This window comes from Phycisphaeraceae bacterium (assembly GCA_019636735.1).
Lineage (GTDB): Bacteria > Planctomycetota > Phycisphaerae > Phycisphaerales > SM1A02 > VGXK01.
The window spans coordinates 57,672-114,345 of sequence record JAHBWY010000007.1 but is presented as its reverse complement, the minus strand read 5'-3'; the positions used below and the strand labels follow the sequence as shown (position 1 = coordinate 114,345).

54 protein-coding genes (2 of these 54 only partly in view) are annotated in these 56,674 nt (G+C 66.2%); 31 read left to right on the top strand and 23 right to left on the bottom strand.

The window, feature by feature from the left end; genetic code table 11:
* The 3 genes in view from KF724_10930 to KF724_10920 are tightly spaced (at most 59 nt apart) and all read left to right on the top strand, a layout consistent with a single transcriptional unit that may run on beyond the window.
* Window positions 1–95: the end of a fumarate reductase/succinate dehydrogenase flavoprotein subunit gene (locus tag KF724_10930; GenBank protein ID MBX3356195.1), read on the top strand. It extends 1,720 nt beyond the left edge of the window; the window shows 95 of its 1,815 coding nt (coding positions 1,721–1,815); its start codon lies off the left edge, out of view; it ends in the stop codon at window positions 93–95.
* A gap of 59 nt (window positions 96–154) precedes the next feature.
* The gene (locus KF724_10925) at window positions 155–910 is read left to right on the top strand and encodes a succinate dehydrogenase/fumarate reductase iron-sulfur subunit (GenBank protein ID MBX3356194.1); all 756 of its coding nucleotides are present in this window, start codon (window positions 155–157) and stop codon (window positions 908–910) included.
* Between the two features lie 34 nt (window positions 911–944).
* Window positions 945–1,553 carry a hypothetical protein gene (locus KF724_10920; GenBank protein MBX3356193.1) on the top strand — a complete coding sequence of 203 codons (609 nt, stop codon included), beginning with the start codon at window positions 945–947 and terminating at the stop codon, window positions 1,551–1,553.
* 105 nt (window positions 1,554–1,658) lie between these two features.
* Here the strand turns inward: KF724_10920 and KF724_10915 are convergent, their stop codons facing one another.
* Window positions 1,659–2,369: a hypothetical protein gene (locus KF724_10915; protein ID MBX3356192.1), complete on the bottom strand. Its 711-nt coding sequence runs from the start codon at window positions 2,367–2,369 to the stop codon at window positions 1,659–1,661.
* A 97-nt stretch (window positions 2,370–2,466) separates the two neighbouring features.
* Window positions 2,467–3,150 carry a class I SAM-dependent methyltransferase gene (locus tag KF724_10910; GenBank protein ID MBX3356191.1) on the bottom strand — a complete coding sequence of 228 codons (684 nt, stop codon included), beginning with the start codon at window positions 3,148–3,150 and terminating at the stop codon, window positions 2,467–2,469.
* Between the two features lie 207 nt (window positions 3,151–3,357).
* Here KF724_10910 and KF724_10905 point away from each other — a divergent pair, with 207 nt between their 5' ends.
* A complete protein-coding gene (locus KF724_10905) occupies window positions 3,358–4,776 on the top strand; it encodes an aldehyde dehydrogenase (GenBank protein MBX3356190.1) in 1,419 nt (472 codons plus the stop codon).
* 17 nt (window positions 4,777–4,793) lie between these two features.
* On the opposite strand, the gene KF724_10900 is transcribed toward KF724_10905, so the two are convergent.
* Both KF724_10900 and KF724_10895 read right to left on the bottom strand, forming a co-directional pair.
* Window positions 4,794–5,099: a hypothetical protein gene (locus KF724_10900; GenBank protein ID MBX3356189.1), complete on the bottom strand. Its 306-nt coding sequence runs from the start codon at window positions 5,097–5,099 to the stop codon at window positions 4,794–4,796.
* A complete protein-coding gene (locus tag KF724_10895; protein MBX3356188.1) occupies window positions 5,096–6,142 on the bottom strand; it encodes a sodium-dependent bicarbonate transport family permease in 1,047 nt (348 codons plus the stop codon). Before KF724_10895 ends, KF724_10900 begins: the two co-directional genes overlap by 4 nt.
* Before the next feature lie 57 nt (window positions 6,143–6,199).
* On the opposite strand from KF724_10895, the gene aat reads away from it, so the two are divergent.
* A complete protein-coding gene (gene aat / locus KF724_10890) occupies window positions 6,200–6,943 on the top strand; it encodes a leucyl/phenylalanyl-tRNA--protein transferase (protein MBX3356187.1) in 744 nt (247 codons plus the stop codon).
* A gap of 15 nt (window positions 6,944–6,958) precedes the next feature.
* Here the strand turns inward: aat and KF724_10885 are convergent, their stop codons facing one another.
* The gene (locus KF724_10885; GenBank protein ID MBX3356186.1) at window positions 6,959–8,209 is read right to left on the bottom strand and encodes an RluA family pseudouridine synthase; all 1,251 of its coding nucleotides are present in this window, start codon (window positions 8,207–8,209) and stop codon (window positions 6,959–6,961) included.
* A complete protein-coding gene (locus tag KF724_10880; GenBank protein MBX3356185.1) occupies window positions 8,206–9,075 on the bottom strand; it encodes a hypothetical protein in 870 nt (289 codons plus the stop codon). The genes KF724_10885 and KF724_10880 overlap by 4 nt, the downstream gene beginning before the upstream one ends.
* Before the next feature lie 71 nt (window positions 9,076–9,146).
* Between KF724_10880 and KF724_10875 the strand changes: the two genes are divergently transcribed.
* Both KF724_10875 and KF724_10870 read left to right on the top strand, forming a co-directional pair.
* Window positions 9,147–10,028, top strand: a complete 882-nt coding sequence (locus KF724_10875) for an HAD hydrolase family protein (protein MBX3356184.1) — start codon at window positions 9,147–9,149, stop codon at window positions 10,026–10,028.
* Complete coding sequence (locus tag KF724_10870) at window positions 10,025–13,423, top strand: hypothetical protein (GenBank protein ID MBX3356183.1); 3,399 nt, start codon at window positions 10,025–10,027, stop codon at window positions 13,421–13,423. Before KF724_10875 ends, KF724_10870 begins: the two co-directional genes overlap by 4 nt.
* Window positions 13,424–13,457: 34 nt before the next feature.
* On the opposite strand, the gene rlmN is transcribed toward KF724_10870, so the two are convergent.
* Window positions 13,458–14,564: a 23S rRNA (adenine(2503)-C(2))-methyltransferase RlmN gene (rlmN, locus tag KF724_10865; GenBank protein MBX3356182.1), complete on the bottom strand. Its 1,107-nt coding sequence runs from the start codon at window positions 14,562–14,564 to the stop codon at window positions 13,458–13,460.
* A 66-nt stretch (window positions 14,565–14,630) separates the two neighbouring features.
* Window positions 14,631–15,512, bottom strand: coding sequence for a branched-chain-amino-acid transaminase (gene ilvE, locus KF724_10860; protein ID MBX3356181.1), 882 nt, complete (start codon window positions 15,510–15,512; stop codon window positions 14,631–14,633).
* A 115-nt stretch (window positions 15,513–15,627) separates the two neighbouring features.
* On the opposite strand from ilvE, the gene ispH reads away from it, so the two are divergent.
* On the top strand, window positions 15,628–16,689 hold the full coding sequence (ispH, locus tag KF724_10855) for a 4-hydroxy-3-methylbut-2-enyl diphosphate reductase (GenBank protein MBX3356180.1): 1,062 nt from the start codon (window positions 15,628–15,630) through the stop codon (window positions 16,687–16,689).
* A 34-nt stretch (window positions 16,690–16,723) separates the two neighbouring features.
* Complete coding sequence (locus KF724_10850; protein ID MBX3356179.1) at window positions 16,724–18,157, top strand: radical SAM protein; 1,434 nt, start codon at window positions 16,724–16,726, stop codon at window positions 18,155–18,157.
* A 58-nt stretch (window positions 18,158–18,215) separates the two neighbouring features.
* Here the strand turns inward: KF724_10850 and KF724_10845 are convergent, their stop codons facing one another.
* Together KF724_10845 and KF724_10840 are read right to left on the bottom strand one after the other, a co-directional pair.
* A complete protein-coding gene (locus KF724_10845; GenBank protein ID MBX3356178.1) occupies window positions 18,216–19,697 on the bottom strand; it encodes an MATE family efflux transporter in 1,482 nt (493 codons plus the stop codon).
* Window positions 19,694–20,554, bottom strand: a complete 861-nt coding sequence (locus KF724_10840; GenBank protein ID MBX3356177.1) for a HEAT repeat domain-containing protein — start codon at window positions 20,552–20,554, stop codon at window positions 19,694–19,696. Before KF724_10840 ends, KF724_10845 begins: the two co-directional genes overlap by 4 nt.
* 25 nt (window positions 20,555–20,579) lie before the next feature.
* Here KF724_10840 and KF724_10835 point away from each other — a divergent pair, with 25 nt between their 5' ends.
* A complete protein-coding gene (locus KF724_10835; protein MBX3356176.1) occupies window positions 20,580–21,287 on the top strand; it encodes an MBL fold metallo-hydrolase in 708 nt (235 codons plus the stop codon).
* Window positions 21,288–21,353: 66 nt separating this feature from the next.
* Here the strand turns inward: KF724_10835 and KF724_10830 are convergent, their stop codons facing one another.
* Complete coding sequence (locus tag KF724_10830) at window positions 21,354–23,276, bottom strand: DUF885 domain-containing protein (GenBank protein ID MBX3356175.1); 1,923 nt, start codon at window positions 23,274–23,276, stop codon at window positions 21,354–21,356.
* Between the two features lie 61 nt (window positions 23,277–23,337).
* On the opposite strand from KF724_10830, the gene KF724_10825 reads away from it, so the two are divergent.
* The 3 genes from KF724_10825 to KF724_10815 are packed head-to-tail and all read left to right on the top strand — an operon-like array spanning window position 23,338 to window position 24,955.
* The gene (locus KF724_10825) at window positions 23,338–24,228 is read left to right on the top strand and encodes an ABC transporter substrate-binding protein (protein MBX3356174.1); all 891 of its coding nucleotides are present in this window, start codon (window positions 23,338–23,340) and stop codon (window positions 24,226–24,228) included.
* A complete protein-coding gene (locus KF724_10820; protein MBX3356173.1) occupies window positions 24,225–24,695 on the top strand; it encodes a hypothetical protein in 471 nt (156 codons plus the stop codon). The genes KF724_10825 and KF724_10820 overlap by 4 nt, the downstream gene beginning before the upstream one ends.
* Before the next feature lie 44 nt (window positions 24,696–24,739).
* Window positions 24,740–24,955, top strand: a complete 216-nt coding sequence (locus KF724_10815; protein ID MBX3356172.1) for a CDGSH iron-sulfur domain-containing protein — start codon at window positions 24,740–24,742, stop codon at window positions 24,953–24,955.
* A gap of 24 nt (window positions 24,956–24,979) precedes the next feature.
* Here the strand turns inward: KF724_10815 and KF724_10810 are convergent, their stop codons facing one another.
* Window positions 24,980–25,780, bottom strand: coding sequence for a 6-carboxytetrahydropterin synthase (locus KF724_10810; GenBank protein MBX3356171.1), 801 nt, complete (start codon window positions 25,778–25,780; stop codon window positions 24,980–24,982).
* A 297-nt stretch (window positions 25,781–26,077) separates the two neighbouring features.
* Between KF724_10810 and KF724_10805 the strand changes: the two genes are divergently transcribed.
* The 3 genes from KF724_10805 to trpE are packed head-to-tail and all read left to right on the top strand — an operon-like array spanning window position 26,078 to window position 28,999.
* Complete coding sequence (locus KF724_10805) at window positions 26,078–26,911, top strand: hypothetical protein (protein ID MBX3356170.1); 834 nt, start codon at window positions 26,078–26,080, stop codon at window positions 26,909–26,911.
* A gap of 10 nt (window positions 26,912–26,921) precedes the next feature.
* Window positions 26,922–27,404, top strand: a complete 483-nt coding sequence (locus KF724_10800) for a crossover junction endodeoxyribonuclease RuvC (GenBank protein ID MBX3356169.1) — start codon at window positions 26,922–26,924, stop codon at window positions 27,402–27,404.
* Window positions 27,405–27,430: 26 nt separating this feature from the next.
* Window positions 27,431–28,999, top strand: coding sequence for an anthranilate synthase component I (gene trpE, locus KF724_10795; GenBank protein ID MBX3356168.1), 1,569 nt, complete (start codon window positions 27,431–27,433; stop codon window positions 28,997–28,999).
* Window positions 29,000–29,016: 17 nt separating this feature from the next.
* Here trpE and KF724_10790 read toward each other — a convergent pair whose 3' ends face one another.
* Window positions 29,017–29,823, bottom strand: coding sequence for a hypothetical protein (locus KF724_10790; protein MBX3356167.1), 807 nt, complete (start codon window positions 29,821–29,823; stop codon window positions 29,017–29,019).
* A gap of 87 nt (window positions 29,824–29,910) precedes the next feature.
* On the opposite strand from KF724_10790, the gene KF724_10785 reads away from it, so the two are divergent.
* From KF724_10785 to KF724_10760, 6 genes are all read left to right on the top strand, one after another.
* Window positions 29,911–32,403, top strand: coding sequence for a PDZ domain-containing protein (locus KF724_10785; protein ID MBX3356166.1), 2,493 nt, complete (start codon window positions 29,911–29,913; stop codon window positions 32,401–32,403).
* Between the two features lie 148 nt (window positions 32,404–32,551).
* Window positions 32,552–33,724: a pyruvate dehydrogenase (acetyl-transferring) E1 component subunit alpha gene (gene pdhA, locus KF724_10780; GenBank protein ID MBX3356165.1), complete on the top strand. Its 1,173-nt coding sequence runs from the start codon at window positions 32,552–32,554 to the stop codon at window positions 33,722–33,724.
* A gap of 11 nt (window positions 33,725–33,735) precedes the next feature.
* Complete coding sequence (locus KF724_10775) at window positions 33,736–34,758, top strand: alpha-ketoacid dehydrogenase subunit beta (GenBank protein MBX3356164.1); 1,023 nt, start codon at window positions 33,736–33,738, stop codon at window positions 34,756–34,758.
* 21 nt (window positions 34,759–34,779) lie between these two features.
* The gene (locus KF724_10770) at window positions 34,780–36,237 is read left to right on the top strand and encodes a 2-oxo acid dehydrogenase subunit E2 (protein MBX3356163.1); all 1,458 of its coding nucleotides are present in this window, start codon (window positions 34,780–34,782) and stop codon (window positions 36,235–36,237) included.
* 54 nt (window positions 36,238–36,291) lie between these two features.
* Complete coding sequence (locus tag KF724_10765) at window positions 36,292–37,593, top strand: transporter substrate-binding protein (GenBank protein ID MBX3356162.1); 1,302 nt, start codon at window positions 36,292–36,294, stop codon at window positions 37,591–37,593.
* Window positions 37,590–39,611, top strand: a complete 2,022-nt coding sequence (locus KF724_10760) for a methyl-accepting chemotaxis protein (GenBank protein ID MBX3356161.1) — start codon at window positions 37,590–37,592, stop codon at window positions 39,609–39,611. The genes KF724_10765 and KF724_10760 overlap by 4 nt, the downstream gene beginning before the upstream one ends.
* An 87-nt stretch (window positions 39,612–39,698) precedes the next feature.
* Here KF724_10760 and KF724_10755 read toward each other — a convergent pair whose 3' ends face one another.
* The 5 genes from KF724_10755 to KF724_10735 all read right to left on the bottom strand — a co-directional run bounded on the left by KF724_10755 (window position 39,699) and on the right by KF724_10735 (window position 44,332).
* A complete protein-coding gene (locus KF724_10755; GenBank protein ID MBX3356160.1) occupies window positions 39,699–40,652 on the bottom strand; it encodes a fasciclin domain-containing protein in 954 nt (317 codons plus the stop codon).
* Between the two features lie 234 nt (window positions 40,653–40,886).
* Window positions 40,887–41,246, bottom strand: a complete 360-nt coding sequence (locus KF724_10750) for a cupin domain-containing protein (protein MBX3356159.1) — start codon at window positions 41,244–41,246, stop codon at window positions 40,887–40,889.
* A gap of 112 nt (window positions 41,247–41,358) precedes the next feature.
* The gene (locus KF724_10745) at window positions 41,359–42,768 is read right to left on the bottom strand and encodes an NAD(P)(+) transhydrogenase (Re/Si-specific) subunit beta (GenBank protein ID MBX3356158.1); all 1,410 of its coding nucleotides are present in this window, start codon (window positions 42,766–42,768) and stop codon (window positions 41,359–41,361) included.
* Window positions 42,765–43,172 (bottom strand): NAD(P) transhydrogenase subunit alpha, encoded by a 408-nt coding sequence (locus KF724_10740; GenBank protein MBX3356157.1) that lies wholly within the window; start codon window positions 43,170–43,172, stop codon window positions 42,765–42,767. Before KF724_10740 ends, KF724_10745 begins: the two co-directional genes overlap by 4 nt.
* On the bottom strand, window positions 43,169–44,332 hold the full coding sequence (locus KF724_10735; protein MBX3356156.1) for a Re/Si-specific NAD(P)(+) transhydrogenase subunit alpha: 1,164 nt from the start codon (window positions 44,330–44,332) through the stop codon (window positions 43,169–43,171). Before KF724_10735 ends, KF724_10740 begins: the two co-directional genes overlap by 4 nt.
* Window positions 44,333–44,577: 245 nt before the next feature.
* Here KF724_10735 and KF724_10730 point away from each other — a divergent pair, with 245 nt between their 5' ends.
* Window positions 44,578–45,837 carry an acyl-CoA dehydrogenase family protein gene (locus tag KF724_10730; protein MBX3356155.1) on the top strand — a complete coding sequence of 420 codons (1,260 nt, stop codon included), beginning with the start codon at window positions 44,578–44,580 and terminating at the stop codon, window positions 45,835–45,837.
* Between the two features lie 27 nt (window positions 45,838–45,864).
* On the opposite strand, the gene KF724_10725 is transcribed toward KF724_10730, so the two are convergent.
* Window positions 45,865–46,332 (bottom strand): SRPBCC family protein, encoded by a 468-nt coding sequence (locus KF724_10725; protein ID MBX3356154.1) that lies wholly within the window; start codon window positions 46,330–46,332, stop codon window positions 45,865–45,867.
* Window positions 46,333–46,556: 224 nt separating this feature from the next.
* Entirely contained in the window at window positions 46,557–47,105 is a 549-nt protein-coding gene (locus tag KF724_10720; GenBank protein ID MBX3356153.1) for a GNAT family N-acetyltransferase, read from the bottom strand.
* A 275-nt stretch (window positions 47,106–47,380) separates the two neighbouring features.
* Here KF724_10720 and KF724_10715 point away from each other — a divergent pair, with 275 nt between their 5' ends.
* Window positions 47,381–47,662: a hypothetical protein gene (locus KF724_10715; protein ID MBX3356152.1), complete on the top strand. Its 282-nt coding sequence runs from the start codon at window positions 47,381–47,383 to the stop codon at window positions 47,660–47,662.
* A 214-nt stretch (window positions 47,663–47,876) separates the two neighbouring features.
* Here the strand turns inward: KF724_10715 and ftsH are convergent, their stop codons facing one another.
* The 3 genes from ftsH to bamD are packed head-to-tail and all read right to left on the bottom strand — an operon-like array spanning window position 47,877 to window position 51,670.
* Window positions 47,877–49,916 (bottom strand): ATP-dependent zinc metalloprotease FtsH, encoded by a 2,040-nt coding sequence (gene ftsH / locus KF724_10710; protein MBX3356151.1) that lies wholly within the window; start codon window positions 49,914–49,916, stop codon window positions 47,877–47,879.
* 6 nt (window positions 49,917–49,922) lie between these two features.
* Complete coding sequence (locus tag KF724_10705) at window positions 49,923–50,522, bottom strand: hypothetical protein (protein ID MBX3356150.1); 600 nt, start codon at window positions 50,520–50,522, stop codon at window positions 49,923–49,925.
* Entirely contained in the window at window positions 50,519–51,670 is a 1,152-nt protein-coding gene (gene bamD, locus KF724_10700; protein MBX3356149.1) for an outer membrane protein assembly factor BamD, read from the bottom strand. Before bamD ends, KF724_10705 begins: the two co-directional genes overlap by 4 nt.
* A 59-nt stretch (window positions 51,671–51,729) precedes the next feature.
* On the opposite strand from bamD, the gene KF724_10695 reads away from it, so the two are divergent.
* From KF724_10695 to KF724_10665, 7 genes are all read left to right on the top strand, one after another.
* Entirely contained in the window at window positions 51,730–52,695 is a 966-nt protein-coding gene (locus KF724_10695) for a hypothetical protein (GenBank protein MBX3356148.1), read from the top strand.
* Between the two features lie 40 nt (window positions 52,696–52,735).
* Entirely contained in the window at window positions 52,736–53,266 is a 531-nt protein-coding gene (locus KF724_10690) for a hypothetical protein (GenBank protein ID MBX3356147.1), read from the top strand.
* Window positions 53,267–53,522: 256 nt separating this feature from the next.
* Window positions 53,523–53,900: a flagellar motor switch protein FliN gene (fliN, locus tag KF724_10685; GenBank protein ID MBX3356146.1), complete on the top strand. Its 378-nt coding sequence runs from the start codon at window positions 53,523–53,525 to the stop codon at window positions 53,898–53,900.
* A gap of 162 nt (window positions 53,901–54,062) precedes the next feature.
* Window positions 54,063–54,881, top strand: a complete 819-nt coding sequence (locus tag KF724_10680) for a flagellar biosynthetic protein FliO (GenBank protein MBX3356145.1) — start codon at window positions 54,063–54,065, stop codon at window positions 54,879–54,881.
* A complete protein-coding gene (fliP, locus tag KF724_10675) occupies window positions 54,878–55,726 on the top strand; it encodes a flagellar type III secretion system pore protein FliP (protein ID MBX3356144.1) in 849 nt (282 codons plus the stop codon). Before KF724_10680 ends, fliP begins: the two co-directional genes overlap by 4 nt.
* Window positions 55,727–55,738: 12 nt before the next feature.
* Window positions 55,739–55,993, top strand: a complete 255-nt coding sequence (gene fliQ / locus KF724_10670; GenBank protein MBX3356143.1) for a flagellar type III secretion system protein FliQ — start codon at window positions 55,739–55,741, stop codon at window positions 55,991–55,993.
* On the top strand, window positions 55,990–56,674 hold the 5' portion of the coding sequence (locus KF724_10665) for a flagellar biosynthetic protein FliR (protein MBX3356142.1). The gene runs 89 nt beyond the window's last position; the window shows 685 of its 774 coding nt (coding positions 1–685); it begins with the start codon at window positions 55,990–55,992; its stop codon lies beyond the right edge, outside the window. Before fliQ ends, KF724_10665 begins: the two co-directional genes overlap by 4 nt.

The following is a 56,674-nucleotide window of genomic DNA, read 5'->3' as shown; positions in this document are numbered from 1 at the left end:
TTCGGCGCGCCGGCGATGGTTCCATGCAACTTGAGAGAGTCGAAAGACCGCCGCTGCGCGAGGATCTTGCGGCGATCATCAAGGAGATGGGTTGACCGGCGGCTCCGTTCATCCGAAGCTCCTTCGCGTTCGAAGACGATCCACGAGGTGACGAATGTCCCAGGCAACCTTCCGAATCTGGCGCGGTGATCAGAAGAGCGCCGCCTTCAAGGACTACCAGACCGAGGTGGGCGAGGGCATGGTCGTGCTCGACGCCGTGCATCAGATCCAGGCGGAGAGCGCACCGACGCTCGCCTGCCGCTGGAACTGCAAAGCGGGCAAGTGCGGGAGCTGCTCCGCTGAAGTCAACGGCAAGCCGCGCCTCATGTGCATGACGCGCCTCAGCGATCTCGACCTCTCGAAGCCGGTCATCATCGAACCCCTGCAGTCGTTCCCGCTCATCCGCGATCTCGTCACGGATGTCTCGTGGAACTATCGCGTCAAGAAGCGGATCAGGCCCTTCAAGCCTCGGAAGCCCGATGCTCCGGATGGCACCTGGCGCATGCAGCAGGAGGATGTGGAGCGCGTCCAGGAGTTCAGGAAGTGCATCGAGTGCTTCCTCTGCCAGGATGTCTGCCATGTCCTCCGTGATCACCACAAGCACCCGGAATTCGCCGGACCTCGGCACTTCGTCTACACGGCGGCGCTCGAAATGCACCCCCTCGACACCGAGGATCGCCTGAAGGACCTGAAGGACAGCGACGGCCTCGGCTACTGCAACATCACGAAGTGCTGCACGAAGGTCTGCCCCGAGCACATCACCATCACTGACAATGCGATCATCCCGCTCAAGGAGCGCGTGGTCGATGAGTTCTATGACCCGGTGACCCGACTCCTTCGGATCTTCAGGCCGAAGAAGCAGTCGGCGTGACGAGCGGGCGCGGCGGAGCGTATCTTGCCGCTCGATGAGAGCTTTTGATCTCTGGCGTCGCGCTCCGCTGGCGGTGGCCCTGTGTCTTCTTTCGTTCGCGGCGGTCGCGTGTTCCCAGCCGCGCGATGAAGCCGCGCTCTATGACGGCGGCGCCGTGGGCGGGCCGCTTCTGCGTTCACCGAATCACTTCATTGCGGTCGGCATCGGCAACATGGAAGGGGGCATGGCGAAGCGGACCGTCATTCGACTCGCCGATGGGGTTCCGGTGTCGATGGCACAGGCGACGCCCGATTTTCTCCTCGCACGCGGGCGCGTCTTCGTGCCGAGAGATCCGCAACCACCGTCGGGGTCGGGCGAGTCGCGCTTTGAGCAGGTCGATGGGCTCAAGTCCTTCGATCCCGATCGCGTCTATCTGGTGATCGTCGGTCCCGAGCCCGATGGGCCCTTCTATCGCTTCGATGTGGTGGGCGGAAAGGCCATCGGGTTCGGCACGGGTTGGCCTGGTGGCTTCCTCGACGATGGCGAGACCCTTCGCCCCGCGCCGATCTTCGTCGACCCGAGCGGCATCGCGCACACCATGCCCTTCAACCTGGCCACTGTGAAGAGGATCTGGGGCGAGCCGATCAGGATTGATCAGCGGTAGGAGACCCTTTCGTGACCTGCTCGTCGCCGATCGAAGGGTCTGTCGTCGCCGGAGGAGTTGTCCGCGCCGAAGTGCGGCTGGGCCGTCGCAGAAGCAGCGCACTCGTCAGTTGAGGAGCGTCACTCGTCCGGTCGAAAGGTCATGCATGGCGCCGACGACGGTGATGCGTCCTTCCCTCTCCAGATCGCGAATGATCTCGCTCTGCGCCCGGATGCGGGCCACGGTCAGTCGCACATTCTGCTCGGCGACCGCTTGGACAAATGCCGGATTGGCCGAGGTCCGCTCGCCCGTGAAGCCGGGAACCGAGTTGACCGCGGGGCGGATGCTCTCGATCACCGTGGTCAGATTGCCGAGCTGCACGCCGTCGCAGGCGCCCATCACGGCGCCGCAGCTTGTGTGACCCACCACCATGATTGCCTTGGCGCCCGCCACGAGGGCGGCGAACTCCATGCTGCCGATGAGGTCGGTCGGTGCGTAGTTGCCGGCGACTCGCGGAACGAAGATATCGCCGATCCCCTGGTCGAAGACGACCTCGGGCGCCGAGCGCGAGTCAATGCACGCGAGGATGATCGCAAAGGGGTACTGGCCGCCGGCGCTCGCTCGGGCTTCACCGATGGTGTCGCGATGCAGCGGACGGCCGGCGACGAATCGCTCATTGCCCCGCAGGAGGCGCTGGACCGCCTCATCGGGGGAGATCGTCTCACGCAGAGCGGCGGTCATCGGAGATGCGTCAGGACCGGACGCAGGAGTCGAGGAGCAACCGGCGACAAGCGCGAGCGTGACGAGGGCCAGAAGTCGGTTCGTGAAGAGGGTCATGGTGGACGGGAAGATAGCGAGGGGTCCTTCGTGATGCCGCGGGCCGCGCCCGCGCGCCAGGGGAGTTGTTTCGAGGATGATGCGCTGTCGGACTCCTTCAGAGCAAGGGCGTTCGGACGGCGACCAGCAGGCCATTGCCCACGGGCAGCAGCGTCGATGCGGCGAAGTCACCATCCGACGCGACCGCTCGGTTCACGAGATCCATGGTGTCGGGACTTTCGCCTGCGGCATAGGGATCGGCGATCCATCGCCCGGCGCTCAGGGCGTTGTCGATGACGAGCACGCCTCGGGGCCGGAGCAGTCGTTTGATGACGGGCATCATGGGCAGATACTCGCGCCGCTCCGCATCGAGAAAGAGCAGGTCGACTGAACCTGCGCCCACTTCATCGATCAATGCTGGCAGCACCTCGCTGCCTCGCCCGAGCCGGAACTCAATGCGATCGGCGACCCCTGCGGCGGCCGCCTCGCGTGCCGCGACGCGCTGATGCTTCGCCTCGATGTCGACTGACAGGAGGCGCCCGCCCGGAGCGAGGCCGCGTGCAATCCAGATCGCCGAGACACCCGCGAGGGTGCCGACCTCGATGGCGAGCGCTGCCGCCGTCATCATCGCGAGCATCTGGAGCATGCGCCCGCTCTCGGGGCCCGCGTCGATCGCGGGCAGTCCTTCCGCGGTGGCCCGCGTCATGAGACCTTCGAGGACCTCGTCCTCCCGGGCAAAGAGCGCCCGAATGTAGGCGCTCGTGTGGCGCCAGCGCTCGTCACTCATGCGAATCTCGTCCATGGCCCGAGCATAGAAGGCGAGACGACGCGACGACGAAGGCAAGCCCGGGCATGGGCCTCGAGCAGTTCGCTCTCGGTCCGCTCCGCCTGTGACCGAACGAGCGCACCGATCAGGCCCATGTCGGGTGAAGACTTCCTTCGCCGACTCGCTCCTCGGTGAGCGATCCGCCGCGCCTGCTCGGATGGGGCGGGGCACTAGGCTGTCACCATGACCAGTGCAACGACAACGACCTCCGCGCCCTCCGAACCGCCCGGAGTGCTCGAGAGCTTCAACCCTGCGACGGGCGAAGTCGTCGGTGCGGTGCCCATGACCGCCGTCGAGGCGATCCCCGGCATGGTGGCGCGGGCGTGCGCCGTGCAGCGGCGCTGGGCCGATGTACCCGCGGCGCAGCGAGCGGAGATGCTCCGACCTGCGGCCAAGGTTCTCAAGTCGCGCGCCGAGGAGATCGGCACGCTGCTCTGCCGCGAAATGGGCAAGCCCATCAAGGAAGCGATTGGCGAAGTGAGTTACGCCGCCGACTCCTTCGCCGCCGAGCTCGATGAGATCGTTGCGGCCATCGAGCCCGAGCATCTCGTCGATGAGAAGACCGAGACGACGCTCCACTTCGATCCGCTGGGGGTCTGCGCGGCGATCACGCCGTGGAACTTTCCCGTGCTGATGCCACAGGAGAATGTCGTGCCCGCGCTTGTCGCCGGGAATGCGGTGCTCCTCAAGCCGAGCGAACTCACGCCGCTTGTCGCTCGAGCCTGGACGGAGTGCGTCACACCCTCGCTGCCGCCCGATGTGCTGCAACTCATCTTCGGCGATGAGCGACAGGGGCGAGCGCTGGTCTCCGCCGATGTCGATCTCATCGCCTTCACCGGGAGCCGATCGGCGGGGCAGAACATCATGAAGGCGGCCGCGGGAGGCTTGAAGCGTCTCGTGCTCGAACTCGGAGGCAAGGATCCGCTGGTCGTGCTGCGCGACGCCGACCTCGAAGCCGCCGCGACCTTCGCCGTGCGCAACAGCTTCCGCAACGCGGGGCAGGTGTGCGTGAGCACCGAGCGGATCTATGTCGATCGCTCGATTGCGGAGCGCTTCAAGGCGCTGGTCATCGAGAAGGCCAAGGCGCTCGTCCAGGGACCGGGGAGCGACGAGGGAGTCACCATCGGGCCGATGGTCAGCCGCGAGCAGAAGGAGAAGGTCGATGCCGCCGTGCGCCGCGCGGTCGAGCAGGGCGCTCGCGTTCTTCTGGGTGGAGATCCCAAGCCCGGCGACAATTTCTATCCACCGACCGTGCTCGACGGGCTCGATCACACGAAGGAGATCATGCGCGAGGAGACCTTCGGTCCGGTCGCGTGCATCATGGAGTTCGACTCGGAGAATGATGCAGCGTCACTCGCGAACGACACGCCCTATGGACTCGGTGCCGCCGTCTTCAGCCGCGATGTGGAGCGGGCGCGGGCCTTCGCGCGGCGGCTGCACTCGGGCATGATCGGCATCAATCAGGGATGCGGTGGTGCGAAGGGCTCACCGTGGGTCGGCGCGAAGCAATCGGGGTTCGGCTTCCACTCCGGACCGCTCGGTCACCGACAATTCACGCAGGTGCGCACCGTGAGCATGCCGAAGGTGGCGGCACCACACTGATTCACGCGTCGCGCCGCTCACGGTCCGGGGAGGAGTCGCACCGCGTCAGAGACGAGACAGATGCCACCCGCTTCGCGCAGGATCGGCGCCACGGCCTGAAGCACGCGATCGACGACGGTCCTCTCGGCGGCAACGATGATCATGACATTGCTGCCGGAACCGGAGAGGTCATCGGCCCACTGTTCGCCGCGGCCGCCGCTTCCGCTGACTTCGCGCAGCACGGTCCAACCATCGGCACTGGCGTCGCGAATCGCATCGATCACCACGGAGAGGTGGGGCTGGTCCACCACGATCTCCACGCGCTGGCAGGGTTCCCTGGTCATGGGTTGCACCAAGAGGAGGCCATCATCAGATAGAGCGGCATGCCGATGGTGATGTTGAGCGGGAAAGTGACCGCAAGGGCCATCGGCACAAAGAGGCTTGGATTGGCGCGGGGCAGCGCGATGCGCACCGCGGCCGGGACGGCGATGTAACTCGCGCTTCCGAAGAGGACGGCGAGCAGCATGCCGTCGCCGCGTGAGAGCCCAAGCAGCGCGGCGCAGAGGGCCCCCAGCGTGGCCTGAGCCACCGGAGTCACCAGTGCAAAGATGAGCAGCGGCAGACCGGATCGGCGCAGATCCCTGAGGCGCTTCGCCGCCATCAGCCCCATGTCCAGCAGGAAGAGACAGAGGAGACCCTGGAAGGGATCCTTGACGAAGGGCTTGATGGAGAGCCAGCCTCGTTCACCCGTGGCAAGCCCGATGAGCAGGCTTCCGACGAGCAGGACCACGGCGCCGTTGGTGAGCGCTTCATGCAGCACCGAGCGACCGCCGGAAGAGTGCTTGGCCGCGGCCGAGGAGCCGGCGCGGGGCGCGTCTGGGGCACCTCCGCCTGCGGCGCCCCGAGCCTCACTCGCTTCGAGCTTCATCATGCCCCGACGACCGAGCAGCACGCCGGTGACGATGGCGGGTGACTCCATGAGCGCCACCGCCGCCACCATGAATCCGCTGTAGGCGATCTCCGCGCGATCGAGAAAGCCCGCGGCGGTGACGAAGGTCACCACGCTCACCGAGCCGTAGCAGGCGGCGATCGCGGCGGCATTCGCGGGATCGAGCCAGCGTCGAAGAATGGCATATGAGACGAAGGGAAAGAGCGCACTGGCCGTCACCGCCACGACGAGCGTGAGCGCTACCTGTCCTGAGATGCCGGTCCCGGCGAGCTCAACACCGCCGTGGATGCCGATCGCCATCAGGAGATAGATCGAGAGTGCTCGCGTGACGGCTGCGGGCAGGTCGAGATCGGAGCGGAGCAGCGTGGCCGCCATGCCGAGGGCAAAGAAGAGAATCGGCGGCGAGAGCAGATTCTGGATGAGCAGGCCGAAGTCCATGGCAGCGCGGCGGAAGAGTACTCGCCCCCGATCCACCACAGGTGCAACAATGACCCGATGAGCGGTGCCTCCCACGAGCCGAATCCGGGTTCAGAGGGTCCTTCCTTCGCGGAGCCGGAGGGAGGACCTCCGGGCGAGCCATGCACCGGGGACGAGTCGGGCGAGTGGACCACCGTGGATCCTGCGGAGCCCGAAGGAAGCCCCGGCGAACTCACCATCGGCATCCTGATCGGGGCCTATGTGCGCGGAGCGTTCCCCATGGGCGAGCCCGATTCCGACCGCTGGTCGCTCTTCACCGTGAGCACGCGGGCCATCCTTCCCCTTGATCGCTTCCGAGCGCCACGCGGCGCGCGGCGCAAGCTGGCGCGGGGGACCTTCACCGCGACTTTCGACCGGGACTTCTCCGCGGTGATTCGAGGCTGTGCCGAGAGCCGTCCGGGTCGCGAGTCGAGCTGGATCAATGAGCCGATCATCGCGGCGTACTCGCAACTGCATGAGCTGGGCCTCGCCCACTCGGTGGAGACCTGGCGCGACGGGCGGATCGTGGGCGGCATCTACGGAGTGGCGATGGGAGCCGCCTTCTTCGGCGAGAGCATGTTCAGCCGCATCGACGAGGGCGGCAGCGATGCCAGCAGCGCGGCGCTGAGCGTGCTGGTCGATCACCTTCGATGTCGGGGCTTCCGCCTCTTCGACTGCCAGTTTGCGAACGAGCACACGCTGCGTCTCGGGGCCATCGAGATCAGCGAGGAGGAGTACTTCGAGCAGCTCGATCGGGCTCTCGCACTGCCCGATGCGTGGTGAGGGCGATCGCCCGCCTCACGCCGCGCGCGGCACCCCGACCTCGGCAAGATCGATCTCATGGCCCGGCGCATCGACGACCACGCAGCGGCGTCGGCGCAGGAGATCGATGGCCGCGCGCAGATCCGCCGGCAACGGCGCCACGAAACGCAGCGGTTCGCCCGAGATGGGATGGGAGAACTCGAGCGAGGTCGCATGCAGCGCCTGGCGCGCGAGGATCGCGGGCTCTCCTTCACGGCCGTCAAGAGACCCATCGCGATCGCGGCCCGGATCACGGGGGTCGCTCCACTCCCCGATGAGCGCGTCGCCTGACGCCGAGCGTCGCAGCGGGCGCCCTTCGTAGAGGTCATCGCCGACAATCGGCCAGCCGAGGTGAGAAAGATGCACCCGAATCTGATGGGTTCGCCCCGTGAGCAGATCGAGTTCAACCAGCGAGCAGGTCTGCGACGGCTCGGCCGCCGGATAGCGCTCGAGCACGCGGACGACGGTCTGGCTCGCCTTTCCGGTGTCGTCCCAGCGCACGGCATATCGCTCACGAATCGTCGGATGCTTGCCGAGCGGCAAGTCGACGAGCGAGCCGTCGGGTTCGACCGAGCCGTGCACGAGTGCGAGGTAGCGCTTGCTGGTGCGTCGATCCTGGAATTGCTTCGCCAATCGCCAATGGGCCACATCACTCTTGGCCGCGACGATCGCGCCGGTGGTGTGCCGGTCGAGGCGATGGACGATGCCCGGCCTCGCGAGATCCTCGCCGACGCTCGAGAGGTGTCCCGAGCCCGAGTGGAGAAAGTGCCACGCGAGCGCGTTGACGAGCGTGCCGCGCTTGATTGAGCGCGCGGGGTGCACGATGAGATTCGCCTGCTTGTTCACCACGATGAGATGCTCATCTTCAAAGAGCACCTCGAGCGGAATCTCATCGGCGCCGATCTCGCGCGAAGGGGGCGGGGGCAGCACCGCCACCACGAGATCTCCACGCCGGAGCTTGGTGCTCGGCTTCGGCACGCGACCATTGACCGTCACCGACGACTCGCGAATGAGACGCTGCAGCGAAGTCCGGCTCAGGAACGGCACTCGATCGACGAGGTAGCGATCGATGCGCTTGTCAATGGCGCGCGAGATCTCAAAGGAGACCGTGACGGGCGTCTCATCGTCGGCGTCCTGCCGGGTGTAGAGTTCGAGCAGTTCCTCGGTGCCCGGGCCGTCGGCCGCGAGATCAGGGGAGGAGGACTCCGGATCCCCGGGCGGCGAAGGCGGCTGCTCCGAGTCGCTCACGGTCCTGCCGGGCCGCCCGGGGGCGCGGGCCGGGGCGCCGGAGCGTTCGGATCATTGACGGGCGGCGGGAACGGCAGCGGCGGTGGTCCCTGCACCGGGGTCATCGTCACATTGGGGCTTGCGGTTCCACCCGGAGTGATCTGGAGACCAGGAATGTTGGGGAGGTTCATCGACCCCGGCAGGAACGGACCGGATGAGCCGGCAGGAAGGCTGTCGCGCGGCGGCAGTTCGATGCCCGCGGCCACAAGCACCAGCCCCTCGCCGCGACCCTTGGCAATCGCGGCGAGCGCGGGGAAGCTCTTCTCAACCAGCGAGGATGCCTGATCCAGGAAGCGCTGGGCTGCGGCGGCATCGCCCCGCGACTCGGCGACGGCGGCGCGCCCGAGGAGCGCATGGAAGGCCGTCGGCTGGAGCGCAATGGCGGTTCCCGATCGTGAGAGATCTTCGGCGACCTCGGCGTAGAGGCGGTCGGCCGTGTCGAGCCACTCCACGCGAAGTTCATTGGTGACCTTCGCGTCAGCGGCGGTGGGGTCACGATCGAAGCGAATCCCGCTCACGATCGAGTCCAGGTATCCGTCGGCGGCGCGGAGCTTCGCGATGAAGGCAATCGATCCGATCCCGGCGCGCTCGGAGGCGACAATGGCGAGTTCCTGTGGTGTCGCCGCTCGCTCGAGTTGCTGCCACGCCTGGGCGCGAGTCTGGCTCTGCGTCCGATGCCACCAGTGCCATCCCATGTAACCGCAGCCGATGAGCAGGATGATCAGCAGAATGTTGAGGCCCGTGGTCTTCATCCAGTAGACGAAGTCCTCGTTCATGCGGCTGTCGGTCAGCGAACCGGTCTGGATTTGGTTGAGTCTCTTGTCCATGGGGTCGAACCGGGCAGTGTAGCCCAAGCGTCGCCTTTCTCGCGCTGCCTGAGGCGGGTACCTTCTCCGCAGTGGCGCTCCTGGTGATTGATCTCGACGGCACGCTGCTGGGCCGGGATGGCGGGGTATCGGCCGTCAATGCCGCAGCTCTTCACAGGGCCCGCGACGCCGGCATCGAAATCGTCCTCGCCACGGGTCGGAATTGGAAGGAGTCCCGACGGGCGATCGATGCGATCAACCACGATGGCCTGCTGGTGGGTGCCGGCGGGAGCGTGGTCAATCGCGCCGGGGACGGCGCCACGGTGCGCCGCGCGACGCTTGATGCCGAAGTGGTGGCTGACTGCACGCGCCTGCTGCTCGAGCATGGACATCGGGCACTGCTTCTCAAGGACCACCACGAAAGCGATCATGACTATTGCCTGGTCGGCGAACACCAGCTCGACGCGGCGTCGCGCTGGTGGTTCGATACCCACGATCTGACGCGCCTCGAGGTGCTCTGCCCCGATGAGGCGCATCGCCGTGAGCTCACCCATGGCACGCTCCGAGTGGGAAGTGTCGCGCCCTCCGAGCGCCTGGCCGCCTGCACGCGAATCATGCTCGACCGCCACGGGGGGCTCATTCACGCCCAGCAGTGGGGGGCGCTGACGCAGACGGAGACCGTCGGGAGTTCCACGCACCTGCTTGAAGTCTTCGCTCGCGGGGTCGACAAGTGGACGGCCGTCGAGTGGATTTGTTCGGAGCGCAACATCGATCCTTCGCGCGTCGTCGCGATCGGGGATGGCCTCAACGATGTCGGCATGGTGAAGTCGGCGGGCCTCGGGATCGCGATGGGAAACGCGATTGAGCCGGTGCGTCAGGTCGCCGATGTCGTGGTCGCGCCCTTCGATCGGGATGGCGTCGCGGAGGCGGTTGATCGTGCTCTCTCGCACTTTGGGCTGGGGCGGGGCCGATGACGGCGCTCCCCTCGTCGGTGCAGCCCGTGCCGTGGACTCCCGCGATGGCGCGCGTCGAGGGCGATGTCCTGGCGAGCGCATTCGAGGCAATCGTCAAGGGAGTGCTCGAAGCGGAGAGTCCGGTGCGCACGATCGCCTCGCCGCGTCGCGCGCCCTTCGAGCCGATCTTCCGCCTGCTTGGCGATGAGACGAGTCGCCGAACGCTCGAACAGCATCGGGTGGAAGTGGTCGACGGCGGTGATGGCGCTCGCTCGGTGGCGATGGTCGATGCCGATGCGGCGCGCGGGGAGTCGGGCGTTGCGCTCGTCCCCAACGATCACCTCGAGCGGGCGATGCCGGCGCTTGAGCGACTCGCGGCGCGGGTGCGTCAGCGGCGCTCCACCGAGACAGCGTCATCGCGTGGCGTGGCCGTCGTGGTGATCGAGGACAACCCCGACCTCTCACCCTCGTCATGCCCCCGACATGCGGCGCAGTGCCTCGACCTGCCATGTCTGGAGCCCAGCGATGTGGAGAGTCTCCGGGACACGATCGACGACGCACTGCGCATCGCCGCAGGCGCCGGAGGTGCGGCGATCATCGCCGTGCATGTGTCGATTCTTCGATCGCTCGAGACGATCAGGGCGAGGCCCAATCGCGTGCTCGATCGCGTCGACGCGCTGTTGGCGCTCCGGCGAGAGCGTCGCGCCCCCCGGGGAGGCGAGGGGCTCGATGTCATGCGTCTCGCGCGCCGCATGGAACTCAACCTGCACCTCTCGCTCCCGAGCCCCGGCGAGCGCGAACCATGGGGCCTGATTGCGGTCGGACCATGTCTGGTCGCGGCCCAGCATGTGCTTCGCGAGCTTGGATTGACGGGGCGCATTCCGCTCATGCGCCTGGGGCTTGTTCATCCGGTCGACCCGGCCGCGCTCCTTCGTCTGCTGCAGCGCTGTGAGAATGTGCTCGTCCTCGAGCCGCGCCCGGGGAGCGTGGCGCTGAGCATTGCGACCGCGGCGGAAGAGGCTCGCGCTTCCGGCGAGCAGCCGTCGCTCCTCTGGTGGCATCGACTCCCTCCGGACGAGGAGCAGCACCCGGCCTCCCTTGACGCGAACGACGCCCTTCGACCGTCGATCCTCGCGCGGCGGATTGTTCACCTGCTGCATGCCGTGCGGCCGAACCTTGGTGTCGCGTCGCGCCTCGAGGCGGCGCAGCCCGAGGCGGAGCGCGTGGTGGTGCCGCGACGCGGCGCCGGGATCGGTGTTGCCAGCGCCATCGACCTGTCGCGCCAGCTCATCGCCGAAGTCGCGAAGGAGCTCTCCGAGGAGCGGGCCGAGGAGGTGGAGTCGCCCCGTATCGCGCTGGTCGTGGCCGACCAGCCGACTCATCCCGGCGAGCGCCAGGTCCTGGTCGAGATCTGGGAGCGCCGCCGCTTCGCGCTCGAAGGCGCCGGGGCGATCCGTCAGGCCGTGGCATCGGAGAGAGCGCGCATCTTCGTCCTGTGCGACCTCGCCGCCGATGATGAGCCCGATCCCGAGCGACTGGCGCGCGCGGTCGTGCCCATCGAGGGTGCCGCGCGGCTGCTGGTCGAGCGGGCGGATCTGAACGACCGCGGCGAGGCACGGGCGATGCTGCGCCGCGCGGCGGAGCATGAAGGCGTGACCCTCGCGCTCCTGCGCGACGGTCCGCCGCCTCGGCGTGATGTGGCGCTGCTTGAACGCAGCGCGGTCGAGATCGATCGCCTCGGCTTCGCGCCGACCCAGCGCCTCATCTGGTCGGCGGAGACGGCGTGCGAGCTTCGCCCGCTCTCAACGGCGGCGCTCGTCGAGCGAGGGCTTGAGCGTGGCAGCGATCCGGTGCGGACCGAGTTCACGGTGCGCGTGGAGAGCGAGGAGGGGGCGTGGGTTCCCAGCATCCGCGCGAGGCCGCTGCTTGAGCAAGTCGAGGTGGTCCGCACCCGTCCACCGCGCTGGCGCGTGGAGGCGGGAGAGCGACGCATGGCGCCGCCGCAACCGGTGCATGGCCGAGCGGGCCTCTGGCGAGCGCACTTCGCGGGATATCGCGGTGAGCCGCCGGGCATTGCCGCAGCCGTGGTGAGCGAGGCGGGCCGGGCCATGGGCTATCGCGTGCAGGCCACCTGGCACACGGCGCCGATCGGTCCCGGCCGTCGCTCATGGTCGCAGGTTCTCTTCACGCGACTTGCGCCGGGTGAAGATGCCGTGGTCGCCGCGGGCATTCCCTATGGCGAGGCCGATCTCATCGTCGGCATGGATGGCGTGGAGGCCCTTCGCGCCATGGGCCCCGATCCGCTGCTTCGCGTCGCCCGAGCGGATCGGACTTGGGCCGTTGTGAACTCCGGTGGCCTGGTCGACCAGGTTGACGACGCATCTCTTGCGGCGCTTGAGCAGTTGGAGCCGACGGCGCTGGGCGTCTGCCGCCCCGATGGAGTCTTTGCCGCCGATGTCGCGCGCACGCTGCGTCGCGGATTTCTCTCGGATCGGGTCATTGACCTGACCCTGCTGGGTGTCTCGTTTCAACGGGGGTTGATTCCCGTCCGACTTGAGGCGATCGAGGCGGCGCTTCGGCGAGTCGAATCGCGAGGCTACGGCCGATCGCTCGAGGCCTTCGAGGCGGGCCGCCGACTGGCGCTTCGGCCCGATCGACCCGATCGAGCGGCGCGCGAACGCGCGGAGCCGTTGCCGCGACTTGCCCGTCGACTGGTCCTTGAACTCGGGCGCGATGGGCGCGGCGGCCGTCGGATGGCGCCTCGCTTGCGCTGGCTGCTCGAGGCCCAGTTGGCCCGCATGCCGGAGCTCGATCGCTCCGAAGAGGGGCGAGCCGCGCAGAGGGATCTCGTCGTGGCGCTCCACCGCGCGGTGATGTTCGGTGGCCTCTCCTATGCCCAGGCGCTCGCCGAGCAGATTGCCGCCGTGCACCGCGCGGATCCGGACACCGAAGAGAAGACCTGGACGCGGCTTTCGATTCTTCCCCTGGCGGAACTGTGGCTGCCCCGCGACCTGCTGTATGTCACCACCATGAGCACCAGCATCGAGCAGCATCGCCGAACACGCGATCAGCTTGAGATCAGGACCTCTCGAGGGGATCGAATCGAGCGCCGCTACCTGAATCGGGTGGAGCTCACGGCGTTCGGGCGCCGCTTCCGGCTCGACTTCCGTTCCAGTGACTGGCCGGCTCGACTGGTCAGATCGCTCCGAGGGCTCGTGCCGATGGCGGCCCGGGGGGCGCCTGAAGATCGCCAGCGGCGCGATGTCTTCGTCGCCCTTCTTGAACGCGCGTGCAGCGAGCCGGACCAGGCGGAGCAGTGGAGTGTGATTCTCCGGCGCATGCACGAACGCGCGCTCGATGGCTCGATCCGCCGGCTGACCCCCGAGGAGTTTGAGAGCCTCGCCCGCCGCGCGTGAGGCGCGTGACCGGAGTAACCAAGCCGCTCCCGACTCACCGGGCCGTCGCGCGGCGTGACTCGTGACGCAATTGGCCGCAGGCGGCGGCAATGTCGCGCCCGCGACTTCGTCGAATGTGGGTGTTCACCCCGCGCTCGCGAAGAACTTGCTGGAAGCGGAGCACATCCTCGTCGCGCGGTCGCGCAAAGGGAAGGCCCGCGACCTCGTTGTAGCGGATCAGGTTGACATTCGCGCGCATGGAGCGGGCCAGCCGGGCGAGTTCACTTGCATGATCGACCTGGTCATTCACGCCGCCGAGCAGGATGTACTCGAGCGTGATCTCGCGCCCCGTCCTGTCGAACCACTCCTGCGCTGCATCAAGGAGCTCCTTGATGGTCGAGTACTCCGCCCACGGAATGATCTGGCGACGAACCGCATCGGTCGGCGCATGCAGCGAGAGCGCGAGCGTCACGGGGATCTCAAAATCGCAGAGCTTCCGGATCGAGGCGGGAAGTCCGACCGTGCTCACGGTGATGCGCCTCGCCGAAATGCCGAAGCCCCACGGTGCGTTGAGAGTCCGGATCGCGTCGGTCACCGCGGCGAAGTTCGCCAGAGGCTCGCCCATGCCCATGAAGACGACATGGGAGATCCTCGTCACATCGGGCAGCCGGGCGAGTTGCCAGACCTGCTCGAGAATCCGACCTCGGGTGAGGTTCCCCTCGAGTCCTCCGAGTCCGCTTGCACAGAATCGGCAGCCGACGGGACACCCCACCTGGCTCGAGATGCATGCCGTGCGACGATCCTCCGTCGGAATCATCACGCACTCGGTGCGCCGCTCCGATGGGTCGATCTGTTCGAGGGTCGCCGCCGAATCAGGGCCTGCGGTCGAGCTCGGCGGCCACGCGATCAGCAGCTTCTGCGTGCCGTCGGTTGCGAGCTGATGCTGGCGGACCCTGCCCTGCAGGAAGACCATCTCGCGCGCCAGCATCTCTCGCGCGAGCTTCGAGAGATCGGTCATCTGCGCGGGATCGACCACGCCGCGCTCGTAGACCCAGCGCGCCATCTGCTCCGCGGCAAAGCGAGGGAGACGGCGCTCGGTCACCCAGGCGCGAAGGCCCTCGAGATCGAGCTCGAAGAAGGCGGTGGGGGCCGCTTGGCTCATGGCGGGTTCCGACGCGTGGGGAAGGCTTCGAGGGGAGCCTCCCGGCTCGACGCGCGCGCGGCGTGATCAATCCTCGGGCGCATTCTTCGCCACACGGGCGCGGAACTCCTCGATGAGCCGCTTCGTCACCGGACCCACTCGGCCCGATCCGATGCGCTTCTCGCCAATTGCGGTGACGCCGATGATCTCCGCCGCCGTTCCAGTGAGAAACACCTCGTCGGCCCGGTCGAAGTCGTCAAGCGTCAGCGATCGCTCGGTGACCGAATGCCCGATCGCGGGGGCGAGCGTGTCCATCACGAACTGCCGCGTGATGCCATGGAGCATGCCGGCGGAGGGCGGCGGCGTCAGGATTGCATCGCCCTTGACGGCGAAGATGTTGTCGCCGGTGCACTCGGAGACTTCACCCTCGGTGTTGAGCATGATCGCCTCGAGCACTCCGGCGTCGATCGCCTCGATCTTGGCGAGGATGTTGTTCAGGTAGTTGAGGCTCTTGATCGCCGGGTCGAGACAGGCAATTGGAATTCGAGGCCGCTGCGCCACGATGACCTTCATGCCTTCCTCGTAGAGCTTCGGGGGATAGAGCTCGATCGTCCCCGCGATGACAATGGTTCCTGCCTTCGGGCACTTGAACGGGTTCAGTCCGAGCGAGCCGACGCCGCGCGTGAAGATGAGCCGGATGTAGGCGTCCGAGAGACCGTTGGCGGCGATCGTCTCGCGGATGGCGCGGGCGACCTCATCCTGCGTGAACGCGGGGGTGAGTCGAATGCGATCGGCACTCTGCCACATGCGCTTCAGGTGAGCGCCGAGCTTGAAGACACGGCCGCCATAGGCTCGGATTCCCTCGAAGCAGCCGTCACCGTAGAGAAGGCCGTGGTCGAAGACCGAGACGGTGGCCTGCGACGCGGGCACAAGAGCGCCATCGATCCAGACCTTCTGCGTTGCGTTCATGGAAGCGGCGAGTGTAGGAGACGATGTCAGGGTTCGCGCGACCCGCAGGGAGGAGCCACGCGACGGCCCGCAGGACCCGTCGGTGGAGGCGCCGCCGCGTGCTAGGATTGATTCCATGAAACTGATCCTGGCCAACCCACGCGGCTTCTGCGCCGGCGTCTACATGGCCATCGATGTGGTCGACCAGCTCCTCGACATCTGCCCGGGGGAGCGGATCTGCGTCTATCACGAGATCGTGCACAACAAGCATGTCGTGGAGCGATTCAAGGGGCGCGGTGTGATGTTCGTTGAGAGCATTGAGGAAGTGCCCGACGGCGCCATCGTGGTCTTCAGCGCCCATGGCGTGAGCCCCGCGATCCGCGCCGAGGCCGCGGTGCGGCGGCTGACGGCGATCGACGCCACCTGTCCGCTGGTCACCAAGGTGCACGCCGAGGCGATTCGATACGCGCGCAAGGGCTTCCAGATTCTGCTCATCGGTCACGCCTCGCATCAGGAGGTGATCGGCACGCGCGGCGAGGCGCCGGAGGCGATTCAGGTCGTCGAGAGTCCCGACGACATTCCGAAGCTCGTGATCAAGGACACCTCGAAGCTCGTCTACCTCACGCAGACGACACTCTCGACCGATGACGCCGGGATCATCATCGCGGCGCTCAAGCGAGCGTTCCCCGACATCAAGGAGCCACCGACGAGCGACATCTGCTACGCGACGACGAACCGGCAGCGCGCGGTGCGGGCCATCGCCCCCGACGCAGACCTTGTGCTGGTGGTCGGCAGCCGCAACAGTTCGAACTCGCTGCGTCTCACGGAGATTTCTCAGAATGTCGGGACGCCGGCTCGGCTCATCGACGACAAGAGCGAGATTCGCTCCGAGTGGTTCGATGGCGTGGGCACAGTCCTCATCACCGCCGGCGCCAGTGCGCCCGAGGATCTCGTCCACGAGATCATCGTGGAGCTGATCGAAAAGCACGGCGGCGATGTCGAGCAGCGCGATGTCTACCACGAGGAAGTCGAGTTCGGACTTCCGGGAACCTTGAAGGCCCTGATGCGCTCCCGCGGCATCGACGCCGCCGAGCGGCGCGTCATTCGGGTCGACAGCGGACCGGAGCTCCGGCGCTGGCTGGACGAGCGGAAGATTCCCTTCCGGACCGTCGATCTGACCGTGGGTGCATCGAACTAGGCCGCCAGTCGAACGCCAGAGTGCCCAGAGTGACATGACGACGAAGTCGTCCATCCCGGCTCCTGCATCGGCCGCCTCAGCGCATGACGCCCTCGATCCGGGCTTCCTCGACGCCGTGGTCGCGGGTGAAGTGCGCCTGTCGGGCGAACAGGCGCTTGACCTCTGGCATCGCATGCCCCTCGAAGAACTCGGCGCCTGGGCGGATCGTCGATGCCGGGCGCTGCACGGCGACTCGATCCGGACCTATGTGATCGATCGCAACATCAACTACACGAATGTCTGTACCGCGCGCTGCACCTTCTGCGCCTTCCGGCGCGATGGTGACGAGGCCGACGCCTACACCCTCTCGATCGACGCCATCCTCGCGAAGGTCGAGGAGCTCGTCGCCATCGGCGGCACGCAGATCCTGATGCAGGGTGGCATGAACCCGGAGTTGCCGCTGTCCTGGTATGAGCAGCTCCTCGCGGCGATTCGAGAGCGCTTCCCGCAGGTTCACATTCACGCCTTCAGTCCCCCCGAGTTCATCGAGTTCGTGCGCTTCTTCGATCCGCCGGGGGCGTCCCTCGGCGAGAAGGTGCGATGGGTGCTCGAGCGCCTGAAGTCGGCTGGTCTGAGCTCGGTGCCGGGAGGTGGCGGTGAGATCTTCGCTCCGGCGGTGCGTCGGAAGATCGGGCTCGGCAAGTGCACGGCAGAGGCGTGGCTCACCACCATGTACGAGGCGCATCGCCTCGGCATGCATACGAGCGCCACGATGATGTTCGGGCACATCGAGGGGGTGGCGGATCGCATCCATCACATGCTTCTCTGCCGCGAGTGGCAGGAGCGCGCCCTGCGCGACTTCGGCGCCGAGGCTGGCGGACGGTACATGGCGTTCATCTCCTGGCCCTTTCAACGCGAGAACACACCGCTCGGCCGTGCGCGCGAATGGGATCGGGATTCCGACGCGCCCTTCCCGGGCGATGTCGTCGCCACGCTCGATGGTCGCGGCGTGAAGGAGGCGCACCCGGAGTTCGGTCGATTCGTTCGCATGAGCGGCGCCACCGACTACCTGAGGACGCAGGCGCTCTCGCGCCTTGTCATCGACAACATCTGGTCGATCGGTTCGAGCTGGGTCACGATGGGTCCGCATGTGGGGCAGGTCGGTCTTCGTTTCGGCGCGAACGACATGGGCTCGGTCATGATGGAAGAGAATGTCGTCTCAAGCGCTGGAACCGCCTATTGCATGAACGAGCCGATGCTCTGCCGCCTGATTCGGGACGCAGGACTCCTCCCCGCGCAGCGCGACAACGCCTACGAAATCCTTCGCGTGCACGATGGTCCGGAGTCGCCCGACTTGCGCGTGACCGATTGGAGTTCCCTGCGTGTGCAGAAGCTGCATCGACAGGGGATCTCTGGTGAGTCGACCCCGACCTCCGGGTCGGAGCGCGTCGAACTCACCGTGACGGCCGAGCCCAGCGGCACGCCGTAACGCGTCTTGCAGCGAGTCGTCCTGGCTCCAGCGGAGCCGCACGACGCAGTCGCGGCGCTCACACCTTGATTCTCGTCCACGCGCCGAAAGTGAACCTGGCAAGGAAGAGCAGCCCTCGAATGACGAGCTCGGCGCAGAGGCCCACCCAGATTCCCGGCAATCCCCAGTCGAGGTGAACGCCGAAGAACCACGCCGCGGGCAGCCGAATGCCCCAGGTGCTCACCGAGGTGATGATGAAGACCCATCCCGTATCTCCCGCGCCGCGGAGCCCCTGGCGAATGGTCATCGAGAGTGAGAAGAAGGGTTGCGCAAAGGCGCAGATGAGCAGGCACTTCGGCACCAGGTCGAGATGCACCGGGTTGTCACTGATGATCCGGGTGAGGGCCGTGCCGCAGAGTGCGAAGACCACTCCGAAGAGCGACATGACGACGGCTCCGATCCACGCACAGACACGAATCGCGCGGCGTGCCGCGTCGGGGTTGCGGGCGCCGAGGTACTGTCCGGCCAGGGACGCCGCCGCCGTGCCGATCGCATAGCCCGGGAGATAGCTGAACGCCTCCCACTGGATCGCGATCGAGTGGGCTCCGATGAGCCCGGCCTGCACACCGTCGTCACCGCGCCGCGCGATGATCCCGATGAAGAGCGTCACGAAGATGCCGACGCTCCACATGGTCATTCCCTCGAAGAAGCTGGGAATTCCGACTCGGGCGATGCGCCAACCGAGGTGACGCCGCGGCGCAAGGTGGCGTCCGTGCAGACGGAGATCCTTCACGCCACGAAGGAGAAGCCTCATGGTCAGGATGGCACCGACCATCCACCCGAGCGAGGTCCCCATGCCGATGCCTGCGACGCCCCACACTTCAGGGTTGAGCGGCGATGGATTGGGGAGAACCGCGCCGCCTGCCCGAAGCTCCACGCCGGAAAGGAACCACGATGCGAGGGCGTTCACGATGTTGACCACCACGGCGATGGTCGTCGGCCTGACCGACTCGCCCGCGCCGTGAAGACACATGCTCCCCACCATCATCACGGCGCAAAAGGGCATGCCCAGCGCAAGCATGCGGACATACTCCGTGCAGAGGCGTGTTGCGTCGGGTGAGAGACCCGCCAGCGCCGAGAGCGGTTGAGCGATCCACCAGAGCACGAGACCGACCAGGGCGCCCCAGACGAGACTGAGCATCATCGACTGCCCAAGCGCCGCTTCGCCTTCCCCGGTTCGGCCGCCACCGACCGCGCGCGCGATGATCGCCTGCCCCCCGATGCCGAGCGAGGTGAGCGCGACGCCGATCAGCCAGCCGACATAGGTACCGATGCCGAGTCCGTCGAGCGCCGGCACCACGATCGATGAGGGGAGATTGCCCGCGATCAACTTGTCAAGAAAGCCCAGCATCGCCGAGAGGAGCTGCTGGAGCAGGACCGGGAAGGCGAGAATCCAGATCGCCTGCGAGAGGGTCTTCCCCGCGAGTCTTCCGCTCCGGATGCGGCCATCACTCGGAGCCTCGGCGGCGGATGAGGAAGGGGCGTTGTCCTCGGCGCTCACAGGGGACCGTCGCCGATGTCTTCAAACTCATTCGGCGAGGTCGGCCGAAGACCCGGGTCGGCCATGCCTGCGGGAAGCCCGGGCTGTTCCCAGGTGATGGGCTGCCAGAAGACGATGACATCCCAGAAGTCGAAGGAGCGCTGATAGGTGGGGTAGAGGTAGACGAGACGCTCGTCGAAGATGTTCTGCTCCGAGCGGGCCCACGCGAGCCAGAGCTTGCGGTCGATGCCAAAGTCGTGATTGGTCAACAGGCGAAGGGAGTCGCTCGCCGCGAGGTTCACCGAGAGCTCACGATGATCAAGCGCTGAGCAGAGCGCCTGGAAGACGGCGTCGGTGGGGTATTGCGCGAGACCGATGGCGAGCTCCACGCGGACTTCGGCACTCTCACTGTCGTCGATGAGTCGACGCCACATCGTGTCGGCCACCGCCGGATCGTGCAGGCGCTGGAGCGCCAGCGCAGCCGCGAGCCTGACCTGCGGCTTAGGATGGGTGAGTTGCCGGGCGATGAGCGGGGCATCGCTCGCCTCGCCATGACGCCCGAGCGCGAGGACTGCGGCTGCACGGACGAGCGGATCGGTGTTCTCCTCGACATACAGTCGATAGAGCTTGACATACACCGGCGAGCCGCCCCATGGGGCGCTTGAGAGAAGCACCGTGCCGCGTCGCTGAGATTCCGCATCCGCGGGGTTTGTCGCCCAGAGCGCCGCTTCCTGCGGCGACGGCGGGGAGAAGGTCGCGCCGAAGTCGCGGAGATCGCTCCCGGCGCCTTCACATGCCGCCAGCGACGGAAGGAGCGCCATGATGCTGGCGCGGAGGATGCTCCGAAGTGGTGCGGCGACCGTGAGCATCCATGCCATGAGGGCCGGAGTATACGCTGCGCGGGTGTCACGCCCCGACTCTGCCAGCCGCGTCGGAACGGAAGCGACTCCGCTGATCCGCTCCTTTCCGCTCGGCGACTACGAGACCAACTGCTTCATCGTGACGGTGCCCGACGCGGAGCGCCCGGAAGAGCGCCGCGATGCGTGGATCGTCGACCTCGGGCAGCGCCCGGGAGTGCTCCTCGACACCGTTGCACGGGAAGGCCTCAAGATCCGAGCCATGCTCTTCACGCACGCCCATGCCGATCACATCGCCGGGGTGGATGAGGGCATTCGGCGTCTCGGTGCGGATGTGCCCAGGCTCGCCCATCCCCTCGAGGCGGCGGCCTTCGAAGATCCGCAACTGAACCTCTCGGCGTTCATTGCTGCACCGATCTCAATGTCGCCGCCAACCGGCGCGATCAACGATGGCGACACCCTCGAACTCGCCGGCACCCGATGGCGCGTCATGCACACACCGGGCCACTCGCCCGGAGGCGTCACGCTGTTTCACGCCGCGAGCGGCCAGGCGATCGTCGGAGACACGCTCTTTGCGGGCTCGATCGGCCGAACGGACTTTCCGACCTCCGACCCCGGCGCGATGTGGCATTCGCTCACCACGGTGCTCATGGGCCTGCCTGACGAGGTTCGCGTCTTCCCCGGTCATGGCCCGACGACGACCATCGGAGCGGAGCGCCGTTCAAATCCGTTCCTGCGCCCGGGCACATGGTGAGCTGTCCGCAAGACCTGGAGCGATTGCTCGATGCGCGGAGCAGAGCGGGAGCACGGTGCGCCGACATCAGGGTGAGACAGCGGCGCGGCCTGCAGAGGTCGCCGCGACATCGTCGATCCAGGCGCGCACCCGGAGCTGGAGCAGATCCAGTGGAATCGACCCGGCTCCCAGCAGCACCTCGTGAAAGGCGCGGAGATCGAAGTCGGACCCGAGTCGAAGCTCCGCCTCGTCGCGAAGCTGCCGGATGATGAGTTCGCCGATCTTGTACGCGCACGCCTGCCCCGGCCACGCGATGTAGCGATCAACCTCGCGCTCGATGTTGAGCCGGCTGAGCGCGGTGTTCCGCAGCATGAAGGCGATCGCATCGTCGCGCGACCACGCCTTGGCGTGCATGCCGGTGTCGACGACGAGTCGGCACGCTCGCCACATCTCATAGAGCAACCGACCGAAGTCGTCGTAGGGATTCTCGTAGAGACCCATCTCGATGCCGAGGCGCTCGGCGTAGAGCGCCCATCCTTCGATGAACGCGGTCACGAAGGACTCGCGCCGGAAGAAGGGTTGTTCGGGAAGCTCCTGCGCGAGGGCGATCTGAAGATGATGGCCCGGGACAGCCTCGTGCAGCGCGAGCGGGATCATCTCGTAGATCGGCCGCTGATCGAGCGCGTGCGTGTTCGCATAGAAGAACCCGGCGACCCCTCCCTCGAGAGAGCCGGGCTGGTAGTAGGCGGTCGTCTGCGACGGCGCCATGAACCGCGGGATCTCGCGCACGCCGTAGGGCAGGCGTGGCAGCACGCGGAAGAGGCCGGGGAGGAGGCCGTCGACGCGCTTGCAGATGGCTCGATAGCCGTCGATGAGCTCCTCCGGGGTCTGGAAGTAGAAACGCGGATCGCTCCGCAGGTAGGCGATGAAGGCGCTGAGGAGGGCGTCATCGCCCGTTGAGGCGGCGAGCGTTCCCGCCGGGGATTCCGCCCAGTCGGTGGACTGGATGACCTCGACCATCTCCGCGCGGAGGCGCGTGACCTCCAGCAATCCGAGGCGATGGATCGCGCTCGCATCGAGGTTGGTCGTCGTGTGAAACTGAAGACGCGAGGCGTAGTAGGCCTCGCCATCGGGGAGTTCGATCGCCGCGATCGTCTCGCGACACGCGGGCAGGTAGTCGCCAACGAGAAAGTTCCGGTAGCGCTGCAGCGCATCGACCGCCGCTGCCACCGATCGTTCACCCTCGCGCCTGAGCGCCCCGGTCTCCTCGGGTGTCGTCATGGAACCGAGCCGCACCAGTGGCTCAAGGAGCATTCGCAACTGGCCTCGAATGACGGCGTCGAGTTGCGACGGCACCATCTCGACGGTGACCTCGGGCGGCACCATGCCGCGCCGAATCCCTTCGCGCAGCACTTCGATCTCTCCGTCAATGGCCGCCGGGATCCGGTCGAGACGCTTCAGATAGTTGCGGAAGTCCTCCACGCGTCGAAGCGGGATGCGCTCATGCAGTTGTGGAATGCGCTGCTGGGGACCGTGAATTGGCCCGACGGCGAAGAGCCACTCGCCCCGCTCGAAGGAGTCGATGCCCTGGAGCAGGTTCTGTTCGAAGAGTGCCGCATGCTCGCGATCGCTGCGGTTGAGCAGGTTCCAGTCGACGGCTTGAAGCTTGACGAGAAACTCCCTTTGCGCCTCGGCTCGCTTCGCCACGGCGACAGGCGACGGATCGGTGAGCCGGGTCGGATCGGTCTCCTCGCCTCGGCGCAAGGCACTCTCGGGGAACTCTTGATTCACCCACCGGTGATGCGCCTCGAAGAGGGCATGCAGCGCGGCATGGGCGCCGGGGTCGGAGGCCTCGGGGGCGTCGGCGAGCGTTCTTGACTCATCCGCGGGTGACGAGCGGACGAAAGCGCCAGCAAGGATCTCCGCCGCGCTGGGCGGGTCCGCTGATGCCGTCGGTGATGGGTGCACGACCCAGACGACGAGCACGATCAGCACCAGAAGCCGTCGCATGGCTCGCAAGGTATCGTCCCCCAAGGTCCGCGCGTAGTCTTTCGACAGAACTGCAACCCTCATGGTCATTCAGAAGCTCACGCTCGCCCACAGTCCCGATCCTGATGATGCCTTCATGTGGTGGCCCATCTTTGAGGGCCTCGTCATCGAGCCGGGCATGGTCTTCGAACCGGTGATCGCCGACATCGAGACGCTCAACCGTCGCGCTGCGGGTGACTCCTCCCAGCTTCTTGATGTCACCGCGATGAGCTGCGCGAATGTGCCCCTGGTCCGCGAGCGCTACCTCGTGACCGCCTGCGGCGCATCGGTCGGGGAGGGTTACGGCCCGAAACTCGTGGCGAGATCGCCGATCACGCTCGACGCTCTGAAGTCGTCACGGCCGAGGATCGCCACGCCAGGCGCGCGAACGACCGCGGCGCTCACGCTGGCGCTGCTCATCGGGCGCGATTCGTACGAGCCCGTCGAAGTGGACTTCCAGGAGATCGAAGGACGAGTTGCGTCCGGCGAGTTCGACGCGGGGGTCGTGATTCACGAGAGTCAGCTCACCTATGCCGACCGGGGGCTTCACCTGGTGGAGGACCTTGGGCGCTGGTGGATGGCGCGAAGCGGCCTGCCGCTGCCGCTCGGTGTGAACGCCGTGCGTCGTGATCTCGATGATCGGCTCGGCCCGGGATCGCTTGCGAAGGTGGTCGATCTCCTGCACCGATCGGTGCGCTACGCGATGGAGCATCGCGACGAGGGCGTGGGCCGCTCCCTCGCCTTCGCCCGCGGCCTTGATGCGGCGACCGCGGGTCGCTTCGTTGACCTCTATGTCAACCGCTGGACCCTCAACATGGGAGAGCGAGGGCGAAGCGCGGTCGCCCGGTTGATCGAGGAAGCAACCGCCGCCGGTCTGCTGCCGGCAGGCTCAACCGTCGACTTTGCGCCGCTACACTCGGCAACCTCCGTATGAGCTCCTTTCTTCCCCCCGAGACTGAACAGGGCTACGCACCGCCGTCCGTCCGACAGTTCAGCGTCTTCCTTGACAACAAGGTCGGCAAGCTGAATGAATTGCTTCGACTCTTCGAAGAGAAGGAGCAGCTTCATCTCGCCGGGTTCTCAGTGATCGACGCGAGTGACTACGCCGTCGTGCGGGTCATCTTTTCGAACGCCGACCTTGCCCGTTCACTGCTCAGGCAGGCGGGCTACACCTTCTCGGAGAGCGACCTGCTGGTGGTGGAGCTGCACGAGTCACAGACGCTGAAGAACCTCTGCATGCATCTGCTCGGCGCCGAACTCAATATCCGGTTCGCCTATCCCGTCATGCTCCAGCGAGAAGGGTGCCCGACCGTGGCCCTCTCCGTCGATGATCACACTCTGGCTGGACAGATTCTGCTGCGCAAGCGCTACAGCCTGCTCGGCGAAGAGGATCTCGCCTGACCGCGTGTGTTTCCAGCCCTTCCTGACCCCGAGGTAAGCTGCTCATGGCACGTATCGTCCGAGTGACCGGCAATGGTCCAATCAAGATCGAACCCCAGACGAAGCCCATCTTCGTCTGCGGGTGCGGCCTCTCTCACAACCTTCCCTTCTGCGACGGACATCACAAGAAGTGCCGCGAGGAACTCCCCGGCAAGCTCTACCGCTATGACGAGCGCGGGGAGGAAGTCGTCGAAGTCGTCGATGACCCCAAGGGCGGCTGACGCTCGGCCCGGCGCGGGACCGGCTCACTGTGGATACGCGCACCAGGTCTTCTCGGTCTCCCACACGCAGACACGCTCGAGGCGCACGCCGGTTCCCCCGAGCGGCGCATGCAGACGGTCGAAGATGATCTGTGCGATGTGCTCGACCGACGGGTTGAATGAGGCGAACTCCGGGCAGTCGAGATTCAAGTGGCGGTGGTCGTAGCGCTCGATCACCTCGCGTTCGACGACCTCGATCCACTCGGAGCCGTCGGCGCTCGCACTGGCGCTTGCCGCGGGGCGGGAGATGGTGACATCGAGTCGATAGTTGTGACCGTGACCCGAGGCGCGGCTGCACTTGCCGAAACGGGCGAAGTTCTCCTGGTCACTCAGCCCGGGAATGTGCAGACGGTGCGATGAGGAGAAGTCGAAGCGTCGAGTGACCTGGTAGCGATCGGGCATGGCGGGATCCACCGAGAGGGTCAGGAAGGGGCTCCATCGGAGTTCGAGCCGAGGCTCACCTCGGCCGAGGGCCGTCGCAAGGGCATGGGCCAGTGAGTGGAGAAGGGCGCACCACGAGGCGAGACCGCGCGAAGGTTCGAGGAGATCGGGACGGGCCGCGAGTTCAGCGGGGAGCAAGTGCCTGATGGCGCTATCGACCTCGCTGATCGAGATGATGTAGCCACCGCGCGCTTCAGGCGCTCCGCGGATCTGGACATCGAGTTCGCAATAGAATCCCGGCGCTTCCAATCCGGGCTGCCCCCCGGCAGCGACCAATGCCAGATGCGGCGACCCGATCGCAGCGGGTCTCAGAAGCAGCGGAACTGTTCGGGAGAGGGTGGGCACGGTCGGCGTCAAGGTCTAGGATCTTCGCGGATGGGGTGGATGGAGAGTCAAGTGAGCCCTGGCCGGGACCCGTGATGAAATTCACAAACAGTGACTAGGGATTTTCACGGCATCGACCTCATACGCCAAGCACCCCGTCATACTTGGAGGTGGTGCGGTTGTCACCGCTCCAATCTGCCGCTAGAGTCCGGCAGTTCACTTGCCCCCGGAAGGGCTCGGCGTGAGGCTTGCCTCCGCCGGGCCTTTTTTCTTTTCATATGCATCGTCCACACCGGACGCGTTGAATCCACCAACCGCGTGCGTATCACAGTCACCGCATCATTGATGGTTCTCCTTGGCGCGTGCGCCGCCGAACCGGCTGGCCCCCGCGGCAGTGATGTCCCGACCACGGGGGCGGCCCCGGCAGTAGCGCCTTCGGACACCGAGCGCCCCAGCCGCTCCGCCGCCGTGGAGGCTCCCGGTGCCGAATCCGCCGGCTCCTCCGAAGGCGACTCGAACTCGGAGATGAACTCCGGGATCGTGCAGCTCGGCCCAGCGGTCAGGATCAACCGTCAGCGCCGCGAGGTGGAACTGGACGGCTACATCAGCCTCGATCATGGGCCCCTCGAACAGGTCGCCTGTGCCAAGGGAACCCGAGAGCACGAGTCGATCTTCGTGCCGCTCGCCCGACCGAGTCAGATTCACGCGGCGCTCCTTCTCGCAGGCTTCACACCGGGCCAACCCGGCGAGTGGAGGGTCGATGCGCAGGGTGCGGTTTCGCTGACTCCTCCCTCGGGCGATGAGATCGAAGTTCTGCTCAAGGTCGAAGTCGAGGAGTTCAGGCCGATTCACCTGTTCATTCGCGACGGTCGGACCGCGGTGCTCTTTCCGGATCGCCCGTTCGTCTTCGCCGGGAGCCGGTTCATTCCAAATCCATCGCCGACGGGCAGCGGGGAGGTCTATCTCGCCGATGCGACGGGGAGCATCATCGGGATCGTCACATTCGGTGACGAGCTGATCGCGTGGCGCGAGGTGATTCCCGACCTCGCCGATGTCGCCGAGCCCGTCTGGCAGGCGAATCCGCTGCGCCTGCCGCCGCGCGGCACGCCCGCGAGGCTCCTGCTGCGGCCGCCGGCGTCGTTGAGCCGATGACACACCCCGCGTGAGGCTGCTCGGCATCGATCCCGGTCTGACGAACACGGGCTATGCGTGTCTCGAACTTCGGCCCCGGGGGCGCGAGCCGCGCCTCATCGAGGCTGGTGTCCTGCGCTTGGCCGCGCGGCGCTCCATCTCCCATCGCCTGCGCCAGCTCGACGAGGACCTCGAGTCACTCATCTCGGAGCTGCGGCCGTCGCGCATGGCGGTGGAACGGGTGTTCACCCATGTCCGCAACCTGCGCACCGCCATCGTGATGGCGCACGCGCGCGGTGTGGTGCTGCTCGCGGCGGAGCGCCATGGAATGGACCTCGATGAGTTCACCCCGGCCGCGGTCAAGAAAGCCCTCACCGGTCGGGGAAACGCCGACAAGCGACAGGTCCAACTCGCGGTGATGGGCCAGTGCGGCCTCGCGAAGCCACCATCGCCGAACGATGTCTCTGACGCGATTGCCATCGCGCTCACCGCGGCCCGGCGGGTGGGACGCTGAACGGCCGTTCGCTACCCTCCCGCACCATGCCGGCGCCGAATCTCCTCGTCCTCTCCCGTCGGCTCCTGTGCGATCACCTGACGCCGGTGCTCGCCTATCGCCGACTGGTCCGGGAGGACGATCGCACGGCGCCGAGCTTCCTGCTCGAAAGCGTCGAACAGGGCGGCGCCGTAGGGCGCTACTCGATGCTCGGCGCACGCCCGGCCATGGAGGTTCTCGCGCGTGAGCGCCAGGTCACGCTCGTCGATCATGGTCGTGGTTCCACGCGAGTCATGGAGCAGGATGACCCCTTGCAGGTGGTCCGCTCGATCTCGCGCTCGCTGGTGCCATTTGCGCCGCAGGGAAGCCTGCCAGTCTTCCACGGCGGGTGGGTGGGCATGGCGGGATTCGACGCCGTGCGATGGCTCGAACCGTTGAAGCTCCCGTTCACTTCAGCGCCACCTGATGATCGCCGGCTTCCCGATCTTCATATGGGGCTCTACCGGAGTGTGGTCGTCTTCGATCATGTCACGCGCCTCATGCACGCGGTGACGGCGGTGCCGCTCGACGATCACGCGAGCGAGTCGGCGGCGCACGAGGTGGGGGAGCGCGAGCTCGATGGCATCGAAGGGCAGCTTGCATCCGAGGCGCCTCCGCTCGATTCGGCGGCGATCAACATGGACCTTGCCGCGCTTCCCGCCGCGCCGGCACGCTCGAGCTTCTCGCGCGAAGGCTTCGAACAGGCGGTGCGGACCGCGCAGGAATACATCGCCGCGGGCGACATCTTCCAGGTGGTGCTCTCGCAGCGGCTCGAGCGTTCAACGAGCGCCGATCCCTTCGAGATCTACCGCGCCCTGCGCGTCGTGAATCCGAGCCCCTACATGATCTACCTCCAGACCGCTGGAGCGATCCTGATCGCCTCAAGCCCTGAGATCCTCTGTCGCACGCGCGGGCCGATCGTGACGAGTCGTCCGCTCGCCGGAACACGGCCGCGAGACAGCGATCCGGAGCGGGACCGCGCGCTCGAAGCGGAACTGCTGGCCGATGAAAAGGAGCGCGCGGAGCATGTGATGCTCGTCGATCTGGCGAGAAATGACCTCTCCCGCGTCTGCGCTCATGGAACCGTCGAAGTCGCGGAGTCGATGGCGATCGAGCGATTCAGTCATGTCATGCACATCTCGAGCACCGTCATCGGACGGCTGCACGATGGCATGGATGGCTGGGACGCGCTGCGAGCGTCGCTTCCGGTGGGCACGGTGAGCGGAGCGCCGAAGGTGAGGGCGATCCAGATCATCGATGAACTTGAACCGGTGCGACGCGGGCCCTACGCCGGCGGCATCGGATGCGTCGGCTGGAACGGGGACATGGATATCGCGATTGCTCTGCGGACCATGGTCATCCCGACGACGCTCGAGCCCGGCGGCATCGCGCTGCGCACCGAACCGCCGTGGACGGTCTGGCTTCAGGCGGGGGCCGGAGTAGTGCTCGACTCCGATCCCCGCCGCGAGTTCGAGGAGACGATGCGCAAGGCGGCAGCCCTCGGGCGCGCGATCGATCTGGCGGAGCACGCCTTCAGCCGCGAGCGGCGCCTGCGGAGTCCGCGAGGTCGCCGGTGAACGCACTCGTTGGCGACTCACTCGGAAGTCGCCAGGTACATCTCTTCGGTCGCCACGGAGAGGCGCTGGACGAGGCCACCCATGATCACCCCGGCAATTCCGATGGGGATCGCCAGCGTGATCTGCGAGGCAATGCCGACCCAATGGGGCGCGGCCGTGGACATCCAGAGCAAGAGCCCGATGAGCGCCAGAAGTGCGGTGGCCGCGGCGAGCACCGCGATCGTCGCGCGCGAAGCAGTGGTCAGCCACGGCGTGTCGAGCAGAGTCGCCGCCCGAAGCAGCAGGACGCTTCCGACCGTCAGTTCGCCGATCTGGAGCCCGCACCAGATGAGGGCGCCGGCGAGCGTCTGTCCCGGCGTCAGCCAGATACCGAATCGTCCGATCGCGTCCTGGACACAGGCCACGGTGAAGATCGTGCCGAAGATTGTCGAGATCCACGCGAGAGTGTGAGCAGCCCGCAGAACAGGAACGAGAGGTCCCCGAGTCCCAAGCCCGGAGCGAAGCACTCTTCCAATCGCCGAGAGACGGACCATGGTCGCGCCGAGCAGCACGACGGCCGTCAGGGGACCGAGAACGGGCCACACAAGCGTTCCCATCGGCGCCAGTGTTGCAATCTTGAGACTCATCCCGAGGTCCTGAAGGCCCCCGACGGCGTACTCGGGATTGGCAAGGATCTTTGCGTCAATCGAGAGTCGAGCGGCCTTGCCGCACTTCGGACAGCGTCCATCAATGGGCAAACCCGACAACACCTCTCCACATCCGATGCACGGGAGTGGAGACTCGATGCGCCCGGCTGGCGCGATGGTCTGGAGCGAAGTGGACACCGGAGTCAGGTTTCCCTTCGGAGAAGGCGAACCTGAACCGAGTATAGAGGTATCCCTCAGCGACCCCTTCAAGGAGAGGCGTTTCCCATGAGCGTTGTGTTCAAGCGAAGTCACCCCGCATCGACCGATGGTTCACCCGCCGCGCGAGAGGCCGCCCGCGGCTCTCGGCCCCGGCCGCGTCGATTCGGAGCCATCGTGCTCTCGGGCATGCTGCTGGCGGGTTTGGGGGTCATGGGTGGAGCGCTTCTCCTGTCGCCGTCGTCGGCAAGCGCCGCCGAGGCGCGCCGCGCTCCGCAGTCGGTTATCGACTGGTCAAACGCCGTCTGGAATGCCGCCAAGGCATCCGACTCGGCGCGGGTCGACGAACTGCTTTCGAAACCGCCCGAGGACATCGATGGCGCCGCGCTCAAGCGTCTCCGGGAGCTGGTCGAGCATCGCAATGAGAACATCCGCGCGACACAGCGGTCCATCGAGGAGGAGATCGGACGCAAGCGAGCCGAACTTCGTCGCGCGCTTGACGCCAATGACATGACGCGGGCGATGCTCGCTGCCGCGAACTTGAAGTTCCTCTGCAAGGAGTGGGTCTGCGAACTCGAGCAGGCTGATGTCGCCGAGGCGATTCGGCGCGCCGAGCAGATTGCCGAGCGAGCGGAGCAGGAGGGAGATCTCCTCCTCGCTCAGGAGATGTTCTTCCGGCTTCGAGGGCTCTACGAGAGCACCACCGAGGCGGCCAAGTATCGCCAGTGGGATGCGCGGCTCGACACGATCAGCCGACGCATCGGATTGATGGCGTCCTACGCACCGAAGCAGCTTGCCGAACTTCGAACGATCGCCTCAAACCGCGTTCGCGCGAGCGCCCGAGCTGCGGCGCAGGCCGCCGCCGACGAAGCGATCGCCGAGGGGCGCGAGCCCGATGCGTCCACGCAGAGCGCCTTGAAGGAGGCCGAGGAAGAAGCGCAGCTCGCGCGCTTCCAGCCGACCGGCGATGAGTGGCGCGACGAGGTGCGATCGATCAACGAAGGCATGCTCACCGAGTCGCTGCGTCGCCTCGCCGGCGACCATGTCTCGAACACGGGCTGGATGCCGCTTCTCGCGGGCAGCCTCGATGCCATGGAGCTGCTTGGATCAACTCCGGCGCTTTCAGAGACCTTCCCCAAGCTGGGTGACGAGACGGCCCGCGCCCGCTGGCTTGAAGCCGTCAAGGCGCAGCAGGCGCGGCTCGCGGCCACTGGCCCCGAGTCGGTCGGCCGCAGGACCTATGAGTCGATGCTCGCCGCGCTCCGAAGCGCGAATCGCGACTCGCTGGAGTTGCCGGAAGAGGTGCTTCTCAAGGAGTTCGGCGATGGCGCCACACATGTTCTGGCTCGCGACCAGGAAGATCCTTACAGCGAGATCATCTGGCCCGAACGAGTTCGACGCTTCCGCCAGTCCGTTGATGGCAAGCTGATCGGTGTGGGCATCCAGATTCGCTTCGACGACAAGCGCGACATCATGGTGTCGATGCCGCTCGAGGGATCTCCGGCGATGCGTGCGGGAATTCGGCCGGAGGATCGCATTGTCGCCGTCGATGGCGAGCCGACCCTCGGCTGGTCGCTGAACCGAGCCGTGGACAAGATCACCGGTCGCGCGGGCGAGGCCGTGGCGCTCACCGTTCGCCGCGCCGATGAGTCGGCGGAGAATGGCGAGCGACTCATCACCTTCTCCCTCGAGCGGCAGCCGATCAAGCTCCGCTCCGTGCATGGCTGGTGGAAGGATTCCCTCGACCGCGACGGCAACCCCGTGTGGCGCTGGTACATCGATCCCGACGCGAGCATCGGCTATGTCCGACTCACGAGCTTCACCGAGGAGTCAATCGCCGACTTCAATGCAGCGCTGCGGCAGATGGAGTCGCAGGGCGGTCCGCTCCGCGGGCTCATTCTTGACCTTCGCAGCAATCCGGGTGGACTGCTCCAGAGCGCCGTTGAGTTCGTGAACATGTTCGTCGAACGAGGCGAGATCGTGAGCTGCCAGGATCGGCTCGGTCAGAAGGTGCCGCGCATGACCCGCTCGGCCCAGCCGCATCGGGCGGTTCGCAAGGGGCTCCCGCTGGTGGTGCTCATCAACGAGGGCTCCGCGAGCGCGAGCGAGATTGTCGCGGGCAGCCTCCGCGCCCATGGCGCCGCCGTGGTCGTCGGCCAGCGCACCTTCGGCAAGGGCAGCGTGCAGGAGGTGGCCTCTGTCAGCGTGCCCGGCGCCGATGCGCAGGTGAAGTACACGACCCATCACTATGTGCTGCCCGGTGACGGTGGCATGGGGCCCGGCCGCCTGGTGCACAAGAAGCCGGGAGCGACGGATTGGGGTGTCGACCCCCACCTCCAGGTGCGCATGAGCCCCGATCAGATTGAGCGCTCGACGCGTCTTCGGAACGAGGCGGATTCGATCGACGATCAGCCGGTCGCGGGAGCAGCCAAGGATCGACCCGATGTGAACGATCTCTTGACCAAGGGGTACGACCCGCAACTGGAGACCGCGGTGCTCGTCCTTGGCGCGAGAGTGCTTCGGGATCTTGAGGAAGCTCGGATCGCCAAGGGCACGCCCTGAGGGCGGCCGGGGTCCGCGGAATCATCGGGCCGGGAGAACCTTCTTCTCCAGCCATTGCCCGCGAAGGGCCGAACCCCTATAAGTAAGGGTTCGCGCCCGCACGGACCGCCATGCCGGTGGTCCCCACGGCGCCAGGTGTATTCCAGACATGACCCGAGTTTCGCCCTCCACGGGCCAGCGCGTCTTCGATGTGCACGGTGCGACCGAGCGACCGGCGATCGCGCCCCCTCGTCACGCACCGGTCCAGCCGGCGGTCGATGACGCCACGCTCACGCGCTGGCTGCGCGACATGCTGCTCATTCGAGAGTTCGAGGTGCGCTGCATGCAGGCGTACCAGGACAAGAAGATCGGCGGCTTCTGCCATGTCTACATTGGTCAGGAGGCGGTCGCGGTCGGCTGCACGGCCGCGATCGAAGCGAAGGATCCGATGGTGACGGCCTATCGCGACCATGGCCATGCACTCGCTCGCGGCATGTCAGCCCGCGCCTGCATGGCGGAAATGTTCGGGCGCATCGGCGGCTGTGCCAAGGGCAAGGGCGGCTCGATGCACATGTTCGATCGGGCGAACAATCTCTTCGGCGGTCACGGCATCGTCGGGGCGCAGACGCCGCTCGGCGCCGGGCTTGCCTTTGCCACGAAGTACGAGGACGAGGTCATCAACGGCGGTCGGTCGAACCGCGTCACGCTCTGCTTCCTCGGTGACGGGGCGCTCAATCAGGGCGCCTTTCACGAGGCGATGAATCTCGCGGGGCTCTTCAACCTGCCGGTCATCTTCATCGTCGAGAACAATGGCTATTCGATGGGGACCTCGATCCATCGCGGCACCACGATGGGGCATGATCTCTCATCGAAGGCCCTCGGCTACGGCATCGATGCGGAGGTGATCGACGGCATGGATGTCCTCGAGGTGCATGCAGGCATGTCAAAGGTCGTCGCCGACGCGCGACGCCGATCGCGACCATGGTTCGTCGACATGCGCTGCTACCGCTTCAAGGGCCACTCGATGAGCGACCCACGGAAGTACCGCACGCGCGAGGAGGAGGAGGTCTTCGAGGCGGGTGATCCCATCGGTCGCCTTGAGCGCGTGATGCGAGATCGAGGCGCACTTGATGATCTCCGATTCAAGGAGATGCAGAAGGCCGTGCGCGAGGAAGTTCGCGACGCGGTCAAGTGGGCCGATGAGTCGCCTGCGCCATCCGTGGGCGAACTGCATCACGATGTCTTCGTCGAGCCGTGGGGGCCCTACACCGGCACGAGTTTCCCGCCGTTTCTGCGGGAGCAGGGCTTGAAGGCGCCGTGGCGCGAGGAGGAGTGTCCATGAGCGTCACTTCGATGAGTTCCGCTGAGGCGGCCGTGGGCGAGCCTGATCCAGGCAGTCGTCAGATCGAGTTCCGCGACGCGCTTCGCGAGGCGATGAGCGAAGAGATGCGGCGCGATGTCCGGGTCTTTCTCCTGGGTGAGGAAGTCGCGCAGTACCACGGCGCCTACAAGGTGAGCCGTGGCATGGTCGATGAGTTCGGCGAGCGCCGCATCATCGACACGCCGATCAGCGAGTCGGGCTTCGCAGGCATGGCGATCGGCGCGGCGATGCTCGGATTGCGACCGATCGTCGAATTCATGAGCTGGTCGTTCTCGCTGGTGGCGGCCGATCCGATCCTGAACAACGCTCCGAAGATGCTCTACATGTCGGGTGGACAGTTCGGTTGCCCGATCGTCTTCCGCGGCAATGACGGTGCCGGTGGCCAGCTCGGATCAACGCACAGTTGGTGTGTCGAGGGTCTCTACTCGAATGTGCCCGGCGTGAAGATCGCCATTCCGAGCTGCCCCTATGACGCCAAGGGCCTGCTCAAGACCGCCATCCGCGACGACGATCCGGTCTTCTTCCTCGAGAGCGAGCGCATGCTCTCCGTGAAGGGAGCAGTGCCCGAGGAGGAGTATCTGATTCCATTCGGCCGCGGCATCGTGCGCCGTCGAGGCGCTGACTGCACGCTGGCAAGCTGGGGGCGACCGGTGAACTTCTGCCTTGAGGCGGCCGAGGAGCTCGCGAAGGAGGGCATCGACTGCGAGGTCATCGACCTTCGGACGATCCGGCCGCTCGATCTCGAGACGGTGGTCCGCTCCGTGCAGCGGACCAACTGCTGCGTGGTCGTCGATCAGAGCTGGAGCTTCGGCTCTCCCGGCAGCGAGCTCGCGGCGCAGGTGCATGCGGCGTGCTTCGATGACCTCGACAACTTCGTGCACCGAGTGCACTCCGCCGATGTGCCGACGCCGTACGCGAGCAATCTTGAGCAGGAGTACCTGCCGAATGTCCGCCGGATCTGCGAGGCCGTCCGACACGCCACCTATCGCGCCTGATCGGCGTTACGCTCTCCGCCCATGCCCATCGATGTCACCATGCCTCGCCTCTCCGACACCATGGAGTCGGGAACCGTGGTGCGCTGGCATGTGAAGGAGGGCGATCCCGTCACCAGCGGTGCCGTGGTCGCGGACATCGAGACGGACAAGGCCACCATGGAGATGCAGGTCTTCGACGATGGCACCATCGCGAAGATCCTGGTTCCCGAGGGCCAGGCCGTGAGTGTGGGAACGAAGATCGCCGAGATCGCGGGGGATGATGATGGCGGAGCCGGAGCCTCGGGCTCGGAACAATCGAATGCAGGTTCGGTGACGCCTCCTTCGGCGACATCGGAGCGAACGAACTCAGCAACGACCGCAGCGTCGTCCGAGCGAATGGGCGCGCCGCAACAGGCGGCTGGTGCTTCACAGGCGGTGCAGTCTGGAGCGCCATCCGATCGTTCTGCTGCGCAGGACTCCCGACGGTCGGCCGAAGGCGTCGCTCCAATGCGCGTCTCACCGGTCGCGCGGCGGATGGCTGAGGAGTTCGGCGTCGATCTCTCGCAGGTGCGAGGTTCCGGGCCGGGCGGCCGGATCATCAAGCGAGACATCGAAGCGGCCGCGGAGACCGCCGGGGCCCGCGTGCCGTCACGCGAAGGGCCGCTGGAAGATCGAAGCAGAGCGGGCCTCGCCTCGCCGGCGCCAGCTTCGGCGTCGCGGAGCGCTGACCGCGGCTCACTGGCCACGCCCGTTGGGCAGGGCGGCGCTCGCTCTGGCGGCGCGCTCGCCGTCTCCGGCCTCCAGAGCGTGGAGATGCCCCTCTCCTCCATGCGGCAGACGATCGCGAAGCGTCTCGTCGAGAGCAAGCAGTCGATTCCGCACTATCAGGTCTCGATGGCCTTTGCGATGGACGCGCTCGTCGCGCTGCGATCATCGCTCAACGCCGATCTCGAGAAGAGCGGCGTGAAACTCTCAGTCAATGACTTCGTGGTTCGCGCGGCGGCGTTGGCGATGGCCCGGCACCCCTTCTTCAATGCAAGCTGGGGGGGCGACCACCTCGTGGTGCACCAGACGGTCAACATCGGCGTCGCGGTGGCCCTCGACGAGGAGCGGGGCGGCGGTCTGCTCGTCGCCACGATCCGCGATGCCGATCGAAAGAGCCTCCGCCAGATCTCCTTGGAGGCGAAGGCGCTCTCCGAGAAGGCCCGAACCAAGGGGCTGTCGCTTGAGGAGATGTCCGACTCCACCTTCACCATCTCGAACCTCGGGATGTTCGGGGTTGATCACTTCACGGCGATCATCAATCCACCCAACAGCGCCATCCTCGCCTGCGGCGCGGCGCTTCAGAAGCCCGTGGTGCGCGATGGTGCGCTGGCGGTCGGCTGGGAGATGACCGCGACGCTGTCGCTCGATCATCGCGTCATCGACGGCGCCATGGCCGCTCGCTTTCTCCAGACGATCCGGCACTTCTTCGAGCATCCGACCCTGCTGCTCGTCTGACTCCATAAGGGGAGCGCGTCTGCTACGCTCGGTCCGTAGGGGATCGTCCCAGGCATGTCGCGGCGCGCCCTCATCCTGCTTCTTCTCTTTGCCGGTGCGTCAACGCTTGCGCTGTTGGCGTGGTGGGCGGGCTCGTCGCTGCTCGCCTCTCGTCGGGCCCCCATCCGAGTCGGGGTGCTTCACTCGCTGACGGGGCCGCTCGCAGTGTCCGAGGCCCCTGTGGTCGAGGCGTGGCGACTGGCCGCCGAAGAGTTGAACGCCGCGGGCGGCGTTCTTGGAAGGCCGATCGAGTTGGTCGTGGTCGACGGTGGAAGTGATCCAACGGTCTTCGCCCGCGAGGCGGAGCGACTGCTCGGTCGCCATGGTGGCGGAGTGGATCTTCTTGCAGGAACTTGGACCAGTTCGAGCCGCAAGGCGCTCCTGCCCGTGCTCGAGAAGCACCGCTCGCTTCTGCTCTATCCGGTGCAGTTCGAGGGGCTCGAAGAGTCGCCCTTTGTCGTCTACCTCGGCGCGGCTCCCAATCAGCAGCTCGGGCCCGCGGTTGAATGGGCAATGGAGCGAGGGCTCCGTCGAGTAACGCTCGTGGGGAGCTCCTATGTCTATCCCGTTGCCGCGAACCGCATTGCGCGTGATCTCGTTGTGGCGCGAGGGGGCGAGATCGTGGCGGAGGTCTATCTGCCGCTGACCGGCGGCAATCTCGTCCAGGTTGCGGAAGAGATCGCCGCGTCGAAGCCGGATCTCGTCATCTCCACCGTCAATGGAGAGGCGAATCAGGGTCTCATGAGGGCGCTGCGCGCCGCGGGCTTCAATCCGGCCACGACTCCGATCATCGCACTCTCGATCAGTGAAGCCGAGCTTCGCGCGTGGGAGCCCGGCCTCTTCACCGATGTCATCGTGCCAGCGAGCTACTTTCGGACCGTGCCGCATCCTGAGAATCATCGCTTCCTGACGGCGCTCCGCACTCGAGGCGCGAGCGACGCGGCGGGCGATGCCATGGTCTCCGCGTACAAGGGCCTTCACCTCTGGGCCCAGGCGGCCGCTCGGTGCGGTTCAACGGCACCCGCCGATGTTCGCCGTGCCCTGCGCGTGTGTCATGGGGAGGGCCCAGGAGGGACCTTTCTGGTTGATCCACAGTCACTCTACACCGCGAAGGTCATGCGCCTCGGGCGCGTGAGGCGCGACGGTGACATGGAGATCATCTGGGACTCGGAGAAACCAGTCTCGCCGCAGGCGTGGCCCGTGTGGCGAAGTCGTGCGGAGTGGCAGTCGTTTATCAATGATCTCCAGACCCGGTGGGGAGGTCAGTGGCAGGGAGAGGTGGCCCCATCCGGCGCAGGAAAGGCAGGCGCCTCGTGATCGCTTCGGATGATCGTGGAAGCGAGACCGGTCTTCTTCGTCGAGATTCGATCGGCGGCCGTCTCCTTCGTGCATTCGTGCTGATGGCGCTGGTGCCGGTCCTGGCCATGCTGCTCATCACCTGGTGGATCTCCCGGACCAGCGTGGAGTCGATGCAGATCTCGAGCTTGAAGGCGATCGCCACGCTCAAGGCGGAGCGATTGAATGCCTTCGCCACGCGGCGCCTCCAGGTCGTGACAGCCCTTGGAGTCAGCCCTGGGGTCAACGCGGCCTTCGATCATCTCGAGGCGACCGCGCGCGTGGAGAGCGCCGTCGATGCCGATCGTGCGTTCCTGCGGAGGCTCTCTGAGAACTACGAAGCGCCCGATGTGCTGCTGATCAATCGCGATGGAGAGGTCCTGCTCTCGGCATATCGGCGTCACCTCGAGGGGCGATCGATTGCGCAAGGGGAACTCAGGAATACAGCGCTCGCCGAGGTGGTTCGCCGCGCCCGCATGCAGATGGCGCCGGAGATCAGCGAGATCTCGCGTGAGCAGGTCGGCGAGCGTCCGATGCTGATCGTGGCCGGCCCGGTGATCGGCGATGGTGTTCTCCGAGGCTTCCTGGCGATGGAGGTGGCCCCCGAAGCCATCGACGAGGTGGTTCTCGATGAGCAGGGACTCGGCCGGACGGGGCAGACGGTCTGCGCCACCATTCAGGGCGGCATGCTCGTGGTGACGGCACCGACGCGCTTCGATCCCGATGCGGCCTTCAATGTCATGGTCCCCCTCGGAGCCGATCGACTGATGCGGCTCCAGAACGCGGCCCGCGGAGTCGACAGCGCTGGTCAGGAGCGCGGCGCCGATGGCGAGATGGTGCTCGGTTCGTGGACGCATGTCGGTGCGCTGGGCTGGGGGCTGGGGGTCACCATGGAGACCTCCGAGGTCTTCGCCCTGGCGCGTCGTCAGCAGTGGGCGGCTGGCGCGGTGGCGCTCCTTGCGATGATTGCGGCGATTGTCATCGCCTGGCGCCTTGCCCGTTCGATCAGTCACCCGATTGCCTGCGCGGCCGAGGCGAGCGAGCGCCTTGCGAGGGGCGACCTTGTCACGGAGTGCGAACCCGTCGGGCGAGGGGAGCCGCGAAGACTGCTCGAGTCGATGGGGCTCGCGATGCGCACGCTCGGATCGCTGCTTGGTCGCCTGCGTCACTCCGCGGCCGAACTCGAGCAGACCGCGACGGAGATCCGGAGAACCGCCTCCGAGCAGGAGGAGGTCGCCCACGCGTTCGGCGCAAGCGCCACCCAGGTCGCGGCGGCGGTCACCGAGATGACTGGTACGGGACGGGAACTGGCGGACACCATGAGCGTGGTCGCCGAGGCGGCCACCAATGCGGCGGCCTTGGCGGGGCGTGGGCGCGAGGGATTGGCGGAACTCGATCGGCGCACGGGGTCGCTGAGGGCGGCGACAGAGACGGTCGCCCGGCGGCTTGAGACGATCCGCGAGCGGGCCTCCGCCATCAACACGGTGATCACCACCATCACGCGCGTCGCGGATCAGACCAATCTGCTTTCGATCAATGCGGCGCTTGAGGCGGAGAAGGCGGGGCGCTACGGACTCGGATTCCAAGTGGTGGCACGAGAGATCAATCGCCTCTCCGAGCAGACCTCGGAAGCGACCACGGACATCGAGCGGATCGTCGTCGAGATGCAGGAGTCGGTGGCCGATGGAGTCAGCGAAATGGGCCGCTTTTCACGCATCATGGAGGAGGGCGCCACGACCGTCGAAGACATCGGCAGTCGGCTCGCCGACATCATCGGCGTCGTCGAAGACCTCAAGGAGCGCTTCCAGCGTGTGAGCGAGGGAATGGATGCGCAGAGCATCGGTACGCGGCAGATCGCCGAGGCCATGGAGCAGTTGAGCGACGGCGCCAGGCGGACGATTGCCGCCGTGCGCTCCTTCGTCGCGGCCAGCGAGCAGCTCGATCGAAGCGCCCGCGCGCTCGCCGAGGATGTGGATCGCTTCCACCTGCCCGGGGCGTGAGCAGAGAACCAAGCTCAAACGACAACGCCCGTGCACAAGGCACGGGCGTTGAAGGTCGATCGTTGCGTGTGGTCGATCGAGGGTTGCTTACTTCGGCAGGATGACGGTGTCGATCACATGGATGACGCCGTTGGTCGCCTCGATGTCAGCCTTGGTCACGGTCGCGTTGTTGATCATGACCTTGCCGTCACGCTGGGTGATCGAAATGCGCTCGCCCTGTACGGTGGGAGCGTTCCGCGCGGCAATGGCCTCGTTGCTGTAGACGCGACCCGGAACGACATGGAAGGTCAGGATCTTGACAAGCTCGGCCTTGTTCTCCGGGCGGAGGAGGCTGGCGATCGTCTCCGGCGGGAGCTTGGCGAACGCCTCATCGGTCGGGGCGAAGACGGTGAAGGAGTCCTTCCCCGAGAGGGTGTCAACAAGTCCAGCCGCAGTCACGAGCTGCGCGAGCGTGTTGAACTTGGCATCGACTGCGGTCTGCACCAGGTTCGACTGGCTGGGCAGGATGACGGTGTCGATGACATGAATGGTGCCATTGGAGGTGCGGATGTCGGTGGCCGTGATCTTGGCCCCGTTCACCATCGCGGTGCCATCCTTCTGTGTGATGTTGATCCGCTGGCCGTTGACCGTCGCCCACGCGGGACGCGAAAGAACGGTACTCGCATCGGCGTTGCCGGGAACAACATGGTAGGTGAGGATCGCCGCGAGCTTCGCCTTGTTCTCAGGCTTGAGAAGCGACTCGAGCGTCTCCTTCGGGAGCTTCGCGAACGCGTCATCCGTCGGCGCGAAGACGGTGAAGGGGCCGGCACCCTTCAGCGTATCGATGAGCTCGGCGGCTTCGAGCGCGGCGGCGAGCGTCTTGAAGTTGCCGGCGGCAACCGCGGTGTCAACGATGTCGCTTGAGCCTCCGACGGCGCCCATGGCGACGGGAGCCTTGGGGGCCGAGGCCATGGTCGATCCACCGCTGCACTGCGCATGGGCGATCGTGGCCACGAGTGCAGAGGTTCCGACAGCAACCAACGAGTTACGAAGCAGGGTCATGGATATCTCCTTCTGAATTCCGACACCACCAAAGGCCCGCGGCGAGTCCGCGGAGCGGGGGTCGTGCAATCTTTCGCGGTGGACCCCACGCCGGATTCACAGCGGGCACCATGGAAGTCATCGCCTGACTCGGACTTTCGAGGGTCTGGCTGGGCCGAAAGGGCTGCTTTCAAGGCCTGCGCCGATCACACTCAATGCAGGAAGAGCCCTCGGCGCGGTCGCACCCGCCGATGCTCAAACCTCGCGTCGCGGCGCTGCGGTTGTTGGATCACCGGTGTTCGGCGTTCCGCGGCGCTCGATGAGCAGCAAGTGCGCCTCCTCGGCGGCCACCGGACAGTGCTCAACGCCCGCTGGCACAACGAAGATCTCACCAGGGCCGAGCGCTACTTCACCATCGCGCAACTGGATGGTGATGCGGCCATGCAACACCATGAAGAAGTCATCGGTGTCCGGATGCGCGTGCCAGACGAACTCGCCCTTCACCTTGGCCACCAGCAGATCATGACCGTTGAACGCACCGACGACGCGCGGCTGCCAGTGCTCGGAGAAGGTGGCGAGCTTGGACGCGAGATTGATGGGAGTCGGTGTGGGCATGGCTCAAAGCGGAGGAGGTCTTGTCAAGAGCGAACGCGTGGTGTGATCCGCGTGCGAGGCGCGCCGCGACCCCGGCCATCGCCCCGCGGCCGACGACGAGGCCGCTCGGTCGTCAGTGGCCCGCGCGGCCGTCGCCGAAGGACTTGGCCACTTCGCCCACCACGGCCTTGGCATCGCCAAAGAGCATCCAGGTCCGCTCGCTGAAGTAGAGCTCGTTGTCAATGCCCGCGAAGCCGGGGTTGCGACTGCGCTTGATGGCGAAGACCGTGCGGGCCTTGTCGGCATCGATGATCGGCATGCCGTAGATCGGGCTCTTCGGATCGCTCCGCGCGGCGGGGTTGACGACATCGTTCGCGCCAATCACCAGGCAGACATCGCACTGCGGCATGTCGGCGTTGATCTCCTCCATCTCGACGAGATCCTCGTAGGGAATCTCCGCCTCCGCGAGGAGCACATTCATGTGTCCGGGCATGCGTCCGGCCACTGGGTGCACCGCGAACTTGACGGTGATGCCGCGCTTCCGGAGCTGGTCGTAGAGCTCCCGAACCTTGTGCTGCGCCTGCGCGACCGCCATGCCATAGCCCGGGACAATCACCACCAGATTCGCCTGCTCCATGATCTGCGCGGCACTCTCGGGGGTCTCGGGGCGGTACTGCTTCTGTTCCCCCGAGGCGCCCGCCTGCTGCACCTGACCGAATGCGCCGAAGAGCACATTGAAGAAGGAGCGATTCATCGCCCGGCACATGATGATCGAGAGGATGAGACCGCTTGAGCCGTCGAGGGCGCCCGCGGTGATGAGCAGCCGATTGTCGAGTACGAAGCCCATCGCCACGGCCGCCAGTCCCGCATACGCGTTGAGAATGGCGATGACCGTCGGCATGTCGGCGCCGCCGATCGGCATGACGAGCATCCATCCGAAGTTGAGCGCGAGAATCACGATGCCCGCGAACGCCCATGGCGACCACGCCGCCGTCGGATGCTGGATGAGCAGCACTCCGAGCACGATGGCAAGGAGCAAGGCGCCGATGTTCACCACCGTCTGCCCGCGATAGACCCAGGGCCGCTGCGGTATCCACTTGAGTTCCTGCAGCTTGGCCGCGGCGATCAGGCTGCCCGTGCAGGTCAGGTACCCGAGGATCACCTCAGCGACGATGGCACCGGTGCGGAACGCCGTGAGCATCTCAGGCTCCGACTGGAACCAGTAGATGTACTTCGCGGTGCCGACGAGCCCTGCCGCGAGACCGCCGAAGGCATGGGAGAGCGCGGTGCGCTGCGGGACAGCCGTCAGCGGAACCATCGCGAGCCAGATGCCGGGGCCGATCGCGATCGCAATCGGCACGATGATCCAGAGATGTCGCGAGACTTCGGGCCGCGCCCATGTGGCGAGCACCGCAACGAGCATGGCCGTTGCTCCGGCAATCACCGAGCGCCGCGCCGTCTTCGGATCGGACATCCAATGCAGCGAGAAGATGAAGAGACTCGCCGCCAGCAGGTAAGCGCTCTCGATGAAGTATCCGCTCATCGCGACGGCTCCCGCTGGGTCTTGAACATCCGCAGCATGCGCTGCGTGATGAGGAAGCCGCTGATGATGTTCGTCATGCTCGCGAAGAGAGCGATTGCGCCGAGCACGCGGACATAGGTGGGATAGTGATCGTCACCCGTGATGAGAATGGCACCGACGACGGCGATCGCGCTGATCGCGTTGGTCAGGCTCATGAGCGGCGTGTGCAGCAGGCGCGAGACGCGTCGAATCACCCCCACGCCGATGAAAGTGGCCAGCACGAAGACGAAGGCCATCGCGGCGATGTCCATGTGCTTGGTGACCGGATCAACCTCCGCCATCGCCTTCTCCGCTGCCGGTGCGTCGGCACCTGCCGCGAACGCGGGAGCGAAGAGCGCCACCATTGCCACGCCGAACGACTTCATGGGCGTTCCTCCAAGGCGGCCAGTGCGTCCCGCGTGGCCTTGTGCGTGACTTCGCCCTGATGTGTGATCATGGCGCCACGAAGAATGTCGTCGTCCACCATCAGATGGAAGCGCCCCTCGCGCGTGAACGCAGAGATGAACGCGAGCAGATTGCGCGACCAGAGGGTGCTTGCGTCCGAGGGCATCGAGGCGGGCAGGTTGAGTGGAGCGACGACCCGGACAGCACCGACTTCCACGGTTCGGCCAGGCTCGCTCGCCTCGCAGTTGCCGCCCCCATCGGCCGCAAGGTCGATCACGACCGCGCCGGGCTTCATGCGGGAGACCATGTCGCGTGTGATGAGCTTCGGGGCAGAGGTTCCGCCGATCAGCGCCGTCGTAATGACGGCGTCGGCGCGGGCGCACTCCTCGGCCAGAAGTTCGCGCTGGCGGGCCTTGTCCTCATCGGAGAGTTCCTTCGCGTAGCCGCCGCCTGCGGCCGCCGAGGTGCGAAGCTCGATGCCGGCCCACTTCGCTCCGACGCTCTCGATCTGCTCCCGAACCTCGGGGCGAACATCGGTGGCGACGACATTGGCACCGAGCCGTTTGGCCGTGGCAATCGCCTGAAGTCCGGCCACTCCCGCGCCGATCACGAAGACGCGCGCGGGCAGAATGGTGCCCGCCGCGGTCATCAGCATGGGGAAGTACCGGGGCAGCTCGAGGGCCGCCAGAAGCGCACCTCGATATCCCGCAATGTTCGCCATCGAGGAGAGGGTGTCCATGGACTGCGCCCGCGTGATGCGCGGAATCGCATCGGTTGAGAAGGCGGTCAGCCGATGCGCGGCAAGCGCCCGGATGCACTCCAAGTGTCGCAGCGGAAGAAGACCCCCAAGGACCATGCACCCTTCCGGCAGCCGCTGGAGTCGTGCAACCAAGTCGACTTCGGCGGTGGAAGGCGGCCTGACCTTGAGCACCATCTCGGCGCCGTCCAGGGCCGCGGCCGCGTCATCAACAATCACCGCTCCTGCGGTCGCATAAGCCTCGTCCGCGAACTTTGCATCCGCGCCCGCGGCGCGTTCCACGGAAACCGTGTATCCCGCCGCGACGAGTTTTCTGACGCACTCCGGAACGAGCGCCACGCGAGTTTCGCCCGGAGCGGTCTCCTTGATCACGGCGAGCTTCATGGCGTTGCGACGGTCGCAGCGGGATGGGTCGGTCCACCCACGCAGTGGACCGACCGCGGCGGAAGGCTACACCAAGTCAGCACCATGGAAACCGTTGCGGCAGGGTGGGAGGGGGCCTATCCTCGGGTGTTCCAAAGGGGTGCATCGGACGCGAGGTGCGAGCCGAAACTGCCTTTGGAATCGATGGGTCCGCCTTCGTGGGACCCGTGGCGTTGTTCCCGCAGTCTGTTTTCAAGGACTCCCGCATGGGCTCTTCGACCGTCACCGTCACCATTCCCTCGGCCGCCACTCATACGCCCATTACTCCGCGGGGCGGCGACGCCGAAGCGCATGCGAAGGCCATGGCCAAGCTCATGGCCGATGTCGAGGCGTATTGCGAGGAGCTGCGGCCAATCGAGGAACTCTGCTACCTCGAGCGTCGGTTCAACCCCGACATCGCGTCGCTCGCGCACAAGTACGGCATTCTCGGCATGCCGATCCCTGTGGAACTCGGGGGACGCGGCGCCGATTCATTGACCTACGCGCGGGCTCTCGCCCGCATCAACCGGGAAGGCACCGGTGTTCGGACCTTCTTCTCCGGACAGACTTCGATCGGTCAGTACCCGATCCTCAAGTACGGCACCGACGATCAGAAGAATCGCTACCTGCCCAAGTCATGCAAGGGTGAATGCACGCTCGCCTTCGGATTGACGGAGCCCGAGGCGGGGTCGAACCCGCTCGAGGGTACGACCACCTATCGCCGCGATGGCAATCGCTTCCTGATGAATGGTGTCAAGTACCTCATCTCGAACGGCTCGATCGCCGACGCGGTCATCGTCTTCGCCTTCCCCGAGGGCGTGACCGGTCCTGAGCGGCGCATGAGCGCGTTCATCGTGGACACGGCGGGGGACACCTTCAACAAGGAGCAGTTGCACGCGAAGCCCGGCATGTACACGGCTGATACGGCGATGTTCGAAATGCACGATCACCCGGTCCGCGGCGACAACATGCTCGGTGCCGAGGGTGAGGGCTTCCGGATCGCCATGCACACGCTGGTGTCCGGCCGACTCTCAGTGGCGTCCGGCTGCCTCGGCTCGATCGAGGATTGCCTCATCGAGTGCATCAACTACTCGAAGGAGCGCCACCAGCACGGCAAGCCGATCGGCAAGCACCAGTTGGTGCAGGATCACATCGCCAAGATCGAGATCCTCCGGGCGGCGAGCGACGCCATGATCGAGCGGGCCGCCTGGGCGAAGCAGGCTTCGGATGAGCGCCCCGGTGACAAGGCAGCGCTGGCTGAGGCGGACTTCCGCGTCGCCGAGGCGAAGTTCTACGCGAGCAATGCCGCGTGGGAGGCGGCCGATCACGCGGTGCAGGTCTTCGGTGGGCGCGGCTGGTCGGAGCTCTACAGGCCCATGCGTCATCTTCAGGATGTGCGCGTCTGCCGCATCTACGAGGGCACCGACGAGATCATGAAGATGAAGATCGCGGCGCGGCTCCTCGGCAAGGAGTACGAGGCGTTCTGAGAGCCGACGAGGTCGAGCCGGACGGCGTCACGGTGCGGCGGCGAGGTGCGCCCGCACGCCATCCCAGCCATCTCGGATGACCTTGTTCGCCGACGCGCGGATGAGCGTCGACCCGACGGCGGTGACGAGGCCGGACATCTTCACCACCTCGGCCTGCCAGCGCACGCGTGATCCGCTGCCATTGGGAGCAGGTTCAACATGGATCCTGGACTCGACCTGCATGGTCAGTCCGATCCCCTTCGTGTCGACCCGCAGGAGCGCATCGCCGGGAGGTGTGCGCTCGGCAACAACCAGCGTGATCGTGAGGTTCGTCTTCAGGAAGGAGAATCCCGGTCGGACCACGGCCTTCAGGGTCTTCTCATCGACGCGCTCCGACGACACGACCCCGGGGATGATCTTGGCGAACGCCGACGGATCAGTCAGCAGTGCGAAGATGCGATCGGGGGAGTGGGGGAGGTCCTCCTCGCCGCTGAAGGGTTCAAGCCGTGATGCCATGGTCCGACGATGGTAGGGGATCGCCACAGGCGCGTCCCGGACCGGCGTTCACGGGAACCCACCACTCGGCGACACGAAGGCGATCGCGCCGGGGTCGTCGCGGCGCCATGAGCCCGACCCGTCGACGCCATCGACCCTCGGCAGCCCCGAGGGCAGCGCCGGCGTCGATTCCAAGGGAACGGAGTTGACCGGCGGGGACCCATTCAAGCCGCTCGACGAGGGCGTCACTCCGGGCTTCGGATCGGTTTCGCCGGCGAATCACCTCTTGGGGCCTCGACTTGGAAGACCAGGTGATCGATCCCCTCGTCATCGGGGCGCATGCCAGCGTAGATCCCGCCGATGCGCTCCACGGCCTTCCGCGAGCGGACATTGTTCGGCCCGACCAGGAGGTTGACGCGATCGACGAACCCGAAGGCGTGCGTGAGCATGAGACGCTTCATTTCGCCGTTGAAGCGTCCTCCCCAGCACTCACGCACGAGGAATGTCCAGCCGATCTCGACCTCCCGCCGGACAGGATCATGGCCGTGATAGCGCGTGCAGCCGATGACTCGACCGCTCGCGCGATCGATGACGATGAAGGCGCTGCGCGACTCGATGGCTCCGCGGAAGTACTCGGTGAACACCTCACGCTGCCAGCGGTCATGGCGCGGATGCTGCGCCCAGATGAGAGGATCCGACGCGGCGGCGTAGAGCGCGTCGAAGTCCTCTGCGCGGAGCGGCCGGAGCGTGAGGAGTTCGCCTTCGAGGGTGGGCTGAAGGTTGATCGGGGCCATTGGTGCGATGACACGAAAGCGTACCCGTCGCAGGATGCAGATTGTTCGCCATGAACTTCGCGATGACCACATGATGACCGCAGGTCCGTCACGATCGTCATGCGCGCGATCATCGACCCATGCTCGCCTACTGCGGCGTGGGGCGATCGCGTGCAACCGCATTGACCGTCGACGCCCATCGTCGTATGCTCGGAATCTCGTGGCGACCGGGCCAGCTTCGTGTCACGGGGCCCCATCGGCCAGCATGGCGGACAGACTCCAGCTCAGGAGACCTAATGAGCGGATTGCAGCCACACCGTGGGACCCTGGTGCTTGTTCTGGGCATCCTCGGCCTCGTCACCACCTGTGCACCCATCGGCGTTGTGGCATTCTTCTTGGGAAGGGCCGATCTGAAGGCCATGGATACCGGTGTCATGGACCCAACCGGTCGCGGGATGACCCAGGCCGGGTACATCTGCGGGATCATCGCCCTATGCCTCCTGGTGCTGACGCTCCTCGTGTTTGTCGTCGCCGCGATCATGCCGCTCTTCGCCAGCTTTCGCGTCTCGTCAGCCTGAGCTGGCGGTCTTCGTCGGGCGCGATCGCCGGGTCGGATGTGCAGCACCATCGCGTGTCTGAATGGGCAGCGCCGCCCCGGCCGTCGATGCGCGCCATGCGACGCTCGCCTGGCCCGGGTGCAGTCGGTTGATCACCGCGCGCGGTGTCGGCTGGCCACAGGACCGATGTCCAGCCGGCAAATCCTCACCGGTTCGGGCCCGACGGAGCTGGAGACTACGCCGGGCTCGGCATCATGCCGCCGACCTCGTCGGGGCCGGACTCGCGCGGTGGGGTGGGGCGCGGCGGGGCGGCGGACTTCGACTGCACCGAGATCATCTCCGCGACGGTCGGCCTGTCGAGCGCTTCGCCGCGCATGAGCTTGTCGACTTCCTCGCGCTGGAGCGTCTCGAACTTGAGGAGCGCCTCGGCCACGGCGACCACCTGATCCCAATGCGCTTCAAGCAGGCGCTCGGCATCGGTGAAGGCGTCGTCGATCAACCGTCGGATCTCCTCGTCGATGATTCGGGCCGTCTCGGGGGAGTAGTCGCGATCGGGGACGAACATGTCCCGCGTGTCCGCACCGGTGTAACTTACGAAGCCGAGCCGCTGGCTCATGCCCCACTCGAGCACCATCGCGCGGGCGTACTGCGTGGCCATGCGAATGTCCATCGCAGCGCCGGAACTCACATCACCGGTCTTCTTGGCTTCGGCGATGCGTCCGCCGCAGAGCACCCGCATGGTGGCCAGCAGGAACTTGCGCGAATAGCCGTAGCGATCCTTCTCAGGAAGACTGAAGGTGGCGCCACCCATCTGCCCGCGCGGAATGATGGTCACCTTGTGAAGGGGGTCGGCGTCATTCAGCATCGCCTGAAGCACCGTGTGCCCGGCCTCGTGGTAGGCGGTCGCCACGCGCTCGATCTGCTCCACCTTGCGCGACTTTTTCGCCCGGCCGAAGCGGATCTTGTCGCGCCCCTCCTCGAGATCGACCTGCTCGATGAAGTCCTTGTTCGCCATCGTCGCGAGAATCGCCGCCTCATTGATGATCGCGGCGAGATCGGCGCCGGAGAACATCGGCGTGCCCCGCGCGGTCTTGTCGAGGTCGACATCGGGTCCGAGCTTCACCTTCTTCGCGTGGACACCGAGGATCTGGCGGCGTCCGGCAACATCGGGCAGAGGGACATTGACCGTTCGATCGAAGCGCCCGGGGCGCGTCAGCGCAGGGTCGAGGACATCGGCGCGGTTGGTGGCCGCGATGACGATGACCTGATCGTTGGCGTCGAAGCCGTCCATCTCGACGAGGATCGCGTTGAGCGTCTGCTCACGCTCATCGTGGCCACCCGTGTTGTAGCCGCCGCCGCGCTTCCGCCCGACGGCATCGATCTCGTCGAGGAAGATGATGCAGGGGGAGTTCTCCTTCGCCTGCTTGAAGAGATCTCGCACTCGACTCGCACCGACGCCGACGAACATCTCCACGAAGTCGCTGCCGGAGATCGAGAAGAAGGGCGCATCGGCTTCGCCCGCGATCGCCTTCGCGAGGAGCGTCTTGCCGCAGCCAGGAGGGCCCTCAAGCAGCACGCCGCGTGGAATGCGACCGCCGATCTTCTGGAAGCGCTTCGGGTTCTTGAGGAACTCAACGAGCTCGGTGACCTCTTCCTTGGCCTCATCGATGCCGGCCACATCGTTGAAGGTCACATGAACCGATTCCTTCGTGGTCAGGCGATGACGGCTCTTGCCGAAACTTCCGAGCATGCCGCCGGGGCCGCCACCCGCCGCGCGGATCGAGCGCAGGAACCAGGTGAGCAGGAGCGCCATGAGCGCGATGATCACCGCCGCGATGATCAGGTTCTGCACGAGGGAGCTGCTGCGCCGCTCGATCCAGTTCACGCCGAGGGCATCGAGGCGCTCGCGGTAGAAGGCCGCGCCATCGCTTCCGATCTCGACCACGACCACGGAGCTGCGATCGCCAGGTCGCTCCATGCCCGGGGTCTTCGGCTTGAGTTCCGCCGTGAGACGGGTCTCATCGAGCACGACCGAGTCGGGCACCACGAGACCCTGCTCGAGATAGGTCCTGAACTCAGGCCATGGCAGTGTCTTGCCGCGCACGCTCGCCTGCGTCACCACCATGAAGAGCAGCACGATCATGATGATGGCGATCAGCCATGTGGTGGCATTGCGACGGGGACGAGCAGGCCCCCCCGGAGGCGTAGGGCCACCCGGAGGCCGCTGATTCGGGCCCTGATCGGGAGTCGGAGGCTCCTGGCGTGAGGGGGGCATGCGTGATTACCAATCCACCTGCATTGACGCGACGATATCCGAGGCCATGTTCTGAACGGCGTTGTAGCTGCCAAGGTCAATCGGCTCAGCCTGCGGGCGACTGGCGATGAAGACGCCGCTTCCGGTGAAACCCTGTCGGGCCACGATGGGCTTGCCGGTCCTCATGTCGATCCATTCGAAGTCAACAGTCACCTGCATCACCATTTCTTCCGAGAGACCTGTCGCCACGCTCTTGCTGAGTTCGCGGAGGCGGACCTGTCGGATTGACCCTCGGAGCACGGTATCCGCGTTGGCGGGCGAGGTCACGCGGTAGGGGGTGTTCTGCTGAATTTCCTTGACCACCGCGTCGGTGAGCAGGCGACTGATGTCGCGCTCGTAGGTGCGATTGTCGAAAATGGGCACGGCAACCGTCCGGTAGTTCTCAGGGTGCGACGAGCGCGTCGACCACCCTTCGTTCGGATTGGCGGCGCAGCCGCTCAGTTGCGTTCCAGCGGCTATGACCACGGCGACGATCACCGGGAAGGTGATCGCGGTCATCGCTCTCGTCGCTCTCATCGCGGTCATCATGCGGGCCAGCGATGCGGCAAGGTCTCGAAGCGGCATCACGGGTTGCCCCCGCTTCCTGTCGACGATGCCCCGGCCGACTCGACTCGGACCGGCTCGGCGGATTCCTGCGGCACTGCGGGGATCGCTGGCGTGCCAACTGGCGGAATGCCCGTGGGAAGTTCGACATCACCTTCCTCACCGAGAATCGCGCGTCGAATGGGTCGGTAGTTGGGCATCGTTCGAACATAGGCCTGCGGCAGGCGTTCCATCAGGGCCGGAAGCGCCCGGGCCTCGGCCACGGCGGCGATCGAGCTCGGGTATTCGCGCAGCAGCCGGCGAATCGTCCTTTCACTGGCGATGTAGTCGCTCGTCTGGCGATACCAGCGAGCCTGTTCAGCGAGCTTCGCCGCCTCGCTTTCGTAGATTCGCACGAGCAGCGCCTCGGCGCCGACCTGCTGGGCCACGACGGGCTCGATCGCCTGCAACTCCTTGATCTTCACCGTGGCTTCCACCAATCCGCTCGCGTCATAGGGCGGACCCTTGAACTGCGCCAGGTGCGAAGCGATGAGCCTCAGTCGAGCCTTGTTGATCTGTCGCGAGCGGGGATAGTTCTGAATGAACACATCGTAGGCCTCGACCGCCAGCGCCATGTCTCGGATGCGGAAGTAGTAGTCCGCCAACTCCATGCCCGCGCGCTCGGCGAGCGCGCTTCCGGGCAGGCGCTCCTGAATGCGAATGAGGATCTCCTGCGCCTCGGGGCCTGCGTCGATGATCCTGAAGGTGCCGAAGAACTTTCGCTTGAGCCCGTTCGCGTAGGCCACCGCGACTTGGAACTCTCGCTCGAGTGCGGGAACGAAGAACTCGCTCATCGGGTAGCGCCGGATGAGGTCTTCATAGGAGAAGAGCGCCTTGTACTCATCGCCTTGGGCGAGAAGGGCGTCACCCTGCACAAGCAAGGCCTCCGGTCGGAGCGGGTGGGTGGGATAGCGCTCGAGCCACGCATCAACGAGACTCTGAGCTCGTGACGCTTCGCCGCGCGCCAGGGCCTGCTTGGCCATCGTGAGCTGCTGCGCAGGCGGCGAAGGGTCGGTCTCCGGGCCCTTCCACTCGTCCATGTCGTCGAGGCGGCGCGTCTCCTGGGCCGTGGCCACGGGGGCGAAGGCGATCGCGAGGGCGAGGCCGATCAGCAGCATTTGCAGAGTCCGCATGGGAGCGGAGCGGATCGTACTCACCATGCGGATCGTGCGGCGGCTACCGTGGCGGCTCGGTGCCGGTCACTCTGAAGAGAATTCTGCTGATTGCGAACCCGGTCTCGGGCGGTGGTCGGGCGGCGCGCCTGGCGGAGCGACTGGCACAGACCCTTGCGCCCGATGTGAAGGAGGCGCGCGTGCTCCACACCTCGCCGGGTGATGCGAGGCCGTGGCTTGCGCCGGAGTTGTCGGGGATTGACCTTGCGATCGTCGTCGGCGGTGATGGCGCCGTGCGACAGAGCGCGCCACTGCTCGCAGAGTTCGGAGTGAACCTCTGGCACGCGCCGGCGGGGACGGAGAACCTCTTCGCCAGGTCACTCGGCATGCGCGGCGATGATCGCGCCATTCTCAAGGCGCTCGAGTGCGGCGTGACTCACGAGATCGACCTCGCGCTGGCGACACCGCTCGGCATGACCGACAGCAAGCCCGAGCCGTTTCTGCTCATGGCCTCCTGTGGATTCGACGCCGATGTGGTCTCGCGTCTCGCGGCGGTGCGGCGCGGCCCCATCTCGCACTTCTCCTACGCCGCGCCGATTCTGTCGACGCTGCGACACTTCACCCCTGTGGGTGTGCACATCGAATGCGACGGGCAGGCGCTCCTCTCGGGTCAGCCGACCGTCGGTGCGATCGTCGCCAACAGTCCTCGATACGCGATCGGCCTCAATCCGATTCCCGCGGCGCGCATGGACGACCACCGCCTCCACGCCGCGATCCTGCCGGGGCGCAGCGCGCTCTCGTCGCTCTCCTGGGCTGTGCGATGCCGCTTCGGCCGGCCACCTGCGAGTGTCTCCGCCCCGCACCTGCGGGTGCGTTGCGAACGCCCTTGTCTGTGGCAACTCGATGGCGATGCGGCCCCATGGCCTGCGGTTGAGGGTGTTGAATTCCGTCTGTCCCATCTGCGCGTTCCGGTGTTGCTGCCTGCTCCGAATGAACCGCCCGGCGGAAGGGAAACCCGCTTGAGCTCACTTGTCGGCCGCTCATGAGATTCGATCGTCTCACCGTCCGACGAGGAGGTGCAATTCGATGGGAACCAGGCAGCCAACCAATGAGCGAACACCCGCAGCCGCGAACGCCCCTGCGACGAACGGCGCCAGCGTCTTCAAGATCGCGGCCCTGACCACCGCACTGCTGGTGGCCGAGGCGGCGGCGATCGTGGGTCTCTTCGCGTTCGTGGGGCGCCCCGCGGCGACTCAAGCGGATGTGGGCATGGCCAACGCCGAGCGCGAGACCCAGGAACTCCCGCTGTTTGAAGGTCGGCTCTCGAATGATCGAGCCGGCAGCGTCTACGCCTACGACACCGAAATCTATCTGCAGGTGCCTCGCTCCGAAGCGGAACGGGTCCGCAAGGAGATCGAGCGCACGCGACATGAACTTCGTGCAGAAATTGCCGCCATCTGGCGGAGCGCCGAGCCGGCGCACTTTCAGGAACCTCGCTTCGAGACGCTCACCGCCCGTCTGGAAGCAATGCTCCGCGAGCGCTTCAACCGCTCCGGGCGTCAGGGAGTGGAGAAGGTGGTGGTTGTCTCGGGGGCAGGACTGCGGCTGGGACGCTAAGGCCCCGGTGAACTTCTGAGTGGCGTCCTGGTCGGGACGGAATGGCAGGTATTCGCTGACCAGGACGAGGGCACTCCGAAACTTCAGGGCGGGAGCCAAGTCGGCCGATGAGCAAGCCGGGTCCAGAGGGACCCGGCTTGTTCCTTTGCGAGGCCGTTCAATGAATGGACCAAATCCAACGCCCGATCCCGCCAACCAAGGCCCGCCGCCCTCGGGAGCCGGGCGGCAGGGACCGGCGCCGGCCTCCGGTGAACCGGTGGTTTCACCGCTCTCAGCAGCCGAGGACGCGCTCAATCGCGCGGACCGCGCTTTCGATGGTCTCACGCGACTGGTGGAGCGAGGTGCCGTGTCGAACCACGGGGACCGAACTTCGCTTCGATTGATCGACGATGTGGAGCTCGATGTTCGCATCGAGCTCGGCCGGACGCGCATGCTGGTCGAAGATGTCCTTCGCCTCGGCGCCGACTCGGTCGTTGAACTCGACAAGGCCGCCGGGGATCCGGTGGACATCTTTGTGAATGGCCGGCACATCGCGCGCGGCGAAGTGCTGGTGGTGAACGAGAACTTCTGTGTCCGCGTGAGCGAGATCATGGAACCACTCGATCGAAGTGGTGGCGCCAGAGCGGCGTCGTGACAATCCAGCCGGGCCGACCCGGCGCAACTCCCGCAGGATGCGGGCGGCCGACGGATCGCAGGATGCGATTCATGGCCGATGGCCAAGGAAGGCACCATGGCGCGACTGCCCAGGGCCCGCCGCTGCGCGGGTCGACAAGCGATTCGATCAGACCGCAATTCCATGCCGCGCGGCAGCACGGCGCTTTTCGTCGTCGCCATGCTGCTGGTGGCGCGCGCCGCAGCCGCCGACGACACCGCGTTCCGCCCGCCGATGCTGCTGCCCGGCGACTCGCTGGTTGCCAACACTCCGGTGGCGATCGAACGCGCGGCGCCCCATGTTCCGCCGCCGTGTGAGGCCCTGCCGATCGTGCCACAGCGCCACTCTGGTGCCCCAAAGGCCAGCACTGCGGTGCAGGATGGGGCCGGCCCCGACGGCACAAGCGCTGCGGCGGGTGAGGGCGGCACCTCCAATGCGCCGGGCGCTGAGGTGAGTGCGGTCAGCGCGACTGAAGGCCCGTTCTGGTGGCGTCTCTTCGAGTCGACGCCCCTGCTCGTGCTTCTCGGTGTGCTCGGTGCTCTCATCATGCTGCTCCGCGTCTGGACGAACTCGTCCCGCGCCGGTGGACCTCGTCCGGCCGGCGTCGTCGAGGTGGTGGCCCGCTTTCCACTCTCAAGGGGACAGCAGGTGATCCTGATGCGCGTCGGGCGTCGCGTGATCGTGGCCCACCAGGCCGACCGCACGCTCCGAACGCTGAGCGAAGTGACCGACGCCGACGAGGTCGCCGAGATTCTGTCGCGGGCGCGCGAGCAGGGGGGCGACCTCTTCTCGCGCATTCTCGATCGAAAGAGCCGGAGTCTCGATCCCTTCGCTGATGCGGAGATGGTGGATCTCACCCGCCATGAGCCCATTGCGGCGCGCGCTGGACGGAGTAGCTCAACACCGCGCGCTCGAAGCGCCTCGACTTCACTTGGACCTGTTCGGGGGACGCCTGTGCGATGATCTCCGGATCGCTCATTCTTGCGATCGACGCGACGCCCATCGCGCTCCTCGAAGAGGCGTCGCGCATGCTGCCGGGCAGTGAAGGCGGCCCTTCAGGTCTGAGCACTTCGCTCAACATCGTGCTTCTCCTGACGGTGCTCAGCCTGGCGCCGGCCATTCTCATTCTGTGCACATGCTTCACGCGGATGGTCGTGGTGCTCGGACTGCTGCGACAGGCGCTTGGACTCCAGAGCCTGCCGCCCAGCCAGACGATGGTCGGTCTCAGCCTCCTCCTGACCTTCGTGGTGATGGCGCCCACCGCCGCGAGGGCGTGGGATGAAGGGCTCGGCCCCTACATGCGCGGTGAGATCACCGATCAGCGCGATGCGTGGACTCGGGCGGCGCAGCCCCTGCGGGACTTCATGTTCGCGCAGATCGACGCCACGGGGAACTGGGACTCGCTCGTCATGATGCTCCGCGCCCGAGGCGTGGATACGAGCGATCTTTCGAAGCTCACGCGTGCCGATGTCGACATGCTCGCGCTCGTGCCCGCCTTCGTCATCAGCGAACTCAAGACCGCGTTCCTGATTGGGTTCAGGATCTACCTGCCGTTCCTGGTGATCGATCTCGTTATCAGCGGACTGCTCGTTTCGATGGGCATGATGATGCTGCCGCCAATCCTGGTGAGCCTGCCCATCAAGCTTCTTCTCTTCGTGATGGCCGATGGGTGGACGCTCGTGGTGGGCAGCCTCCTCTCCGGATTCGCGTCGCCGCTGCCCGAATCGGTCGTCAACCTGCTCACTCCCGCGTCACCTGACCCGTCGATCTGGATGCCTGCGCTCGAGGCTGTTCGATTTCTCGCCTGATCGGAGCATGCCGTGACCTCCGTCACCGTCGATCTTCTTCGCGACGCCCTGCTGCTCGCGCTCCTGATTGCAGCGCCGTTGCTCGCGGCGGCGCTGATCGTCGGGCTGCTGACCAGCCTCGCGCAGGCGGTCACGCAGGTGCAGGATCAGACGCTGGCCTTCCTGCCGAAGATCGTCGCTGTCGTTGTCACTGCGGTGGTGCTTCTCGGCTGGCTCGGATCGAAGCTCGTTGACTTCGCCGTGCGCATGTTCGCGGGGGGCGTGTGATCCAGCTCTTCTTCGAGACCTGGGTCGTGCCGGCCATCCTGGTCCTCTGTCGACTTGGCGGCGTGGCGATCTTCGGGCCGATCCTCGGTTCTCCGTCGGTGCCATGGAAGGTGCGGGTCTTCCTCGTGGTGACGCTCGCCGGCGCGACGCTCCCGCTCACGGGGCTGCCGGGCCATGCGCCCGAGCCCGGGCTCGGCATCCTCGCCGGTGAGATCGCGATCGGTGCTGTCATCGGGTTGATCGCATCGCTTCCCATGGTGGCGGCGCAGTTGGGCGGCCTCCTCGGCAGTCAGCAACTCGGCCTCGGCTTCGGTCGCTTCTATCTGCCCTCCATGGATGACGAGGGCGATGCGCTCGAACAGCTCTTCTATCTCTTCGCCTTGATGCTCTTCATCGCGGTGGGCGGCATCGAGCAGATGGTTCTCGCCGTGGCGGGGAGTTTCGCGTGGATCGAACCCGGGCTCCTCAACACGGCGACCGTGGCCACGGCGGGGGGCGTGGTGGTCGGACTCCTCGGAGCAGCGTGCGAACTCGGACTTCGGGTAGCAGCCCCGATCCTTGCCGTGGTGGCGCTTGAGAGCATCGCGCTCGGCTTCGTGGGCCGGACCATGCCGGCCATCAATGTGTTGAGCGTCGGATTTGCACTGCGGGTCGGCGTGGGCCTCGCCATTCTGGCTCTCG

Excerpts from the sequence above, each read along its gene's own strand:
- aat (MBX3356187.1), top strand. The coding sequence starts at position 6,200 with ATGAGCGGTGCCTCCCACGAGCCGAATCCGGGTTCAGAGGGTCCTTCC.
- KF724_10850 (MBX3356179.1), top strand. The coding sequence starts at position 16,724 with ATGACGACGAAGTCGTCCATCCCGGCTCCTGCATCGGCCGCCTCAGCG.
- fliP (MBX3356144.1), top strand. The coding sequence starts at position 54,878 with ATGATCTCCGGATCGCTCATTCTTGCGATCGACGCGACGCCCATCGCG.
- KF724_10925 (MBX3356194.1), top strand. The coding sequence starts at position 155 with ATGTCCCAGGCAACCTTCCGAATCTGGCGCGGTGATCAGAAGAGCGCC.
- KF724_10920 (MBX3356193.1), top strand. The coding sequence starts at position 945 with ATGAGAGCTTTTGATCTCTGGCGTCGCGCTCCGCTGGCGGTGGCCCTG.
- ftsH (MBX3356151.1), bottom strand. The coding sequence starts at position 49,916 with ATGCCCCCCTCACGCCAGGAGCCTCCGACTCCCGATCAGGGCCCGAAT.
- KF724_10815 (MBX3356172.1), top strand. The coding sequence starts at position 24,740 with ATGGCACGTATCGTCCGAGTGACCGGCAATGGTCCAATCAAGATCGAA.
- KF724_10725 (MBX3356154.1), bottom strand. The coding sequence starts at position 46,332 with ATGGCATCACGGCTTGAACCCTTCAGCGGCGAGGAGGACCTCCCCCAC.
- KF724_10720 (MBX3356153.1), bottom strand. The coding sequence starts at position 47,105 with ATGGCCCCGATCAACCTTCAGCCCACCCTCGAAGGCGAACTCCTCACG.
- KF724_10755 (MBX3356160.1), bottom strand. The coding sequence starts at position 40,652 with ATGACCCTGCTTCGTAACTCGTTGGTTGCTGTCGGAACCTCTGCACTC.
- KF724_10825 (MBX3356174.1), top strand. The coding sequence starts at position 23,338 with ATGGTCATTCAGAAGCTCACGCTCGCCCACAGTCCCGATCCTGATGAT.
- trpE (MBX3356168.1), top strand. The coding sequence starts at position 27,431 with ATGCCGGCGCCGAATCTCCTCGTCCTCTCCCGTCGGCTCCTGTGCGAT.
- KF724_10750 (MBX3356159.1), bottom strand. The coding sequence starts at position 41,246 with ATGCCCACACCGACTCCCATCAATCTCGCGTCCAAGCTCGCCACCTTC.
- KF724_10905 (MBX3356190.1), top strand. The coding sequence starts at position 3,358 with ATGACCAGTGCAACGACAACGACCTCCGCGCCCTCCGAACCGCCCGGA.
- KF724_10915 (MBX3356192.1), bottom strand. The coding sequence starts at position 2,369 with ATGACCCTCTTCACGAACCGACTTCTGGCCCTCGTCACGCTCGCGCTT.
- KF724_10785 (MBX3356166.1), top strand. The coding sequence starts at position 29,911 with ATGAGCGTTGTGTTCAAGCGAAGTCACCCCGCATCGACCGATGGTTCA.
- KF724_10770 (MBX3356163.1), top strand. The coding sequence starts at position 34,780 with ATGCCCATCGATGTCACCATGCCTCGCCTCTCCGACACCATGGAGTCG.
- KF724_10910 (MBX3356191.1), bottom strand. The coding sequence starts at position 3,150 with ATGGACGAGATTCGCATGAGTGACGAGCGCTGGCGCCACACGAGCGCC.
- KF724_10745 (MBX3356158.1), bottom strand. The coding sequence starts at position 42,768 with ATGAGCGGATACTTCATCGAGAGCGCTTACCTGCTGGCGGCGAGTCTC.
- KF724_10900 (MBX3356189.1), bottom strand. The coding sequence starts at position 5,099 with ATGACCAGGGAACCCTGCCAGCGCGTGGAGATCGTGGTGGACCAGCCC.
- KF724_10870 (MBX3356183.1), top strand. The coding sequence starts at position 10,025 with ATGACGGCGCTCCCCTCGTCGGTGCAGCCCGTGCCGTGGACTCCCGCG.
- pdhA (MBX3356165.1), top strand. The coding sequence starts at position 32,552 with ATGACCCGAGTTTCGCCCTCCACGGGCCAGCGCGTCTTCGATGTGCAC.
- KF724_10820 (MBX3356173.1), top strand. The coding sequence starts at position 24,225 with ATGAGCTCCTTTCTTCCCCCCGAGACTGAACAGGGCTACGCACCGCCG.
- KF724_10895 (MBX3356188.1), bottom strand. The coding sequence starts at position 6,142 with ATGGACTTCGGCCTGCTCATCCAGAATCTGCTCTCGCCGCCGATTCTC.
- KF724_10740 (MBX3356157.1), bottom strand. The coding sequence starts at position 43,172 with ATGAAGTCGTTCGGCGTGGCAATGGTGGCGCTCTTCGCTCCCGCGTTC.
- KF724_10680 (MBX3356145.1), top strand. The coding sequence starts at position 54,063 with ATGCCGCGCGGCAGCACGGCGCTTTTCGTCGTCGCCATGCTGCTGGTG.
- KF724_10830 (MBX3356175.1), bottom strand. The coding sequence starts at position 23,276 with ATGCGACGGCTTCTGGTGCTGATCGTGCTCGTCGTCTGGGTCGTGCAC.
- KF724_10690 (MBX3356147.1), top strand. The coding sequence starts at position 52,736 with ATGGGAACCAGGCAGCCAACCAATGAGCGAACACCCGCAGCCGCGAAC.
- KF724_10730 (MBX3356155.1), top strand. The coding sequence starts at position 44,578 with ATGGGCTCTTCGACCGTCACCGTCACCATTCCCTCGGCCGCCACTCAT.
- KF724_10715 (MBX3356152.1), top strand. The coding sequence starts at position 47,381 with ATGAGCGGATTGCAGCCACACCGTGGGACCCTGGTGCTTGTTCTGGGC.
- ispH (MBX3356180.1), top strand. The coding sequence starts at position 15,628 with ATGAAACTGATCCTGGCCAACCCACGCGGCTTCTGCGCCGGCGTCTAC.
- rlmN (MBX3356182.1), bottom strand. The coding sequence starts at position 14,564 with ATGAGCCAAGCGGCCCCCACCGCCTTCTTCGAGCTCGATCTCGAGGGC.
- KF724_10880 (MBX3356185.1), bottom strand. The coding sequence starts at position 9,075 with ATGGACAAGAGACTCAACCAAATCCAGACCGGTTCGCTGACCGACAGC.
- bamD (MBX3356149.1), bottom strand. The coding sequence starts at position 51,670 with ATGCGGACTCTGCAAATGCTGCTGATCGGCCTCGCCCTCGCGATCGCC.
- KF724_10765 (MBX3356162.1), top strand. The coding sequence starts at position 36,292 with ATGTCGCGGCGCGCCCTCATCCTGCTTCTTCTCTTTGCCGGTGCGTCA.
- KF724_10735 (MBX3356156.1), bottom strand. The coding sequence starts at position 44,332 with ATGAAGCTCGCCGTGATCAAGGAGACCGCTCCGGGCGAAACTCGCGTG.
- ilvE (MBX3356181.1), bottom strand. The coding sequence starts at position 15,512 with ATGAACGCAACGCAGAAGGTCTGGATCGATGGCGCTCTTGTGCCCGCG.
- KF724_10840 (MBX3356177.1), bottom strand. The coding sequence starts at position 20,554 with ATGGCATGGATGCTCACGGTCGCCGCACCACTTCGGAGCATCCTCCGC.
- KF724_10775 (MBX3356164.1), top strand. The coding sequence starts at position 33,736 with ATGAGTTCCGCTGAGGCGGCCGTGGGCGAGCCTGATCCAGGCAGTCGT.